The organism is Pseudomonas sp. F9001 (genome assembly GCF_013385435.1).
GTDB lineage: Bacteria > Pseudomonadota > Gammaproteobacteria > Pseudomonadales > Pseudomonadaceae > Aquipseudomonas.
This window is the reverse complement of record NZ_JACAPX010000011.1, coordinates 1-57,671: the sequence shown is the minus strand read 5'-3', so window position 1 is coordinate 57,671 and position 57,671 is coordinate 1. Positions and strand designations below refer to the sequence as shown.

At 60.6% G+C, this 57,671-nt stretch carries 37 protein-coding genes and 1 riboswitch (1 of these 38 running past the window's edge); of the genes, 19 read left to right on the top strand and 18 right to left on the bottom strand.

Annotated elements, in window-relative coordinates:
- The 3 genes in view from HX818_RS09000 to HX818_RS08990 are tightly spaced (each overlapping or abutting the next) and all read left to right on the top strand, a layout consistent with a single transcriptional unit that may run on beyond the window.
- Positions 1-425, top strand: the 3' portion of a protein-coding gene (locus HX818_RS09000; protein WP_177019877.1) for a deoxycytidine deaminase. Its footprint begins 109 nt before the window's first position; 425 of the gene's 534 nt are visible here — the last part of the coding sequence; its start codon lies off the left edge, out of view; the stop codon is at positions 423-425.
- Complete coding sequence (locus HX818_RS08995) at positions 425-1,135, top strand: dUTP pyrophosphatase (protein ID WP_177019876.1); 711 nt, start codon at positions 425-427, stop codon at positions 1,133-1,135. Before HX818_RS09000 ends, HX818_RS08995 begins: the two co-directional genes overlap by 1 nt.
- Complete coding sequence (locus tag HX818_RS08990; RefSeq protein ID WP_177019875.1) at positions 1,132-1,671, top strand: deoxycytidine deaminase; 540 nt, start codon at positions 1,132-1,134, stop codon at positions 1,669-1,671. Before HX818_RS08995 ends, HX818_RS08990 begins: the two co-directional genes overlap by 4 nt.
- Before the next feature lie 354 nt (positions 1,672-2,025).
- On the opposite strand, the gene HX818_RS08985 is transcribed toward HX818_RS08990, so the two are convergent.
- From HX818_RS08985 to HX818_RS08975, 3 genes are all read right to left on the bottom strand, one after another.
- Complete coding sequence (locus HX818_RS08985; protein WP_177019874.1) at positions 2,026-4,377, bottom strand: AAA family ATPase; 2,352 nt, start codon at positions 4,375-4,377, stop codon at positions 2,026-2,028.
- Between the two features lie 910 nt (positions 4,378-5,287).
- Positions 5,288-6,436 (bottom strand): L-threonine dehydrogenase, encoded by a 1,149-nt coding sequence (gene yiaY / locus HX818_RS08980; protein ID WP_177019873.1) that lies wholly within the window; start codon positions 6,434-6,436, stop codon positions 5,288-5,290.
- A 585-nt stretch (positions 6,437-7,021) separates the two neighbouring features.
- A complete protein-coding gene (locus HX818_RS08975; RefSeq protein WP_177019872.1) occupies positions 7,022-7,321 on the bottom strand; it encodes a hypothetical protein in 300 nt (99 codons plus the stop codon).
- A gap of 368 nt (positions 7,322-7,689) precedes the next feature.
- On the opposite strand from HX818_RS08975, the gene HX818_RS08970 reads away from it, so the two are divergent.
- The 10 genes from HX818_RS08970 (at position 7,690) to HX818_RS08925 (ending at position 17,926) form a co-directional block, all read left to right on the top strand.
- Complete coding sequence (locus HX818_RS08970) at positions 7,690-8,679, top strand: aldo/keto reductase (RefSeq protein WP_177019871.1); 990 nt, start codon at positions 7,690-7,692, stop codon at positions 8,677-8,679.
- Positions 8,676-9,266: a flavodoxin gene (locus HX818_RS08965; RefSeq protein WP_177019870.1), complete on the top strand. Its 591-nt coding sequence runs from the start codon at positions 8,676-8,678 to the stop codon at positions 9,264-9,266. Before HX818_RS08970 ends, HX818_RS08965 begins: the two co-directional genes overlap by 4 nt.
- A gap of 24 nt (positions 9,267-9,290) precedes the next feature.
- Entirely contained in the window at positions 9,291-10,283 is a 993-nt protein-coding gene (locus HX818_RS08960) for an aldo/keto reductase (RefSeq protein WP_177019869.1), read from the top strand.
- A 62-nt stretch (positions 10,284-10,345) separates the two neighbouring features.
- On the top strand, positions 10,346-10,813 hold the full coding sequence (locus tag HX818_RS08955) for a cupin domain-containing protein (protein WP_008432610.1): 468 nt from the start codon (positions 10,346-10,348) through the stop codon (positions 10,811-10,813).
- Between the two features lie 230 nt (positions 10,814-11,043).
- Complete coding sequence (locus HX818_RS08950; protein ID WP_177019868.1) at positions 11,044-11,817, top strand: carboxymuconolactone decarboxylase family protein; 774 nt, start codon at positions 11,044-11,046, stop codon at positions 11,815-11,817.
- Between the two features lie 121 nt (positions 11,818-11,938).
- Complete coding sequence (locus tag HX818_RS08945) at positions 11,939-12,883, top strand: alpha/beta fold hydrolase (RefSeq protein ID WP_177020114.1); 945 nt, start codon at positions 11,939-11,941, stop codon at positions 12,881-12,883.
- A gap of 49 nt (positions 12,884-12,932) precedes the next feature.
- The gene (locus HX818_RS08940; RefSeq protein ID WP_177019867.1) at positions 12,933-13,985 is read left to right on the top strand and encodes an alpha/beta hydrolase; all 1,053 of its coding nucleotides are present in this window, start codon (positions 12,933-12,935) and stop codon (positions 13,983-13,985) included.
- A gap of 81 nt (positions 13,986-14,066) precedes the next feature.
- Positions 14,067-14,960, top strand: coding sequence for a LysR family transcriptional regulator (locus HX818_RS08935; protein WP_003209726.1), 894 nt, complete (start codon positions 14,067-14,069; stop codon positions 14,958-14,960).
- Between the two features lie 283 nt (positions 14,961-15,243).
- Positions 15,244-16,740 carry a methyl-accepting chemotaxis protein gene (locus HX818_RS31375; RefSeq protein ID WP_177019866.1) on the top strand — a complete coding sequence of 499 codons (1,497 nt, stop codon included), beginning with the start codon at positions 15,244-15,246 and terminating at the stop codon, positions 16,738-16,740.
- 385 nt (positions 16,741-17,125) lie between these two features.
- Positions 17,126-17,926 carry a GNAT family N-acetyltransferase gene (locus HX818_RS08925; protein WP_177019865.1) on the top strand — a complete coding sequence of 267 codons (801 nt, stop codon included), beginning with the start codon at positions 17,126-17,128 and terminating at the stop codon, positions 17,924-17,926.
- 102 nt (positions 17,927-18,028) lie between these two features.
- Here the strand turns inward: HX818_RS08925 and HX818_RS08920 are convergent, their stop codons facing one another.
- Positions 18,029-18,970 carry a LysR family transcriptional regulator gene (locus tag HX818_RS08920; protein WP_177019864.1) on the bottom strand — a complete coding sequence of 314 codons (942 nt, stop codon included), beginning with the start codon at positions 18,968-18,970 and terminating at the stop codon, positions 18,029-18,031.
- 98 nt (positions 18,971-19,068) lie between these two features.
- Between HX818_RS08920 and HX818_RS08915 the strand changes: the two genes are divergently transcribed.
- On the top strand, positions 19,069-20,268 hold the full coding sequence (locus tag HX818_RS08915; RefSeq protein ID WP_177019863.1) for an MFS transporter: 1,200 nt from the start codon (positions 19,069-19,071) through the stop codon (positions 20,266-20,268).
- A 435-nt stretch (positions 20,269-20,703) separates the two neighbouring features.
- Here HX818_RS08915 and HX818_RS08910 read toward each other — a convergent pair whose 3' ends face one another.
- Both HX818_RS08910 and HX818_RS08905 read right to left on the bottom strand, forming a co-directional pair.
- On the bottom strand, positions 20,704-21,468 hold the full coding sequence (locus HX818_RS08910) for a sulfite exporter TauE/SafE family protein (protein WP_177019862.1): 765 nt from the start codon (positions 21,466-21,468) through the stop codon (positions 20,704-20,706).
- Positions 21,453-22,115, bottom strand: coding sequence for an FMN-binding negative transcriptional regulator (locus tag HX818_RS08905; RefSeq protein WP_008432591.1), 663 nt, complete (start codon positions 22,113-22,115; stop codon positions 21,453-21,455). The genes HX818_RS08910 and HX818_RS08905 overlap by 16 nt, the downstream gene beginning before the upstream one ends.
- Here HX818_RS08905 and HX818_RS08900 point away from each other — a divergent pair.
- Positions 22,114-23,715, top strand: coding sequence for a PLP-dependent aminotransferase family protein (locus tag HX818_RS08900; protein WP_256346295.1), 1,602 nt, complete (start codon positions 22,114-22,116; stop codon positions 23,713-23,715). The two genes, HX818_RS08905 and HX818_RS08900, sit on opposite strands and share 2 nt — an antisense overlap.
- 250 nt (positions 23,716-23,965) lie before the next feature.
- Here the strand turns inward: HX818_RS08900 and HX818_RS08895 are convergent, their stop codons facing one another.
- Positions 23,966-24,697 carry a hypothetical protein gene (locus HX818_RS08895; protein WP_177019861.1) on the bottom strand — a complete coding sequence of 244 codons (732 nt, stop codon included), beginning with the start codon at positions 24,695-24,697 and terminating at the stop codon, positions 23,966-23,968.
- Positions 24,698-25,032: 335 nt separating this feature from the next.
- On the opposite strand from HX818_RS08895, the gene HX818_RS08890 reads away from it, so the two are divergent.
- A complete protein-coding gene (locus HX818_RS08890) occupies positions 25,033-25,779 on the top strand; it encodes a BPL-N domain-containing protein (protein WP_177019860.1) in 747 nt (248 codons plus the stop codon).
- A 68-nt stretch (positions 25,780-25,847) separates the two neighbouring features.
- Here HX818_RS08890 and HX818_RS08885 read toward each other — a convergent pair whose 3' ends face one another.
- The 7 genes from HX818_RS08885 to lexA all read right to left on the bottom strand — a co-directional run bounded on the left by HX818_RS08885 (position 25,848) and on the right by lexA (position 36,581).
- Positions 25,848-26,111 (bottom strand): hypothetical protein, encoded by a 264-nt coding sequence (locus HX818_RS08885; RefSeq protein ID WP_177019859.1) that lies wholly within the window; start codon positions 26,109-26,111, stop codon positions 25,848-25,850.
- 236 nt (positions 26,112-26,347) lie between these two features.
- Entirely contained in the window at positions 26,348-28,876 is a 2,529-nt protein-coding gene (locus HX818_RS08880) for an excinuclease ABC subunit UvrA (RefSeq protein ID WP_177019858.1), read from the bottom strand.
- Positions 28,877-29,041: 165 nt separating this feature from the next.
- Entirely contained in the window at positions 29,042-30,751 is a 1,710-nt protein-coding gene (locus tag HX818_RS08875; protein WP_177019857.1) for an ATP-binding protein, read from the bottom strand.
- A gap of 113 nt (positions 30,752-30,864) precedes the next feature.
- Positions 30,865-33,954: an error-prone DNA polymerase gene (locus HX818_RS08870; RefSeq protein WP_371315704.1), complete on the bottom strand. Its 3,090-nt coding sequence runs from the start codon at positions 33,952-33,954 to the stop codon at positions 30,865-30,867.
- The gene (locus HX818_RS08865) at positions 33,930-35,345 is read right to left on the bottom strand and encodes a DNA polymerase Y family protein (RefSeq protein ID WP_177019855.1); all 1,416 of its coding nucleotides are present in this window, start codon (positions 35,343-35,345) and stop codon (positions 33,930-33,932) included. Before HX818_RS08865 ends, HX818_RS08870 begins: the two co-directional genes overlap by 25 nt.
- Before the next feature lie 7 nt (positions 35,346-35,352).
- Entirely contained in the window at positions 35,353-35,964 is a 612-nt protein-coding gene (gene imuA, locus HX818_RS08860) for a translesion DNA synthesis-associated protein ImuA (RefSeq protein ID WP_017475309.1), read from the bottom strand.
- Positions 35,964-36,581, bottom strand: a complete 618-nt coding sequence (gene lexA, locus HX818_RS08855) for a transcriptional repressor LexA (RefSeq protein WP_177019854.1) — start codon at positions 36,579-36,581, stop codon at positions 35,964-35,966. The genes imuA and lexA overlap by 1 nt, the downstream gene beginning before the upstream one ends.
- Positions 36,582-36,682: 101 nt before the next feature.
- Positions 36,683-36,890: riboswitch (cobalamin riboswitch) on the top strand.
- Between the two features lie 93 nt (positions 36,891-36,983).
- Here lexA and HX818_RS08850 point away from each other — a divergent pair.
- The 3 genes from HX818_RS08850 to HX818_RS08840 are packed head-to-tail and all read left to right on the top strand — an operon-like array spanning position 36,984 to position 40,179.
- The gene (locus tag HX818_RS08850; RefSeq protein ID WP_177019853.1) at positions 36,984-38,918 is read left to right on the top strand and encodes a TonB-dependent siderophore receptor; all 1,935 of its coding nucleotides are present in this window, start codon (positions 36,984-36,986) and stop codon (positions 38,916-38,918) included.
- An 11-nt stretch (positions 38,919-38,929) separates the two neighbouring features.
- Positions 38,930-39,262, top strand: coding sequence for a ferredoxin (locus tag HX818_RS08845; RefSeq protein WP_008432571.1), 333 nt, complete (start codon positions 38,930-38,932; stop codon positions 39,260-39,262).
- Entirely contained in the window at positions 39,259-40,179 is a 921-nt protein-coding gene (locus HX818_RS08840; RefSeq protein ID WP_177019852.1) for an ABC transporter substrate-binding protein, read from the top strand. Before HX818_RS08845 ends, HX818_RS08840 begins: the two co-directional genes overlap by 4 nt.
- Positions 40,180-40,471: 292 nt before the next feature.
- Here the strand turns inward: HX818_RS08840 and HX818_RS08835 are convergent, their stop codons facing one another.
- The 4 genes from HX818_RS08835 to gspE all read right to left on the bottom strand — a co-directional run bounded on the left by HX818_RS08835 (position 40,472) and on the right by gspE (position 57,513).
- On the bottom strand, positions 40,472-53,035 hold the full coding sequence (locus tag HX818_RS08835; RefSeq protein ID WP_177019851.1) for a filamentous hemagglutinin family protein: 12,564 nt from the start codon (positions 53,033-53,035) through the stop codon (positions 40,472-40,474).
- A gap of 201 nt (positions 53,036-53,236) precedes the next feature.
- A complete protein-coding gene (locus tag HX818_RS08830) occupies positions 53,237-54,400 on the bottom strand; it encodes a substrate-binding domain-containing protein (RefSeq protein ID WP_003210472.1) in 1,164 nt (387 codons plus the stop codon).
- 483 nt (positions 54,401-54,883) lie between these two features.
- Complete coding sequence (gene gspF, locus HX818_RS08825; RefSeq protein WP_008432563.1) at positions 54,884-56,095, bottom strand: type II secretion system inner membrane protein GspF; 1,212 nt, start codon at positions 56,093-56,095, stop codon at positions 54,884-54,886.
- Positions 56,095-57,513, bottom strand: coding sequence for a type II secretion system ATPase GspE (gspE, locus tag HX818_RS08820; protein ID WP_177019850.1), 1,419 nt, complete (start codon positions 57,511-57,513; stop codon positions 56,095-56,097). Before gspE ends, gspF begins: the two co-directional genes overlap by 1 nt.
- Positions 57,514-57,671: the final 158 nt, after the last annotated feature.

Here is a 57,671-nt window from a genome sequence, read left to right as displayed (position 1 = left end):
GGCTCGCAGGCCTCTCTCGCCTGACAGTAGGGGGTGGAAGCTTGCGAGAGTCTACGCGACGCACCCCTGCCAGCGAGGCCATGCTCGCAGACGCAGATGACTGCTTCGTGATGGAGCCGGGCAAGACTTATCTGGCGAGCACCATGGAAGAATTCGATCTTCCGGAAGATCTGGCAGCGCTTTTTTTTCCGAGAAGCACGCTGTTCAGAAGCGGGATAACGTTCAGTTCCAGTGTCCTGCCGCCAGGTTATATAGGGCCGATGACGTTCGCGCTCACCAACCATCACAGCGAGGCGTTTGAAATTCAGATTGGTGCGCGCTTTGCGCACGTCATCTTTCAGGCGGTATCCGGGGATATCGGCCGGTATAAAGGACAGTGGCAAGGTGGCCGCGTCTCGCAGCCCAAGGACGAAGGACAAATCTGATGAGTGTTTTACAGATCAAAGGGCGTACAACGAAATCCCACACGGACTTTGACGCGGCATCGTACTCCAGCAACAGCCTTATTCTCACTAATGCGCGGGACGATAGAATCGAAGAGTTTTCGCTCGAACTGTCCGTGGGTGAAGGGTGGAGTGATAACTATTCTGGCAACGACAAAAACCTGTGGCGCATCGTCGATGGCATGACGATCAAGGGCCACGATTCTGTGGTGGTGGAGGCCGCTGAAGAAATCAAGGTGCCGCACAATCGATATGGCATCGTCCTGCCGACGGGTAGTCTTTTTCTTTCACGCGGGGTGCTGGTTGCTTCGGCGAAGGTCGAACCTGCATTTGATGGCAAGCTCAAGCTCAGGATATTCAACACCACCAACAAGAATGTCCAGCTGACCAAAGGCGAAAAGCTGGGCTCTGTGATTTTTTTCTCCACAGAATCGACGCATACCCAGAACCCCATCAAGCGTGGCAGTGAAATATCGACGCTTCCCATCACGCGGCGCGCGCGATTGAAGAAGTGGTTTTCGCTCAATCCCACCATATGGATCGGATGGACGCTGAACTTAATCGGAAGCTCCTTGGTGTCTTCTCTTATACTGTACGCGATCTATTACAAGACGGTACTGGAACACCAATCGCAGCCTCCTCAAGCACAACAAAGCGCTCAGCCATCGCCGAATGAAGTTAAGTCCAAATGATTGTCATTGATAAAAACCTAGAACACCTTGTTGCACAGTATTCAGTATGCGAAAAAACCTTATTTGATGAATTTTCTCTCAAAATTCAATTGGGGCATACGTATTACGAGCCAAAACCTTTGCCCGTCTCCGAAAGCATTGTATACGGGTCGCATCCAGTCCCTTCGACGGTTTTTTCGGAGAAAAAAGAAATTCAGCAAAATTTGGTGCTAAAACCTGGTGAGCAAGTCATTACCTGCAGTAAACATCGATACAAAATACCGTTGGATTATTTTGGCTTGGTGCAAACCAAAGGAACCCTTGCGCGGTTGTTCGTGCAGGTAACCTGTAATGACGGTCAGGTAGAGCCAGGTTTCGACGGGTACATAACCCTCGAAATCATCAATATGTCGCCTTGGAAGATCGAAATACCGGCCGTCAGCGATATAGCACAGCTTTATTTGATGAAATGCAGCAGCACTGCATCTGAGCCATACCACGGTCGGTATATGGATGCTGCCAAAGAAGGGCCCACCCTCGCAGTGTTTCGAAAGTAGATCGCCTCACCGCAGCGGTCGACGCCGCGGGTGAAGATAACCAGGTATTGAAGTTGATTACTAGTTGGCGCCCAAGCTCTCGGATGTTGAAGTTTGGGTCATAGCAGTTGATAAGCTCGAGTTCCGTTCGTATTCCATCGAAATGCGCCGCATCAGACAGTGGCGGTAACCGGCTGGGGCGTCGATTCGGCTAAGGTGAGCGTCTGCTTTTGGCCTAAAGCTGCCAGTAGCGAGGGGCAGCTTGCGGCCAAAAGCAGACGTTCACAAAGGCCTATTTTTAAATCGGCCATTCAAATAGTTAATAGAGCGGCGGGCACAAAAGTTTAATTCGGAAGATCCTAGACAAGCTTAACTTTAAGCGGGAATAAGCTCTTTAAATACAAAGTCCATGAACTGCCGAGCTATCGATCGTTGATCCTCAACATTATTATCTTGCCAAGCATGGTGAGTGGGATTTAGCGCTAGTCGCCATTTATCCGCTTCCTGAGAAACTTGCATTGATATAACCCCATACTCTCTTAATTTATTGATTCTATCTGATAGATTAGGCTCAAATATCTTGGCGACCTTAATTTGCTGTGCAAACCGAAATGATATTTCCTGCTCGAAAAAAACTCTTAAATCACCAGCGCTGTGGGAATTAGTTTCTCCGCAGATGAACTTGAAAATCAGCTCTCGTTTTTTTTCATGTTCACCGCTTACGAAACTATCAATGTCCAGAACTTCAATATCAGATGAACTTTTATTTTTTACTATAGAAAGCAGTCTAACTGCTGATTGATTCTTAAAAACATTCAGATAAGCTGTGACCGCTTGATCATAATGACTCAAAACTATAATTTGGCGCGTAGTGAGCGACAGGTCATAAATTTCTTGGTGTGCTAAAGACATTCTATTGCAATCAAAAGAAGTAATTGGATCATCAAGCACTACTACTGCATTTTTTCTTTGAGTTTCTTCAAGACAGGTGACCCCCGCCCAAAAAACTGAAAGTGCCAACGCTCGGCGATCTGATTCGCTAAATATCTGCTCAAGGTGCTTTTCCGAAACTTCATATCCACGAAATTTAACCTTTAGGTAAAAAACTGGTGTGTGCCCGCTTAGGTCTTCACCTTTAATTAATTCAAAGTCTTCGCTTCCGAATCGGGCAAAATGCTTATTTAAATTCAGGTAATAGCTTTTGAGGAAATCGCTTTGCTCCTCTCTCAATTCATTATTCATGCGAGGTATTTCGACGTGCAGCCTCTCAAGCTCTTTATTTATTGCTATAAATTCATCACATTGGGTTTTCAGCTTAACTCGCAGTATCTTTCTCTCTATCAGCTTACCTTCCAGCTCTTTATTTGTGATCTTGCTGTCTATTGTTTGAGCGTTTATCTGCTCCTTAAAGTTCGCTATGACCAAGTTCAAGTCAAGAGCTAGAGCATTGTATTGATCGCAAAGATATTTTAGATTGGATTCAAGTGAAGCTATTTCATTTCCGTCGACAGGTGGCAAGGGGTCTTGAGGAACCTCACGCTTTCTTTTGATTAGAATGGAGATCTCCTCCAGCAAAGGTTGTAGCTTAGTATCCCATCTATGCATGGCCTCAGACAAATCACCTGAGACCTTCATCAGAAGTTCTACCAATTTAATAAAGTATTCCCCGCTTTCAAGTTCCGGGTAACTAACTATAGCCTCTTTACTTCCTTCTAGCTCGAGCCTTAAAGAGTCGGTAAGTGCTCGTTTAAGTTTCGTCTGGGCCGCTGAAAGCCTTTGGCTGATATCAGCTGCATTATCCTTGTAGGATGCATCGAATGTTTGTTCATATAACGAAAGAAGATCAAGCGCCTCAAAAGTTAGATGTTGCCCACAAAATTGGCAATTTTCTCCCTTTCGGTATGAGAGGCCTTGTCGAAGCCAAGCCTCTGCCCCCCGGTCGGTAGAAAAGTGATTGATAATATGTTCTGCCACTGCATTTCTTGCCGCCTCGTGATGTGGTTTCAACGAGGATCCAAGGGCGACATTCAAAGAATCCAAATCGACCGCAACTTCATTATTCCAGCTTATCGAACGAAATTCCTTTCTGCTCAAAATTTTTGCGGAAGTGCTTTTCTGCTTTCTAAGTTCTACGTATTCACTTCTCAAAAGCGCTATTTTTGACTCCAGCTCTGCTAAGTTTTTTTCTGGTACGGAGTTAAGGAACTCGGCCAAATCACGTACTTCATTAAAAACATTTTTCTTAAACTTTCCAGCCTCTCTAGTAAGGTCACCTTTTCGTTTATTTTTTTCTGAGATTTCTTGTGCTTTAGCTACTCCCTTCTCTCCTAATACGAATGAACTAAAAGCCTCCTTTGTTGCGCGCGTGAACTGGCGTGCCGAGAATAAATTATCATGATAAAATCCATCATCAAAAATATGTAAATTCACGTCAGCGGGGAGTTTGTTTTGCCAGCTGCCGTTTGAGTAAACAACATTCGATTCATTCTTGCCTTCAGGCAGGAAGCTTAGTGTAATTTCTTGTTTTAAATCGTCGCCCGGGATTGTTTTCCTTGCTTTTATCGCAAAGGTTTTTCCAGTTCTAAGGCTTGAGAATATGTCACCGAGAGTAGATTTACCGTAAGTGTTCAAACCATAAATGAAAGTAATCTTTCCAAACTCGGCCGCTGCCGGTTTGCATGATTTGAATTTACCTACGTTTTGGATCGATTTAATTCTTTTTAGCATCGAGACACTTCCTTTGTGTTTTGCGTCGAGCCGCTTATCATGATGGCAATATGCTCTAGGCCTGCACTCATAGGCAAGCATCAAAAATTGATTGACTGTGATGCAGAGTGTGAGCACGAGGTCTAAAGGCTCAAGGACTCAAAAAAGTACTGCAGAAAGAGTGTAGAGACCCTATTTCTACGCCCGGACAGCCAGCTTTTGGCCGATTGTTGAAAAAGTCGGACATTCCAGACAGCCCTCGTGCTGAATGCTGAAAATGCCTTTTTTACCTGCAGTTACGCGAAATCCGAGTCCGGAAGCCTCTGCTAAAAGTAAAGATATCGATCTAAAGCGCGTACTTTTCTGCCGGGGAAAAACCATGGCCGATGTTTTTCGCTCATGACCGGCAGCAGTCGACCCAAAGCTGACGGTGGCGGCAGGTAGAAATCGGCCTTGAGCAGACATTCAAGAGGCGACGTCAGTAGGACTGCTACTAAGCACCTCATAGGTCAACCCAGCCTCAAAATATGATGCTCTCCACTCAAGGAATCCTACTTCTGGCTCGCACAACAAGAGAACGGTACATCCAACCTCCCCCATTGAAACCCTTTCCACCACGGCGATATCTCCAGGAGCCGCCTCCCGAGAACTCATCCAGTCCCTGAGTACCACCGCCGCCCGGTCAATAGTGACCAGTTTTATGATACTGCCCTTGGAAAGTGTCATGCCGTCTTGCCTAAACTTGTGAACGTATCTGGCTTGTAAACCTATTTGGAGATTTAAGGAAGGTCTGCTCCTGGCCGATAGTTGCCCCTCGTGACAGGCCGCCGGCCAGCCAGTGAGCTACTCCAACCCTATCGGTGAACAAAACCAAAACACCCCGCACTTCAACCAAAGGCGGGGCGTTCTCTCCAGCATCACTTCACATCAATCACATCGCCGTATGAAAAATCTGCTCAATCTCATCCTGATTGGCAGGACGCGGATTGGTAAACCCGCAGGCATCTTTCATCGCATTGGCTGCCAGTGTCGGAATATCGTCAGCCTTTACACCCAGCTCAACGAGCCCGCTCGGAATCCCCACATCCGCAGACAGTTTACGGATGGCCGTGATAGCCGCCGCAGCGCCCTTCTCCGCATCCAAATGCTGAGTCTCAACCCCCATCGCATGAGCGATATCCTTAAACCGGGCCGGGCATACGCTGGCGTTGAAGCTCGACACATGGGGCAGCAGGATCGCGTTGCACACGCCGTGAGGCAGGTCGTAGAAACCGCCCAGTTGGTGCGCCATGGCGTGCACGTAACCCAGCGAAGCATTATTGAAGGCCATGCCGGCAAGAAATTGCGCGTAGGCCATGTTTTCCCGGGCGGTCATGTTGTCACCCTGGGCAACGGCGGTGCGCAGGTTGGCCGAGATCAGTTCGATGGCCTTGAGTGCGCAGGCATCGGTGATCGGCGTGGCTGCGGTCGACACGTAGGCTTCGACCGCGTGGGTCAGTGCGTCCATGCCGGTGGCGGCGGTCAGGCCTTTGGGCATGGCGGCCATCAGCGAAGGGTCGTTGACGGATAACAGAGGGGTGACGTTGCGGTCGACGATGGCCATTTTCACGTGGCGGACTTCGTCGGTGATGATACAGAAACGGGTCATTTCACTCGCGGTGCCGGCGGTGGTGTTGATGGCGATCAGTGGCATTTGTGGTTTGGCGGATTGGTCCACGCCTTCGTAGTCGCTGATGTGCCCGCCGTTGGCGGCGCACAGGGCAATGCCCTTAGCGCAGTCGTGGGGTGAACCGCCGCCCAGGGAAATAATGAAATCACAGTCGCTGCGGGCCAGCAGTTCAAGGCCCTTCTCCACGTTGCTGACGGTCGGATTCGGTTTGGCGCCGTCAAACAGGGTGGAGTCGATGTCTTGCTGGGCCAACAAGCCGGCCACCTTGGCGGCCACGCCGGCTTTGGCCAGGCCGGCATCGGTGACGATCAAGGCTTTGCGGAACCCGTACTTGCGGATTGCGAGCATCGCCTCGTCGAGGCTGCCAATGCCCATCATGTTCACGGAGGGAATGAAGAAGGTGCTACTCATGATAAATCCTCTTTTTATTATGGAGACACGGGAGTCAGTGAGGTTTTCTACTCATCTCGCAGGTGATGCGGCGCGTCTTGTTGTCATCGTTGACGATCACAAAGCTGAGCCTAAACCTATGGCGTCAGACCGAAATGGTCCTTTAGCGGGCATTGACACCTCCTTTAGTACTGGAAGCAGGGCTTCACCCATTCCATGGGGGGCGGCAGCAAAATCTGACTTGCGCAGACCCCGACCCGCCCGGATAGTTATGATGGTTCGCTGAGCAACAACCCTCACCGACTCTCCTGTGCAGGAACTGCAAAATGAGCATTGATTGGATCAAGTTGTCGCAGGTATCAGCGGCTTGCTGGGTAGTGGCCGCAAACACTGGAACGCGCCTATGAAATCAGGGGCTATTCAGTTTTTACTGCGCACGGAGCTCATTCCACATAACGGAGCTACAAATGCGTCCGACCGGAGATCGCCTGTGCGACTGCGCAAACCCGTGCTTGTAGGTCTTCATCGCCAGTGTTGTAGCGCGGGGCTTGCTCATCTAGCACAGGCCTTGGATTGACTCCCCATAAATGGCCGATACTCCTCTTCTTATTGATGAGTATCAGCCTCCTCAGCGGGGTAAAACTCGCCCTCCTTCCCCATTTTATTCAGCCGTTCGCGCACAATGACCTCAACGCTGGCTACGGCGGTTTGATCGTCCGGGTTGACCAACTGCAAGCACAGGCGTTGGACATTCTGATCGTGGGTGCCCTCGCTCATCATCTCGTGGGTGAAGACCTGTTCGCCACGCCATAGGCATACCTGGGTATGCGTCTCGCCAAGCCATATTTCGTTGATTGATCGAAGGTCGGTTGTCTCTAGTTGATCGACGGTGATTGTCTTATCCATTGCGCTGTACCTTACCCATGAGTAGATACAGGTAGACTTGCCGGCATAGCGGGTCGTTCCACGCGTTGGCAGTTCAACCGGGCTAATGGTGGTTAAGCACGTCCCGGTTGGAACCAGGCCAATTGACGATTGAAGGCGGACAGTGCGAGCCGATAAGGGCAATCACATGACTGATCCTGCTGTTCCACATGCAAATGGCCGCGCCTGGATCAACTTTGATCTCCCCTCCTCGGGCCGATACTGCCAGCTTCGCCACCGCCCCTCTTTCGGGACTGATGAGCAAACCTCATGAAGCCTTGCCGATTTACCCGTCTAGTCCTCAGTCGTTAGCGCGCTTACTGTCTCCCCACGCCCAACGGGAGATCAACATGCACAAACGCACACTCGGCAACAGTTCACTCGAAGTATCCGCCCTCGGCCTCGGCTGCATGGGTCTGAGCCATGGCTATGGCCCGGCCACGGATACCGAGCAAGCCATCGCACTGATCCGCTCAGCCGTTGAACGAGGCGTCACGTTCTTCGATACCGCCGAATTCTACGGCCCCTATATCAATGAGCAAGTAGTCGGCGAGGCGCTGGCGCCAGTTCGCGACCAGGTTGTGATCGCTACAAAATTCGGCTTCGCCGTCGGCACCGACAATACAAAACAGGCTCTGGACAGCCGGCCCGAACGCATTCGAATAGCCGTCGAGGGTTCGTTGCGTCGACTGAAGACCGATTACATCGATTTGCTCTACCAACACCGTGTCGATCCGGACGTGCCGATTGAGGACGTTGCCGGGGCGGTGAAAGACCTGATTAGCGAAGGAAAGGTCAAGCACTTCGGCCTGTCGGAGGCAGGCGCGCAAACCATTCGTCGCGCCCATGCGGTACAGCCGGTCACGGCGCTGCAAAGCGAATACTCGCTGTGGTGGCGCGAGCCTGAGCTGGAAATCCTGCCGACCCTTTGGGAGCTGGGCATCGGCTTCGTACCGTTCAGTCCATTGGGTAAAGGCTTTCTCACCGGCACGGTGTCGGCCGATTCCACTTATGGCAGTGACGACTTCCGCAGCATCGTCCCGCGTTTCAGCCAGTCGGCGCTGCAGGCAAATCAGGGTCTGGTGGTGTTGATCCGTCAGATTGCTGCGCAGAAACAAGCGACACCGGCCCAGATCGCGCTGGCCTGGCTGCTCGCGCAGGCACCGTGGATTGTGCCGATTCCGGGCACGACCAAACTGCATCGCCTGGAAGAAAACCTCGGCGGCGTGAACATCACCCTCGACGCTGCCGAACTCAAGGCCATTGATACCGCGCTGGCGCAGATCCGCATCGAAGGCGAGCGCTATCCCGAGGCCCTCAAGGCTCGCGTCGGTCGATGAGTAACGATCACGATCCGCTGCGGCGCACGGTCATCGCCGCACTGGCCAGCGCCCCGCTGCTGTCGCTCGCCGACGCGCAAGGCGCCAGTGAAACACCGCGTTCGGGCTCGCGGATTCTGGTCGCGTATTTCTCGCGCTCGGGCAATACCCGCGTGGTCGCCGGGCTGATCCAGCGTGGACTGGGTGCCGATCTGTTCGAGATTCGCCCCGCCCACGCCTACCCCGAGGACTATCTGCAAACCGTGGAACAGGCGCGTCAGGAACGTGACAGTGGCTTCGAACCCGAGCTGCAAAACACGGTTCACGCCCTCAGCGACTACGACACGATCTATCTCGGCTTTCCGATCTGGGGTGAAACCGCCCCGCCGATCGTGCGCGCATTCCTCAGCGCCCACGACCTGACCGGCAAGACCCTCATCCCCTTCAACACCCATGGTGGATATGGCCTGGGCAACAGCCGCCGTGTGCTGGTCAAGCACGCGCCGAAGGCCAAAGTGCTGGAAGGTTTTGTGATGGAGGGTGAGCAGGAGCGCAAGACCATGGAACGCGTGAACGGCTGGCTGAAAGATCATCCTCTCACGCACTAATCGAATTCTGTACGGAGTAACTCCATGAAAATCCGCACGTTGGGTAATGGCCTGGAAGTGTCCGCCTTGGGTCTTGGCTGCATGAGCATGACGTCGGCCTACGGGCCGGCAGCCGACCAAGCCAGCATGATCAAGCTGATTCGTTCGGCCCACGAGCAAGGCGTCACCTTGTTCGACACCGCCGAAGCGTATGGCCCGTTCGCCAATGAAGAGCTGCTGGGGGAGGCCTTGCAGCCGATCCGCGAGCAGGTCGTCATCGCCACCAAGTTCGGTTTCGATATCGACCTGATCACCGGCGCACGTGGCGGCGGCACCAACAGCCGCCCGGAGCATATACGCGCCGTGGCCGAAGCGGCGTTGAAGCGTCTGCGCACCGATTGCATCGACCTGTTTTATCAGCACCGCGTTGATCCCCAGGTGCCCATCGAAGACGTGGCCGGCACCGTCAAGGATCTGATCGCCGAGGGCAAGGTCAAGCATTTCGGCCTTTCTGAAGCGGGTGTGGAAACCATTCGCCGGGCCCACAAGGTGCAACCGGTCACGGCAGTGCAAAGCGAATATTCGCTGTTCTGGCGTGGCCCGGAGCTGGAACTGCTAGCCGTGCTGGAAGAACTGGGGATCGGCTTCGTACCGTTCAGCCCGCTGGGCGCCGGTTTCCTCACCGGTCAGATCGACGAGAACACGCAGTTCGACGCGAGCGATTTCCGCAATTTCGTCCCGCGCTTTTCCCCTGAAGCGCGCAGGGCCAATCTGGCGTTGGTCGATGTGGTGAAAGCCGTCGCGCAACGCAAACACGCCACGCCGGCGCAAGTGGCACTGGCCTGGTTGCTTGCACAGAAACCGTGGATTGTGCCGATACCGGGCACGACCAAACAGCATCGCCTGAAAGAAAACCTGGGCGCGGTCGAGCTGCAATTGACCGGCGACGATCTGCGCGTGATCAACGAACAGATGGCGCAGATTCGCGTGCACGGCGAACGTCTGCCGGAGTCGGCACTGAAAATGACCGGACTCTGAGTCTGCCCTATGCGACGCCATGTGCGGCGTCGCTTTCCCTGTCTGACCGGAGAACTCATCCGATGAACCGATTGATTGCGCCACTCGTTGCTTTGTCACTGATGGCGGCAGAGTCCCAGGCCGCCAGCGAAATCCGCGTTACGCCGAACGGATCCCAGCCTTCGATCAAGGGCGCAGCGGAAAACTTTACCGGCTCTGTACGCGTCGATGGCCTGTTCAAAGGTGAAGCGCCCGCGCGCATCGGTGGCGGCACGGTGACCTTCGAACCCGGCGCACGCACGGCGTGGCACACCCATCCGCTGGGACAAACGCTGATCGTCACTGCCGGCGTCGGCTATGTGCAGCAAGAGGGTGGCGCGCGTCAGGAGATCCATCCGGGCGACACTGTCTGGATTCCACCGAACACCCGTCACTGGCACGGCGCCACGGCCAGCAACGGCATGACCCACATCGCCATCGCTGAAGCCGAGGACGGCAAGACCGTCACTTGGGCGGAGCAGGTCTCGGAGGCGCAATACGCCGGCCAATAAAGTTACGGAATGTGTCGAAGCTGCTCGACCGGCACGTTCGCGGCCCCCCCCCCCACGCAACCTCAAGGCCCCGTAACAAAAGGCCAGCACCGGGATTCCAGTAGTTATTGCAACGTCGACTCATGAGTTCTGCTCAGGAGTCCATGCGCTATTTCGGGGTTAATCGCCACAACCATCCTCCTTACGATCCAGCGACACCGCAGCGTCCCGCAATGGATGGAGCCTTCACGATGATCACTGACACTCGCAACAGCACTGCCCTCCCCACACTCATGGCGCTCTGCCTGAGCGTCGGGGCGATGTTCAGCGTCACCACTCAAGCAGCCGAGGCTTCGCCCACCATGACCAGCACACCCGACAGCGCAGCCAGCTTGTCGAGCCAGCAACAAGCCATTCCACTGATCGCGGCGTTCATGGCGACCAGCGACATGCCCAACCTCAACACGGCGCTCAACCAAGGGCTTGATGCCGGCCTGACCATTAGCGAAACCCGCGAGGTTCTCGTGCAGCTCTACGCCTACGTCGGCTTCCCGCGCAGCCTCAACGCCTTGAATGAATTGATGGCCGTGGTGCAGGCGCGCAAACAACGCGGCCTTGACGATGCGCCGGGGCGTGAGCCGAGCCGGGCGATTCCGGTCGGGGATGAGCTGCTGGCCGCGGGCACGGCGAATCAAACCAAGATCTCCGGCGCCCCGGTCAAAGGCCCGGTGTTCGAGTTCGCCCCAGTGATCAACCGCTTCCTGCAAACCCACCTGTTCGGCGACATCTTCGAGCGCGACAACCTCGACTGGCAAAGTCGCGAACTGGCGACTGTCGGTGCGCTGGCAGCGACGCCGGGGGTCGAGCCTCAGTTGCGCTCGCACATGGCGGCGAGCCTGCGCGTCGGTCTCAGCGCGGCACAGTTGCACCAAGTCACCGAGCTGCTGAAAAAGCATGGCGATGCACAGACTGCCGAGCGGGCCAACGCAGCGCTGGCCCAAGCCCTCACGTCGTCGAGGAAATGATATGAGAACTGCAAAACATTTGCTGAGCGTCACGCTGTTGAGCCTGTTGGCGGCCTGCGCGAACCACTCCGAAGGCCCGCTGCTGATCCAGAAACAAGGCAGCTTCGCCGCCGGCGGAACGATGACCACGGCACCGGGCACCTTCAACCCGCGCCAACCGATGACGCCCAACGGTCAGACCTACCACGGTGACCACGCCTACGCCTTCTATCAAATCCCGGTGGACGCGCGAAAACTGCCCATCGTCATGTGGCACGGCGCAGGTCAGTTTTCCAAGACCTGGGAAACCACCGCCGATGGTCGCGAGGGTTTTCAGAACATCTTTCTGCGCCGCCACTACGGCGTCTATCTGATCGATCAACCCCGGCGTGGTGATGCCGGGCGCAGCATGGTCGAGACTACCATCAAGCCTGTGCCGGACGAACAACTGTGGTTCAACCAGTTCCGTATCGGCCTTTGGCCCCGCTACTTCAACGGCGTGCAAGTGGCACAGGACGCCCAGACCCGCGAGCAGTTTTTCAGGGCTATGACACCGAACACCGGGCCGTTTGACATGGGCGTGGTCTCCGATGGTGTGTCGGCGCTGTTCGACAAAATCGGCCCCGGCATCCTGTTTACCCATTCTCAGGGCGGCGGGCCGGGCTGGTTGACGGCGATCAAGAACGACAAGGTCAAAGCCATCGTCGCTTTTGAGCCGGGCAGCAGTTTCGTGTTTGCTGACGGTGAAGTGCCGGCGCCAATCCCCAGCGCGTTCGACACCGTGCAAGGCGCAGCGGTGCCTATGGAGCAATTCATGGCACTGACGCGCATTCCGATTCTGATCCTGTACGGCGACAACATCCCGGACCAGGCAGTCGATCTGCCCGCTCAGGACAGTTGGCGCGCACGCCTGAAAATGGCCCGGCTCTGGCGTGACGCGGTCAATCGCCATGGCGGTGATGTGCGACTGATACACCTGCCGGAGATTGGCATTCACGGCAATACCCATTTCCCCATGTCGGATCTGAACAACGTGCAGATCGCTGACCTGGTCGCGCAGTTCCTCAAAGAAAAACAGCTGGACTGACCCAAATACTTTTGCAACTGCCGCCCCTTTTTTTGCTCAGGAGCTTCACGTGAAGAACACCCTCAAAGCCACGTTCATGTCGGCATTGGTCGGCCTCTCGGCAGGCGAAGCCTTGGCCGCCGACTACAAGAAGAACCCGTTCACCCTCGCCTACGACGGCGCGATCACCCGCAACGAACCGGGCAAGGTCAACATCCACCCGGTCAGCTATAAGCTCAACGGTCTGGACATCGCCGCCAACGTCTACACGCCTGCCAACTACGACGCGAACAAGATCTACCCGACCGTGGTGGTTGCGCATCCGAATGGCGGCGTAAAAGAGCAAGTCGCCGGTCTGTATGCCCAGCGCCTCGCCGAACAGGGCTACATCACCATCACGGCCGATGCGGCCTATCAAGGCGCCAGCGGTGGTCAGCCGCGCAGCATCGATAAACCGGCGTATCGCATCGAAGACATCCACGGTATGGCCGATTTCATCAGCCAGTTCGCTGGCGTGGATGACAATCGTCTGGGCCTGCTCGGCATTTGTGGCGGCGGTGGTTATTCGTTGGCGGCGGCGCAAACCGACAAACGCTTCAAATCCCTGGCGACGGTGAGCATGTTCAACTCGGGTCGAGTACGCCGCAACGGCTACAATGACTCGCAAATGGACAGCATCCAGCAACGTTTGCAACAGGCATCAGCAGCCCGCGCGCAAGAAGCAGCGGGGGGCGCGGTGCTGTATTCGGGGGATGCCAATCTCACCGATGAGCAGATTGCCAAACTGCCTTTCGAACTGTATCGCCAAGGTTATGAGTACTACTGGAAAACCCACGCGCACCCGAACTCGACCTTCAAATACACCACAAGCAGCCTTATTGACCTGATGCGTTTCGACGCCACCGACCATATCGAGTTGATCAATCAACCGTTGCTGATGATCGCCGGTAGCAAGGCCGACAGCCTGTACATGACTCAGGATGCGTTCCCCAAAGCCACCGGCACCACCGACAAGGAAGTGTTCATCCTCGATGGCGCCACCCACATTGAAACCTACTGGGTGCCGCGTTATGTCGATGCGGCGGTCGGCAAACTGACTGATTTTTACGCACGCACCTTGTGATCAGCGCGCCAAGGGTCGCGTATCCGTGCGCGACCTGCTTTCATGGAATAATCACGCGCTCCTCATGAGAGGTTCTCATCAATGTCCCGCCCCAATCTCAACGACCTGCAAGCCTTCGTGGTCATCACCCGCGAAGGCAGTTTTACCCGTGCTGCCGCGCAACTGGGCGTTTCGCAGTCAGCGCTGAGCCACACTCTGCGGGCACTGGAAACCCGGCTGGGCGTGCGCTTGCTGACGCGGACTACGCGCAGTGTTTCACCAACGGAGGCGGGCCAACGCCTGTATCAAGCGATGGCGCCGCGCTTTGAAGAAATTGAACTGGAACTGGCTGCCGTCAGCGAGTTTCGCGACACCCCCGCCGGCAATGTACGGATTCAGGCGTCCGAGCATGCGGCGAACAATATTCTCTGGCCGAAGCTGCTGAAGGTGCTGCCCGACTACCCGGACATCAAGGTCGAAATCACCGTCGATTACGCCCTCGCCGACATCGTCGCGCAGCGCTATGACGCTGGTGTTCGACTGGGTGACCAGGTGGCCAAGGACATGATCGCCGTGCCGATCGGGCCATCGTTACGCATCGCCGTTGTCGGCTCACCGCAGTATTTCCAGCAGCGGCCTTACCCGATGGAACCGAGAGATCTGGCGGCGCACAACTGCATCAACCTGCGCCTGCCGACTCACGGCAGCCTGATGCAATGGGATTTCGAAAAGGATGGCCACGAACTCAAGGCCCGCGTCGAAGGCCAATGGACATTCAACAGCAGCGTGCCCATTCTGCGTGCGGCCGTGGCGGGATGTGGCTTGGCTTTCCTGCCAGAGGACATGGTGGCGAAGGAGCTTGCCGACGGTAGCCTTGTGCGGGTGTTGGAAGATTGGTGCCAACCCTTTGCCGGTTACCATCTCTACTACCCCAATCGCCGTGAACATTCGTCAGCGTTTGGCGTTGTAGTTGAGGCGTTACTCTACAAGAGCTGAGTCATCGACCTTCAAGGCGTCTGAATTTTTCCCGCCCCCTCAAACCGTGAATGAGCAGATGATTTTGATCGACTGCGTCGGGCGCGACCGGCTGCAAGCCGATTGCTGCCCCTCGTAACAAGCAGCTTCTGGCTTATCCCCCCTAAAGCCCCACCCAAAAACGCCGATAACCTCCTACCATCAATCAACCCCCGCTCCCCTACACCCGATTCGCTCCCCGCATGCTCGTATGGCACGTCGCATGCTTGCCTCACCCCGGCCCGTCCACATGGAGTACGAGTGAATGCCTGCCCAAGCCCGTTTCATCGAGCACTACCGCAAAGCCGACCGCATCATGCTCGCCCTGATCTGGCTGATGACCCTCTTCTCCCTGGGCCTGGCGTTCTGGCACGACACGCTGCTTCAAGCGCTCTTCATAGGCGCCGGCACCAGCGTGGTGCTGACCCTGGCCTATCGCGTCATCGGCGGCACCCGCCTGATGCGTTGCGCCCTTGGCGTCGGCCTGATGGTCATGGCGGCGTTGCACATCAACCAGGCCCAGGGTGTCATCGAATCGCATTTCGGTATCTTCGCGCTGCTGGCGGTGCTGACGTTCTACCGCGACTGGCTGCCTATCCTGGTGGCCGCCGTCACCATCGCGGTGCACCACGTGGTGTTTCATGCCTTGCAGCACCAGGGTTTCCCGGTGTTTGTAATGGAGCATCACGGCGGCTGGAGCATGATTTTCATCCACGCGTTCTACGTGGTGATGGAGACGGTCGCCCTGCTCTACCTCGCGGTGCACAGCCAGTCCGAAGCGGTAGAAAGCCAGGAAATGCTTGAAAAAATGCTCGCCGTCACCACGCAGTTCAGCGGTGAGGCCGTCAAGGGCAGTCCGGAAAAAGTGCATGTCTCCCTTGCCACCCGTTTCGATCACTTTCTGACCCAGATCACCGGCCTGATCGACGGCGTCGCCCGCGACTCCCACGGCCTCGGCCAACTCGGTCAGGAGCTGGCTCACGCCAGCGGCACCCTGGAAAAAGGCGCGCGCCACCAACTGGCGGAAATCGCCCAGATGACCGGTTCCATGCAGCGCATGGAAGATGCCATGGGCCATATCGCCGTGCACGTGGAGCATGCCGTCGAGCACGCGGGGCAAGCCAGCCAGCAGATCATCCGTGGCCAGGAAAGCGTCGGCCGCGCCCAGCTGGAAATCACTCAACTCGCCACCCGCCTCCACGACACTAACGAGACGGTCGAAGGGCTGGCCGTGCAAGCCGAACAGATCGGCTCGGTGCTGGAGGTGATCAACAGCATCGCCAACCAGACCAACCTGCTGGCCCTCAACGCCGCCATCGAAGCCGCCCGCGCGGGTGAGCAAGGGCGCGGGTTTGCCGTGGTCGCCGATGAGGTACGCAGCCTGGCGCAACGCACGGCAGTGTCGACCCAGGAGATCAAGACGATTATTGAAGGGTTGCAACACGGCAGCCGGCAAGCGGTTGAGGCCATGCACGACAGTCGCCAGGGCGTGGAGCGCTGCGTGGAGGACAGTCAGTTGGCGGTGGAGATGCTGCGGGCGGTGGGCAATGATATTTCGCAGATCGATCAGTTGAATGGGCGGATTGTGTCGACCACCCGTGAGCAATCCACGGCGAATGTGGAGATTGTGGGGCGGCTGCAGTCGGTGCAGAGCATCGCGCAGAATACGGCGCAGGATGTGGAGACGCTGGCCAGGAGCAGTGAGCGGTTACCGCCGATTGCGGTGCGGCTGGATGCGCTGGGGCGCCGGTTTCATCAGTGATTGGGAGCATGGGCCGGTGCTTGATTCAAGCGCTGCTTCTGACGCGGATTGTTAGTCCAGGCGTGAGCGTCGCTACGGGCAGATCGGGTTTCAATCAAATGAATCGGGCCCTTTCTGCTCCTTTATTTGGACGTGCCGTGTTCATTTTGAGCGTGGGCCGGATAGCGCATAGCGGCTTGCCTCTTCCATCAAGTCATCGCACATCGGATTGGCTTTGAGCATGTACGCAGCCGGGTCGATTATCGACAAGCCAAGCGATGTCTCTTCTGTGGCAGATGCCCAAACTTCTCCCATTGGCCCGACAATCTATTTCACTGCCCTCGCAGGTGCGTAGTGGTTGATTTACCGCTACCTTCCCTGGAAATCTTGCAAAGAGACGATGCACATGGATGTTGAATGGGCGCATGCCATCGAAGCCGCAGAAAGCGAGTACTTGTGTTCCCGCGTTGAGAGCTTGTCGCGGGTTAGTGGAAATCCTTTTGGTGCTCGTGTGTTTTTCAATGGGGCCTTTCCGTGCTTTCAGGTGAAGGCAACACCTAGCCCGATGTTCAATCGTATCTACGGTGACAGCACCGGCAACCCCCTTTCACTGCTGAGCTTGCTCAAGGAGTCAGCGGAGTATTCAACAGTAACGCCCCTTATCGGGAAAGCCTCGACGTTGGAGCAATTCGCTTTTGTGGGTGAGGAGCGATTCGAGCGTTTGAGGGGGTGGACGCATCTGCAGCTTGCGTGCCCCATCGAGGATGCGGTGTTGACCCCCCAATTATTCAACATCGAAGAGGCCACTTCAGACTCTCTCCCGGAGTTCGCGGCAGTTCATGCGAGTGGCTTTCATACCAAGCCAGAGCATCGTCAGTTGAGCCAGGCTTGTTTTGCAGGACTGATGTCGAATGAACGCCTGAAAATCTACGTCCTTAAAGCGGATGGGCAAGTCGTTGCAGGCGCGTTGATGTACCTGGCCACCAATGGCGTTGCCTACCTGGGCACGGCTGCCACTCGAAAAAATGCACGAGGCTTGGGCTATCATGGAGCGCTGATATCTCACCGGATAGAGCAAGCAAAGAAGCACGGCAGCCTGGTGATTGCTGCAACTGCGCTTCCAAGTTCACAGAGTCGCCGTAATTTGCAGCGCATTGGGCTGGCGGCGTCTCATGCTCAGGCGCTGTACCGCTTGGCAGATGGTTGAAACAGATTCGTAATCTACCTTCCGCTTGTGCGAACGGTAGATGTAAAAAGCTGCTGCGCCTATGGCGAAAATGGTAAGTCAGCCAGAGCTGTTCACATTCATTTAAAACCTCGGCACATCGACGTCGCGCAGAAGTTCCTCGGTGGCACATTTGAAACACTCCACCAGAAAGTCCAACAGGACCCGCACTCTGGCAATTCGGTACCGATTGCCATGCAGCACCGCAAACACCCCAGCTTCTGCTACGCAATAGTCAGGCAGCAGCATCTTCAACCGCCCGGCACGGATATCCGCTGCAGCGTCCCAAATGGTCTTGCGTGCAATGCCATGACCGGCCAATGCCCAAGCACGCGCCACGGCGCCGTCGTTGGTTTCCCAGGCGTTTTCCAATGGCACACTGTGGTTCCATGTCTGGCCGTCCACCCTGAAATGAAAGGTGTTTAAAGGACCCGCCGGAGTCACCAGCAGAATAAATTTATGCCCGGTGAGCTCGGCCGGCGTCTGCGGCTCGCCGTGGCTCGCCAGGTAGTCCGGCGAGGCACAAAGCACCCGCCAGTTGGGTGCCAGCTGCCGGGCGATCAACGAGCTATCACGCAGTGGGCCGAAACGAATGGCTAGGTCGACATCGTCCTGTACCAGGTTAGACATAGCGTCCGACAAGGTCAGCGCCACCTTCAACTGCGGATGCTGCGCGCAAAAGGTCTCGAGCCAGTCATTAAGCAGGTGACGGCCAAAGTCAGTAGAGGCAGACAGACGGACTTTACCGCGTACTTCCTGCTGACTCGCCTGCAACCCCGCCTCCGCCTCATCAATGGCGCGCAAGGCGACCCAGCATTGCTGCAGATAGAACCGGCCTTCATCAGTCAGGCGCAGTTGACGGGTTGTGCGATCAAACAAGCGGGTATGCAGCGCCGCCTCCAACTTGAGCAACCGTGCGCTGGCCGCCGCCGGCGACAACCCCAACTTGCGTCCAGCGGCTGAAAGACTGCCGAGGTCGGCAGCCTCAACGAACAAGCGCATGTCCCCCAATCGATCAGTGGCCATCTTCAATCCAGATTTGATTAAGCATCAAATTCTAGACCAATTATCAAATCACAGACACTTCATCACAATCAGGCCTCACCTGTTTTTCGAGCAAGCTCATGAACCGCGAAGAATCGATTCAACCCACCCCCCCGCCGTCCTCAGAACTACCTATCACTGGCTTACTGGCACTGACCACCGCGAGTTTTATCGCCACTGCCAACGAGAGCGTACCCGCCGGCCTGTTGCCACACATCTCCGACACGTTTGAGGTTTCCCAGGCATGGGCGGGGCAATGGGTCACCGCGTGTGCCCTCGGTTCCGGGCTGGCGGCCGTTCCCTTGACCTTGGCCTTGCAAGGTTGGCCACGGCGCCTTGTGTTATTACTGACAGTGGGGGTGTTCTGTTTGTGCAACGCGGTAACTGCCTTGTCGCCGTATTTTGCCCTCACCCTGGTCGCGCGCCTGATCGTCGGGGTCGCCACTGGTGTGGCGTGGAGCCTGTTGGCCGGTTATGCGCGACGCATGGTCGCCGCGCCCTTGCAAGGCCGCGCGATGGCAGTGGCTATGCTGGGTATCCCCGTCGCCTTGGCGCTGGGCGTACCACTGAGTGCCTGGCTGGGTGAACAGATCGGTTGGCGCAATGTGTTCGGGCTGCTAGCGGCGTTGAGCCTGGCGCTGATGGTTTGGATTCGGCGGAATGTCCCTGACTTTGCCGGGCAACGGGCTGGTCAGCGCTTGTCCCTGGGCCATGTTTTGTCCAGGCCAGGCGTGCGACCGGTGCTGACGGTAGTTATGCTGTGGATCATGGCTCATTACATGCTCTACACCTATATTGCGGCATTCCTGGCATCGGTCGGGTTGGATGGACAGGTCGAGCAGGCATTGCTTGCGTTCGGCATTGCGGCTCTCGTGGGTATCTGGCTCACTGGGCTATTGATTGACCGCTGGCTGCGGCGGTTGGTGCTGTTGAGCCTGGCCGGGTTTGCGCTGGTATCGCTGACATTGGCGTTGGGTGGCCTGCCTGCCATAGCGGTTTATCTGGCGATGGCTGCCTGGGGCCTGAGTTACAGCGGTGCACCGCCCCTGCTGCAGACAGCTTTGGCGAATGCTGCTGCCGACGGTGCCGATGTGGCTCAGTCGATGCTGGTGACCGTACTGAACCTCGCGTTTGCGGGCAGTGCCGTAGTGGGCGGTGTACTGCTTGAGACGACAGGCGTGGGATCGATCCCCTGGGCAACCTTGGGATTGGTGCTGCTGGCCTGGTTGGTTGTTAAGGTGGGTGGCCAAGCTGGGTTCAGGAGCTTGTCCAAGCCCTGATCGGTTTTACTGCCGCTTAGTCCGAATTCGGCTCAGCCAAAATGCAGGCAAGCCAGTTCACACAAATGCTGTGTGATGCCTTCCTCGGAGTGTTCCGGAGCTGCAATCAACAGCATCTCCGAGGCACTCGATGAGGCTCAAGCGACGGCACGCAATGCCGGTGATATTACGCCGCCGCTCAATCTCAACTTCGTCACTCTAAGCAGCTCGATTAAATTGTTCGGAGCGCCGTCTGAGTATCTGCGTCCAGTTCAGATGCTCGGTTACTACCCTGACGAAGTCCTCAAGCGCTAATTTTAGCTCGATGAAGCACGCCTAGCCGAGCAGAGCATCCTAGTGTCACAGGCCATTTGAACGGCCTCTGACTGCTAACATTCCGTTGGCAGCCAGTCGGATAATGGCCGTAACGTTGGGCCTCATAGTGGTGAGGCATTTTCAGACGATATAGCCACTTATGCCGTCCCACAGAAGTTTTACCGCGGTGACTACGAGCAGGCAGTAGCAGGCAAGGTACATCTGGCGTTGATCCAGCTTGGTGTGCAGTCGCCAGCCCAGCCAGACACCACTTGGAACTGCTAACAGGCAGATGACCATCAGGCTTAGCACGTTACCGGTGGGCCTGGCTAGCAGCAGCCAAGGCACTGCCTTGAGCAGATTGCCTACGGTAAAGAACATGCTGGTGGTGCCGGCATAGGTTTTCTTGCTTAGACCGAGCGGCAACAGGTATATCGCTAATGGTGGCCCACCAGAATGCGCGACCATAGTCGTGATCCCAGAGGTGACGCCTGCGGACACCGCCTTGAGCGATGAGCGCTGGCTGACCCTGATTTCCCCACCGGTTTTGAACCAGAGGCCGACAAAAATCAGGGTAACCGCCGCCATCACTAACGCGACTGCGCGGTGATCCATGACGCGAAAGAGTAGATAGCCGACACCGATGCCGACAATCAGACCTGGTAACAACAGCACCAGGTCGGGTTTAGACCAAGTGGATGGCTTCCAGTAACGCAGGCCGAACAGGTCCATCGCGATAAACAACGGCGCTAGCAGTCCGCCGGCTGTGAGCGGATCCATCACCAGCGACAGCAGCGGAATGCCGACAATGGAGAAGCCTCCACCGAAAGCACCTTTCATAAAGCAGATCAAAAAAACTCCGGCGAAGGTCACCAGAATCGTGGTGGTGGTCAACTCAAGGTCCACGGTGCTGCCCCCTGATCCGGCTGCTCAAGGTTGGCCAGCATTATCGAAGAAAGCTCAACGTGCCCGCGCTCGCGCAAGTGCGCGATCGCAGACAAGCGATCAGCGTGCGACTTGTTTTGATTGAGCTTGCGCTTGCATTCAACGCACTGCATTTCGATCTCGATACCGACAACTCTCGACACCATCTCGTCCAGATATTCACGCGGCGCATCGCCCATCTTCCAGGGCTTGATCTCCTTGGACTCCTGGTGGCGAGTCAGTTGGGCCAGGGTGCGGCGCAGGAGCTTTTCTTCCGACATCACGCGCATGACGCCATGCACATGCACCACCTCGTAGTTCCATGTGGGAACCTGGCGATGCGTTTCGTGCTTGGACGCATACCAGTTGGGCGAAATGTAGCCTTCTGCCCCCCTGAAGATCACCATGACAGGCGTGCCGCCGGCGCAACGTTGCCACACAGGATTGGCGCGGGCCACATGAGCGGTCAGCAACCCGTATGTTCCGTGGCCGGTATCGAGTTCAAAGGGAATGTGGTCCGCATCCATGCCGGATTCACCCTCAGTCACGAGGATGCCCAGCGGATTGTCGCGGATAATTCGGTGCAACTGTTCCGGGCGGTGCTCTGCGAAGTGTTCGGGAATGTACATGGGATTTCACTACGGATTGTTGGGAGTCCATAATGTCGAACACGACCTGCATCATCGAAAGTGCCAGTTTCGAGGTTTTTCCATGGGCCAGTTTTCAGCCAATCCGGATGCATTTTCCCGCGGCGCGCAACGTCGGATCTATGCCAGGCTGCGCGCGCAGATAGAAGACGGCACGCTTGCCGCCGGCACGAGGCTCATGTCGACGCGGGCAATCGCGGCCGAACTCGGCGTGTCGCGAACCACGGTAACGGCGGCTTACGAGCAACTGGCGGCCGAAGGCTTTGTCCTGACATCAGTGGGCAAGGCCGCCACGGTAGCGAGCATAATCAGCACTCAATCCGGGCATGCCCAAGGGGACTCGACGCAGCAAAAGGAACTGCCGCCAGTGCTTTCCCTTTACGGACAACGAGTGGCCATCATGAAGCCGTACAACATGGCGTCACCCCAAGCCCGCATCGATTTCAGGTACGGCTCGGTCGCTACCAGGGATTTTCCGGCGCTGGGTTGGCAGCGCGCCTACCGTTCCGAACTAGTCAAGCGTCAACCGAGCCTCGCTTACGGCCACCCCGAAGGGGAAGAGCGCTTGCGCAATGCGCTGCAAGGTTATCTGCGACGCGCACGCGGTCTGGCGTGCGATGCGGATCAAATACTCGTCGTGCATGGCTCGCAGCAAGGACTTGACCTGTGCGCCCGGCTTTTGCTGAACCCGCAAGATGCATTCGTCTTCGAAGAGCCTGGCTACCGCATGGCCAGATATTGCTTTGAGGCCACGGGCGCGACGGCGTTGCCCATACCCGTCGATGCCTCTGGACTGGATACCAGTGCTCTGCCGGAAGGTGATCGCGTGCGCCTGGCCTTTGTCACTCCGTCGCACCAGTTTCCCATGGGGGCGGTGCTTCCTGTCGCACGTCGCCTCGAACTGCTGAGTTGGGCGAGGCGACATCGCGCGTGGATCATTGAGGACGATTACGGCGGCGAGTTTCGCTATGGCCAGCGGCCCATCGACGCACTGCAATCCATGGACGCAGATGCTCGCGTCATTTATGTCGGAACGTTCTCCAAGGCACTCTCACCGCAACTCAGGTTGGGTTATCTGGTTCTTCCACGCGAGTTGGTTCACGTTTTCCGTGAAGCAAAACGGCTGACCGATCGACACTCACCGCGCTGGGAGCAAAACGTGCTCGCCTCATTGATCGAAAGTGGAACCTATGAGCGTCACGTTCGCCGCCTGCGGCGGGAAAATGAACTGCGGCGAAGGGCATTACTGGAGGCTTTTGAACAGCATCTGGCGGAATATGGGCAACTGGCCGGCATGGCGGCGGGCTTACACGGCGTATTAACGCTACCCGCGCTTCGCGCTCAGGATGAGCCGACGTTGCAGGCGATAGCGCTCGAACGCGGGGTTGGCGTATATCCGCTTTCGCCGCTGTTTGCCGAACCCACGTCGGTAGAATACGAGCGACCGGCAGGGCTCATTTTGGGCTATGCCGGCCTGACAACGCAGCAGATTCATGAAGGGATCGGCATTCTTGGCACGGTGGTTCGGGAGGTTGAAGAGCTTGGGGCTCGGTCCGGATCAGTGGATGACTATGTCATCTAATATGCGGCTCGAACACGAGCAAATTTACAAGGTAGAGATAAGGCGAATAAGAAAAAGTGGTCGGCTTGAGTGACTGCTAAAGGTGGAAAATGGTTCTGGACGGAGGGACCGCTATTGGCCGATTGCAGCCCATCATGACGGGTAGCTTCTTGAAAACTGGCCCCCATTATCGGCCCCAATTTTTCGATGCTGATAATTGGCTACTTTTCCCCGGAAAACCTCCTGGCTTGGGTCGAAGTCGTCGATACAACTACCACCGCCTCCACCACGCTTTCTGAGCAACCACCTCAGGCTTCAGCGAGGCGATCTTAGAGCCAGCAATCTTTACCGGTGCGACGTCCAGACCATCGAAGCTACCTAGACCCAGAGGGGGGCTTTCTGCTTGTAGAAAGCGAGTGGTTTCTGCTGAAGCCACTGCATGCAGTAACGACGAGGGCGTTATATTCCGACTCAAGACGTGAATGCCGCTCTCTGGGTCATGCAGACCACTTACATCGGTGCCTTCAACGCCGTCTATCAGAAGCGGCTGGATCATGACCGTCCCAAGCTCGTAGGTGATATCCAGATCACCGCAAACGCAACGCAGCCTTTGCAGTTCACCATTCGAAGATACACACACAAAATCCAGCCCGTCGTCATCCGTGCAAAAGCTGCAAACGTGTAATTGAAGGCTTTTACTCAGCGCTAAATTCACATTCAGGAAAGCTCTCTTGAAGTAGTCGGCTAGCTGAGCATCCTTAAGCACTTTGTATATCCGCGATAGCGCTGCCAATTCTTGAGGGAGCTCAAGCGGTACATCCTTGATGGGTGGCATAGACGTAAAGGGCCATTTCCGTTCTTCGCCAGCCTTGAACGTGTCTAAGTAGAACGACGTGGCGTTTTCATCCTGGTGCAATGACCAACCAATGCTCACCGGCAACGTAGAAAGTGGTTCTAACTCCGGCTTCACATTCATCGCGTGAGCAACGACAAGATACCCCATTGTTTAGATCCTTCAGGTACAGGGCTGAATCGCTCCAAGCATAGTCGATACTTGAGTGTGTGCTATTGGCCGATAGCATTCGCGCATGGCCGAGAGCTGACTCAAATGGCCTGAAAAATTCCGGGGATTGAAAATGGAAGAAACGCTCTCTTCGATATTTATGCGCACTAAAGGAAAACCCATAAATTCCAACGGAAAAACCGTCGTTACGATCATCAACCCCGATTTTTCCTAGCCGATTTACAAATGTTAACTCCTTCAAGTGGCTATTGGCTTTAGGCTTCGAATCACAAAGTCCGATCGGACCCAATCAGCTCTAAGACGACTCTACAACCATGAATCTGCACGCCATCGCCGCGACGCTTTTTGCGTTTTTCACACTGCTTCCTTCCTCAGTGCACGCCGCGACCCCCATCGCCCATGTCGCTATCTACCGAGGCCCGGCGGGCTGCGAGGGATGTTCAGAGAATGTCAAAACAGCCCTGCTGCGCGTCCGCCCGAATGCGCAGATTGACTTTGTAGGTGCTGATGAATCGATCGACATCACGCGGCAAAGCCTCGCTCGTTATGACCTCTACGTTCAACCCGGCGGCGGTCAGGACATCCCTGCGGCGCTTGATAGTTTGGGGGATGCGCGGGCGCAAGCCATTCGTGACTTTGTCGCCCAGGGTGGGCGCTACCTGGGGCTGTGTATGGGCGCGTATCTGGCCGATGACAGCAATTTTGGCCTGATACCCTACGGCCTTGATTCAGAGGCGGGCAGGCCTGGGTTTGAGGTCGCGGGGATTGCGGACGCGGCGGTGAACGTTGTGTGGGATGGGAAAGCCGATAGTGTCTTTTATCAGGATGGGCCTTACTTTCCCAAGCCTGGCGCGACCTTGCCTTCTTCAACCATTGCGACCTACCGGAATGGGGATGTGGCGGCAGCGCGTTACACCTATGAAAAGGGGGTAGTGGTGCTGAGTGGCCCGCATCCTGAGGCGGATCGGGAGTGGTTCGAGAAGGCGAATATTCCCTTGAGCGAGATGCCGCGGGGTGAGCTTTTTGGGGCGTTGGTGCGCAGCATTGAGGGGCGCAGGTAGAGGGCGATGATGACTTCCGGATTCCAGCTGGATGCTCCAGCCAACTGAAAAAATCATATGGCAGCTAGCTATTTACCCAGGTTTTGATTCATCAAATTGTCCAGTACGGGAAATTTGGTGGCCGCCTGCCATTCGCGTAAATGCTTGCAGCCTTCATCATTGAGCTCGGCAAGGTTGCTGCGAGCGTCGCATATCGTGAACCACTTCTGCCGGAGAGATGGATACTTTACAAATTCTTCCCGGGTTGGGGGTTGGTTAGTGGATAAACGCAGAACTGACAGCACTAAAAGTGCAGACACTCCGATACTGATAGAGCCGTTTTTATAATTCATATCAACTTCCGCAAATGAGAAACCTAACCCCACAGCAGAACTAATGACCGCTGTTAATTGCTTGGGGCGTTGGTCGACTATAAGAAGAGAAATGGATCGATAAAAGATCCATTTTCGACGTATCTCATAGGGCCATTTATTCACAAGATGGGGAAATCAGAAAAAATCGGGGCAGTCTACCGAACGCTCGGGCAATCACGAAGCTGCCGGCGAACCTGGCGCATGTCGAGCAAAACTCAGCCCAACTCGCGCCCCAAAAACGGCGCCGTCCGGCTGCTCTTGCTCTTCGCCACCTTCTGCGGCGTGCCACTCACCACCACCTTCCCGCCTCGATCCCCGGACCCCGGCCCAATATCAATCACCCAATCACTCTGGGCCACAACGCGCATTTCATGCTCCACCACAATCACCGTGTGCCCCGCCTCCACCAGATGATTCAACTGGCTCAACAACCGGTCCACATCCCGCGGATGCAGCCCGGTCGTCGGTTCATCCAGCACATACAACGTCGCGCCCCGGGCATTGCGTTGCAGCTCGGTCGCCAGCTTGATCCGCTGCGCTTCCCCGCCCGACAGCTCCGTGGCCGGCTGGCCAAGGCGCAAATACCCCAAGCCAATATCCCGCAGCACTTGCAGCGAACGCAGCACACCCGGCTCTTCGGCAAATACCCCTACCGCCTGTTCAACCGTCAGCCCCAGTACCTGGGCGATGGTCAGCCCTTCCCACTTGATTGCTAACGTTTCCGGGTTGTACCGCGCCCCGTGGCACGTCGGGCATGGCGCGTACACGCTGGGCATGAACAGCAATTCAACGCTGACAAACCCCTCGCCTTCGCAGTTCGGGCAGCGGCCTTTGGCGACGTTGAAAGAGAATTGCCCGGCGTCGAAATGGCGCTTTTTCGCCGCGGGTGTGGCGGCGAACAGTTTGCGTACGTTGTCGAACAGGCCGGTGTAGGTCGCGAGGTTGGAGCGCGGTGTGCGGCCGATGGGTTTCTGGTCCACCTGCACCAGGCGGCGAATGTGTTCCAGCCCGCCGCTGATACGGCCGCCGCTGGTTTGCGGGGCGTCGTCTTCGAGGCTGGGTTCGTCTTCGGTTTCCACCACGCGGCCCAGGCCTGCGCCTACCAGTTCCAACAGCGCCTGGCTGACGAGGCTGGATTTGCCCGAGCCGGAAATGCCGGTGACGGCGGTGAAGCAGCCCAGGGGAAAGTCCACGCTGAGGTCGTTGAGGTTGTTGCGCGTGACGCCTTCCAGGCTCAGCCAGCCGGTGGGTTGGCGCGGTGGTTGGCTGACCGGGCGTTTTTCGGCGAACAGGTATTCGCGGGTTTGCGAGGCTTCAATCTGTGCGAGGCCGGCGGGTGGGCCGCTGTACAGGACCTGGCCGCCGTGTTCACCGGCAGCCGGGCCGACGTCGATCAGCCAGTCGGCCCGGCGCATGGTTTCCAGGTCGTGTTCCACCACGAACAGTGAGTTGCCGGCGGCCTTCAGGCGGTCGAGGGCGGCGAACAGGGCTTCGCCGTCAGCGGGATGCAGGCCGGCGGAAGGTTCGTCGAGCACGTAGATTACGCCGAACAGTTGCGAGCCCAGTTGGGTGGCCAGGCGCAGGCGTTGCAGTTCGCCGGAGGACAGGGTTGGTGTGCTGCGTTCCAGGGCCAGGTAGCCGAGGCCGAGGTCGGTCAGGGTGCTGACGCGTTCGAGCAGGTCCTGGGCGATGCGTTGGGCAGCCAGGCGTTTTTCCACGGAGAGCTTTTTATCGCCCTGCCCTTCGGCCACCGGTCGCAGCAGTTCGGCGAGTTGCAGCAGGGACATTTGCGACAGCTCGCCAATGTCCACGCCGGCAAATTTCACCGACAGCGCGGCCTTGTTCAGGCGTTTGCCTTCACACAGCGGGCACGGGCTGCCTTGCATGAACTGCGACACGCGCTTTTTCATCAGGGCGCTTTGGGAGTGGGTGAAGGTGTGCAGGATGTAGCGTCGGGCACCGGTGAAGGTGCCCTGGTAGCTGGGCTCGAGTTTGCGTTTGAGGGCGTCGCGGGTCTGGGCCGGTGTGAAGCCGGCGTACACCGGTACGGTGGGGGTTTCTTCGGTGAAGAGGATCCAGTCGCGCTGCTTTTTCGGCAGGTCGCGCCACGGGATGTCGACGTCGTAACCCAGGGTGACGAGGATGTCGCGCTGGTTCTGGCCTTGCCACGCCAACGGCCAGGACGCCACGGCGCGCTGGCGGATGGTGAGGGAAGGATCGGGCACCATCAGGGCTTCGGTCACTTCGTACACGCGGCCCAGGCCGTGGCATTGCGGGCAGGCGCCCTGGGGCAGGTTGGGGGAAAAGTCTTCGGCGTACAGCATCGGTTGCCCCGCCGGGTAACTGCCGGCGCGGGAGTAGAGCATGCGGATCAGGCTGGACAAGGTGGTGACGCTGCCCACTGATGAACGTGTGCTGGGTGTACCGCGCTGTTGTTGCAGGGCCACGGCGGGCGGCAGGCCTTCGATGGAGTCGACGTCCGGTACGCCGACCTGGTCGATCAGGCGGCGGGCGTAGGGCGCCACGGATTCGAAGTAGCGGCGCTGAGCTTCGGCGTAGACGGTGGAGAATGCCAGCGAGGACTTGCCGGAGCCTGACACGCCGGTGAACACCACCAGGGCGTCGCGGGGGATGTCCACGTCGACGTTGCGCAGGTTGTGTTCCCGGGCACCTCGTACCCGCACGAAGCCAGGGCGTTGGGTGGTGAGTGAGGTGTCTGGTGGCAGGTTGCGCTGGGAAGTCATGGGTAACCTTATCGGTGTGTTCAAGGCAGTGAAGATCAACTGTGGGAGCCGGGCTTGCCCGCGATGGCGGAGTGTCAGGCACCCCATTCGATAACTGGCACACCGTCATCGCGGGCAAGCCCGGCTCCCACAGTGGTTTGGTGTTGCTGGCTGGATCTTCATTCGTCACATCATTCGGGAGGTCAGTACCGAGCGCACCCGTTGCGCCAAGTCATCCGGGCCATAGGGTTTGCTCAGCAGGTGAATGTCGTTGCCCAGCAGGTGGTTGCTGGAAAGAATGTCGCGGGTATGCCCGGAGGTAAACAGCACCGCTATCGCCGGCACTTGCCTGCGCGCCCACTCGGCCAGGTCGGTGCTTTTGACCCGGCCCGGCATCACCACGTCGGTGAAGATCAGGTCCGGTTGCAGGCCGGCCTGGAGCATCAGCATGGCCCGGTCGCCGTCTTCGGCGGTGAGCACGGTGTAGCCGGATTGTTCGAGCAATTCCACCGCGGCCGCGCGTACGCCTTCGTTGTCCTCAACCACCAGGATCGTCTCATGGCCGCCGGTGGGTTGTGTGAGCTCGACGGGCGCATCGTGGTTTTCCGGCTCTCCCAAATTGCGCGGGAAATACATCTGCACCACGGTACCGCTGCCCTCCACGCTCTCGACCTCAACATGCCCGCCACTTTGGCGCACGAACCCGAACACCATGCTCAGGCCCAGGCCGGTACCGTGGCCATTCGGCTTGGTGGTGAAAAACGGTTCGAAGGCCCGTGCCAGGATCGTTGGTGACATGCCGGCGCCGCTGTCGGCGACGGCCAGGCGCACATATTCACCGGGGTTGATGCTTTTACCGGCGCAATCCGGAGGGTTGAGAATAATGTTTTCGCCGGTGATCCGAATCACGCCCTCGCCTTTCATGGCATCCCGGGCGTTGATCGCCAGGTTGAGCAGTGCGTTTTCCAGTTGGTTGCGGTCGACGTTAATGCACCATGGATCCTGGGGCAGTTGCACATCAATGTGGATGGTTTCTCCCAGCGCCCGCTGCAGCAGCTCGCCCAGGCCTTCATAGATGCGCAGCGGGTTGTACACCGCCGGTGACAATGGCTGGCGACGGGCGAAGGCCAGCAGTTGCGAGGTCAGCTTGGCCCCACGTTCCACTGCCGCGATGGCGGCGCTGACACGGCGCTGCACCTGGGGGTTGTCCGGCTCATGCCGGGCCAGCAGGTGCAGGTTGCCGGCGACCACTTGCAGCAGGTTGTTGAAGTCGTGGGCCACGCCGCCGGTCAGGCCGCCGATGGCTTCCAGCTTCTGTGATTGACGCAACTGTTCTTCGGCGGCGGAACGGGCCTGCACCTCCGCGGCCACGCGCTGCTCCAGGTTGTGGGTGAGTTCCTGGCGCAGGCGCTCGGAGATCATATGTTCGGTGGTCTCCACCACAATCGCCAGGACCCCGGCCGGTTGTTGGTCGTCACCGGCCACGGGGCTGTAATACAGGTCCATCCAGACTTCTTCCGGGCGGCCGTCGCGCAACAGTTCCAGGGGCAGGTTGCGGTAGGACAAGGTGCCGCCGGCCAGGCAGGTGTCGACCACATTGCGGTTGAAGTCGGCGACTTCCGGCCAGCCCAGTTCCACCGGCGCACCCAGCAGATAAGGGTGGCGACCGCCGGCAAACACCGAATAGCTGTCGTTGTAGATCATGTAACCGGCGTGCCCCCACAGCATCACCATGGGCATGGGCGATGCCAGCATCATCTGCACGGCGCTGGTCAGGCTGGAGGGCCAGGCACTCATCGGGCCGAGGTCGGTGGTGGACCAATCGAAAGCACGAATCCTCTGGGCCATTTCCCCAGCCCAACCCTCACAGCCGTGGGTATTGGATAAAAACTGCATCGGTCGGCTCTGCAAAAGATAAAAGGTGGGCGGCGATGAAAACTTTGAGCCCGGCAGCGGCGGTTGGTTTCATCGCATATTGCTTATGCCGGCAGGAAGGAGCAAGGGCCGGCTCAGCGAAAGTCCCGGCTGCGCACACTGATGCCCGACAGCAACGGGGTCAGGTCGGTCAAGCGCCCGGCGATCAGGTGCCGAACCTCCCCCACCGCTTCCCAGCGGCCATCCACCTTGAGCAACCGCGAGCCCACCAGCGCCTGGCGTTGGCGCTCGGCCAGATCGCGCCAGACCACCACATTGATATTGCCGAACTCATCTTCCAGGGTGACGAAGGTAACGCCGCTGGCCGTGCCCGGGCGCTGTCGACCGGTGACCAGGCCGGCGACGCTGACGTTGCGGCCATGCTCAACCCGCAGCAATTCCCTGGAACTGCGGCAACGCCGCGCGCGCAGTTCATCGCGCAACAGCGCCAACGGGTGTGGGCCCAGGGTGGTGCCGACGCTGGCATAGTCGGCATACAAATCTTCGCCGACTGTCGGCTGCGGCAGCTCCACCACCGCCTCTTCCGGGCTGGCGATACCGGCAAACAGGCCCAGTTGTTTCTGCACCCCGGCCACCTCCCAACGCGCCCGGTGCCGATGCCCGGCCAGGCCGCGCAAGGCACCGGCATCCGCCAGCAGTTCCTGGGCGCGAGTGTCCAATTGGGCACGCTCGCCCAAGTCGGCAATATCAAAAAACGCCCGGGCCTGGCGCGCCATTTCGATACGCCGGCCATCCTCTTCGCGAAACCCGGAGATCATGCGCAAGCCCATGCGAATCGCCGGTTGCTGGCCTTCGATCGGCTCAAGGCTGCAATCCCAGTCACTGGCCTGCACATCCACCGGGCGGATCTGCAAATGATGGCGACGGGCGTCCTGCAGGATCTGGTCGGGGCTGTAGAAACCCATGGGCCAGCTGTTGATCAGGGCGCAGGCGAACGCTGCCGGTTCATGGCATTTAAGCCAGCAACTGGCATAGGTCAGCAAGGCGAAACTGGCGGCGTGGGACTCGGGAAAACCGTAGCTGCCAAAGCCCTTGATCTGCTCGAAGATCTGCGCGGCGAAGGCTTCGCTGTAGCCGTTTTTCAGCATGCCGGTGCGCAGGCGTTGCTGATGGGGTTCGAGGCCGCCGTGGCGTTTCCAGGCGGCCATGGAACGGCGCAGTTGGTCGGCTTCGCCGGGTGTGTAATCGGCGGCGACCATGGCGATCTGCATGACCTGTTCCTGGAACAGCGGGATGCCCAGGGTGCGCTCCAGTACGGACTTGAGTTCCGGCGACGGGTAGGTGGTTTCTTCCTCCTTGTTCCGCCGCCGCAGGTAAGGATGCACCATGCCACCCTGGATGGGCCCCGGCCGCACGATGGCGACCTCAATGACCAGGTCGTAGAATTTTTCCGGGCGCAGGCGGGGCAACATCGACATCTGCGCCCGCGACTCAATCTGGAACACGCCGATAGTGTCGGCCTTGCTGATCATCGCGTAGGTTGCCGCATCTTCCTTGGGCACCGAAGCCAGGCTCATGTCCCGGTTGCGATGGCGGCGCAGCAGGTCGAAGCAGCGGCGAATCGCACTGAGCATGCCCAGCGCGAGGATGTCCACCTTGAGCAGGCCCACGGCGTCAAGGTCGTCCTTGTCCCACTGGATGATGGTGCGCTCGGCCATGGCCGCATTTTCCACCGGCACCAGGGTGTCCAGCGGGTGTTCGGAAATCACGAAACCGCCGGGGTGCTGGGACAGGTGCCGGGGGAAGCCGATCAGTTGTTGGGTCAAGGTCAGCACCCGGCGCAGCACCGGGCTGTCGGGGTCGAAACCACCTTCGCGCAAGCGTTCCAGGGGCGGTGCTTCGTCGCTCCAGCGCCCACAACAGTCGGCCAGGGCGTTGACCTGATCCGGCGGCAACCCGAGGGCCTTGGCCACGTCGCGCACCGCGCCGGCGCCGTGGTAGCTGCTGACCACCGCCGTCAACGCGGCGCGGGTACGACCGTAGCGCTGGAAGACGTATTGCAGCACTTCTTCGCGGCGTTCGTGCTCGAAGTCCACGTCGATGTCCGGCGGCTCGTTGCGTTCGCGAGACAGGAAGCGCTCGAACAGCATGTTCATCAGGCTCGGGTCGATCTCGGTGATGCCCAGGGCAAAACACACCGCCGAGTTGGCCGCCGAGCCACGGCCCTGGCACAGGATCGAACGGCTGCGGGCGAAGCGCACAATGTCGTGTACGGTGAGGAAGTAGCTTTCGTAGCCGAGGTCGCTGATCAGTTCCAATTCGTTATTGATCTGCTGGAGGGTCTTGGCGTCGACCCCTTTCGGCCAACGCTGGGCGATGCCTTGCTCGGTCAAGGTGCGTAACCAGGATTTTGCATCCTGGCCTTCAGGTACCAACTCCCTGGGGTATTGATAGCGCAATTGGCCGAGGTCAAAGGTGCAACGCCGGGCAATGTTCAGGGACTCTTCCAGCAAGTGCGCCGGGTACAGCGCGGCCAATGCATCGAGGCTGCGCAAGTGCCGTTCACCATTGGGATGCAGGCGCGCGCCGGCTTCGGCCACCGGGACGTGGTGACGGATTGCGGTCATGGTGTCTTGCAACGCACGGCGACCGCGCACATGCATATGCACATCGCCGCAGGCCACCGCCGGCAGGTGCAGGCTGGCGGCCAGGTTCAGGCGTTGCTCAAGGTGACGGGCATCGTTCTGGCCGCAATGCAGTTCCACCGCCAGCCACAGGCGATCGGTGAAGGTGCTGCGCAGCCATTGGATATGGGCCTGGGTGTCGGTGTCTTCGACCATCCATAACGCGAGCAAGCCGTGTACCGCGGTGAAGTCTTCCTGCAGCAACCGGTAGTGACCTTTTTCCGCACGGCGACGGGCGATGGTGATCAGCCGGCACAGGTGTTGATAGCCTTCCAGGTTCTCCACCAGCAGCACCAGCTTGGGGCCGTTTTCCAGGCGCATCTCGCTGCCGATAATCAGCGGCAACCCGACTTCCTTGGCCGCCTGCCAGGCACGGACGATGCCCGACAAGGTGCATTCATCGGTGATGGCCAGCGCCTCGTAACCCTGCTGTTTGGCCCGTTCAAACAGCTCGCGGGCACTGGAGGCGCCCCGCTGGAAACTGAAGTTGGACAGGCAGTGCAGCTCCGCGTACTTCATGCAAACCAGCCTTGCAGCCACAGCGTGCCGCTTTCGCCCACGGTGCGGTAAGCCCAGCCCTGCTGGCCGGCGCGGGTGCGCACCAGGTAGTAATCGCGGCGCACATCGGCGCCATCCCACCAGCCGGACTCGATGCGTTCCGGGCCCATCAGGATGTGTAGACCTTGCTCGGCCAGAGGCGTCGGTTCATGCAGCAACCAGCCCGGGCGTTGCACGTTATTTGAGGGTGAGCACGGGCGAAGATCAGCACCGGCTTGCCAGGCGCATTCTGGGCGGTGGTCGGCGTGAAAGCGCAGGCCTTGCACCGCTTCGTCCCCCAACCGCGCCCGCAGGCGTTCGCGCAGTTGTTCCCACGGCAGGGTTTGTTGCGGGCGCTCGTCGAACAGGTCCTGGCGCTGGGGCACAAACACCGGCAGGTCCTGGGCCACCAGGCGAAAGCCGCGCACCGGCGAGGTGACTTGCACTTGCTCCAGGCGCCCACGGGCCAGTTCGAACAGCATCGCCGCGTCACGCTCGGCGCTGAGCAGGCCGACCTTGATCACGCTGTCGGGCTCGGCCGCGTGCTCCAGGTGCAGGTCAAAACGCTGCACGCCACTGTCGCGGCCACACAGGAACGCCGACAGGTCGCCAGTCAAACGGCGCAAGGGAAACAGCAAGGCCTGGTGGGACAACACATCAAAATTCAGCTCGATGCGCACATCAAACCGGTCCGGCGGCTGGTAGAACGCCAGCGCCAGGGGCCGTTGGCCGCACAGTGCATCGAGGTGCTTGAGCAGCGCAGCGTCGAAGCGCCGGGCCAGGGTATGCCGAGGCAACGCCTGCACCTGGGCCAGGGTGCGCAAGCCCATGCGCGACAATGCGCTGGCGGCTTGCGGGTCGAGGCCGGCGCGGTCGATGGGGATCGGTGCCAGGGCGTGTTGCAGGTATTGCTCATCGGCCACGGCCAGGCCGTCGTAGGCATTCGCCAATATCCGCGCCGCCGCCGGGTTCGGCGCGGCGACGATGCGGTGACGAAACCCCAGTTCGGTCAGCTCCTTGCGCAAGCGTGCTTCGAGCAACGGCCAGGGCCCGAACAGGCCCAGGCTCGACTCGATCTCGAACAGCAACGCCCGTGGGTAGAACACGCTGACCTGGGAGCTGAAACGGTAGGCCCAGGCGGCGAGAAACTGCTGCCAGTATTCGATCTGCGCCGGGTCGTATTCGGCGCAGGCAAAAGCCTTGGTCAAGGCATGGGCCGCCGTCAGCGACTGGCCGGGGCGCAGGCCGAGTTTGCGCGCGGCGTCATTGACGGTTTGCAGCACCCGCCGCTGCGGCGTGCCGGCCAGCAGGGCCAACGGCTGGTCCGGTTCGGGGCGCGAACGCAGCACCCCGTCCAGCGCCAATTGCGGGAACACAATACACACCCAGCGCATGCCAACCTCAGTGCCCAAGCGCAATGGGCGCGGGATGGGCCAGGCCGCCCCGGCACTTGAGCACCCGCACTTGCGCAGGGCTCGCCTCAACCGCCAGGCGCAACGCGGCCGGTGACGGGTTGATGGCCTCGTTCAAGGAGCGCCAGGCAAAGGCCAGGGTCTGGCCGGTTTCCGCCGCCACCTGCAAGCGGCGCAAGGCGCGGTCATCGGCCTTGCGCGGCCAGCACAGCACCGCGCCACAACTGCCGGAACGCAGGCATTGCTCCACGGCCCACAGGGCATCACGTTCATCGGCCTGGATCACGGAAAGCTGGCGCACATCCACCCCGGCGTTTTGCCAGGCGTGGGGGTACGGTGTGTAAGGCGGCGCCACCAGTACGATGCGCTCGCCGGCCGCCGACAACCGCGCCAGGGTCGGCCACACCAGTTGCAACTCGCCCACGCCCTCCTTCGCCATCAGGATTTCGCTCAACGCCGCTTCCGGCCAGCCACCGCTGGGCAGCACCGCATCCAGGGCCGCAAGCCCGGTGGGATGGACGCTGGCCGGGGGCGCGGCGGGCCGGCCTTTCCAGACCCGGCCGCCATTGAACAGCGAGTCCAGTGCAACGACGGCGCCCATCAGCCTTGCCTCACCAAACCGCAGAACACCCCTTCGATGGCCAGGTCCTGATCGGGCCGCACCACGATGGGTTGATAAGCGGGGTTGCGCGGCAGCAGGCGCACGCGCTCGCCGACGTGTTCAAAGCGTTTGATGGTGACTTCACCGTCCAGGCGCGCCACCACGATCTGCCCGTTCAAGGCCTCGGCACTGCGGCGTACGCCCACCAGGTCGCCATCGAGGATGCCGTCTTCGATCATCGAATCGCCCTGCACCCGCAGCAGGTAATCCGGAGTTTTCGCGAACATGGCCGGGTCGAGTAAGAGGCGGTTGTGCACTTCAGCGTCAGCGCCGATGGGCAAGCCGGCAGCTACCCGGCCAAGTACCGGGATGTCCAACAGCTCCGGCCGCGCCGGCTGATTGAGCAGGCGAATGCCGCGCGCCTGGTTGGGGTTGACCTCGATAAAGCCGCCCTCGGTCAGCGCCAGCACATGCTTGCGCGCCACGCTGCGGGAGGCAAAGCCGAACGCCTCGGCGATCTCGGCGAGGCTGGGAGACTGGCCTTGCTGCGCGATACGGTCGCGGATAAAGGTCAGGATGGCGGTACGGCGGGGCGTTAGATTCTTCATGGAGTACATTTGTACTCCTGTGGGAATTTTCTGGCAATATCCGTCAGTCGCTTCCCTGGCAACCGCCGGAAAAGTACCCGCCAAGTTGACGAACGGTCTTTCGAATGTTCAGATGCCGGCCTGTTTCAGGTGCCTCATGCCGCCGTGCATGGGGTGAAACGGGAAACCGGTGCCGCTCTTTTCGAGCCAGTCCGGTGCTGCCCCCGCAACGGTAGACGCGTGATTCCTTCGACACACCACTGTGGCCTGCGCGCCATGGGAAGGTGAAGGTGTCCATACGCGTGAGCCCGGAGACCGGCCTGGAATTCTGTTTGGCAAAATCCTGCGGTGGGCGGGCATGGGCCGGTATTGGCGTGTGCTCGGTACCTACTCGTGCGTGCTTTTCGCGAAAGATACTTTTCCGAGAAGACTATGATTCGACCTTACAATACGTCCGTGCCCAGCCTGCTGCTCGGCTGCCTGTTCAGCCCCCTGCTGCTGGCCGACGACCCTCCCCTTGAGCTCAAGCAGCAGATCATTTCCGCACCGTCGGTGGAATCCACTACCGTGGCCGACATGGCCCAGTACGGCAGCAAGGTCGAGATCGTCACCCGCGAACAGATCGAACGCGCCGGCCCCGCCGCCGATGTGTCGCGCGTGATGCAGATGTTCATCCCCGGCCTGTACGTGGCCCCCAAGAACGGTCCGTTCGACTACGGCACCTATTCCCTGCTGGGCGGGCGCAACGATGACACGTTGATCCTGCTGGACGGCGTGCGCCTGAACAACCGCCTGTACGGCGGCCTGTACCTGGACACCCTGCCCGCCAACGCCATCGAGCGCATCGAAGTGCTCAAGGGGGGCCAGAGCCTGCTGTTCGGCACCCAGGCGGTGTCGGGAGTGATCAACATCGTTACCCGCAGCCCGCAAACCCGCGAGGCGTCCGGCGAGGTGAACCTGGGTGCCGACACCTTCGGCGGCACCACCGGCGACGCCCGGGTCGAGAAGATTTTCAATAACGGATTTGGCGACCTCGGCTTGCTGGCCTACGTCAGCCGCAACGCCTCCGAGGGCTACCAGCCGTTTCGCAACCGCGACATGAAAAACGTCAGCGACAAGAAGCGCTCCTACGAAGTCACCACCTTCGGCACCAAGGCGATCCAGTCGTTTGGCGATGACACGCGCCTGGAACTGTTTTACCAATACGCCGACGCCAACCTCGATTTCGCCCGCCCGGTGGACAACCACAAGACCACCAACGACCGCGTGCAACAGATCGCCACGGCCACCTTCGAGCAAACCATCAACGAGCGCCTGAGCTACTTCGTCAAAGGGCATATCAATGATTGGGACACGCGCTACACCCGCATCAACAATATCGAAGGCGGCGGCACCCGGGTCATCAACCACAACGACTACTGGGGCTTCACCGATTGGGGCGTGCAGGCCGAAGGCAAGGCCGTGCTGCCCGGCGAGCACGTGCTGGTATTCGGGTCCGATAACCAGTGGTTCAAGGGCCAGGACGATGTATTGATCATCGACGACAACAAGGCCCAGGCCCACGCGCTGTACACCCAACTGCGCCCGACTATTGAAGCCCTGCCGAACTGGCACCCGAGCATCGGCGTACGCCACGAAGCCATGAGCGGCGGCGACAGCGCCACTGTCGGCATGCTCACTTCGCTCTACGACCTCAACGACAACTGGGCCCTGCGCGGCCAATACGGCACTGCCTACAAACTGCCAAACGCCGAGCAACTGTTCGTCAACGAAGACGATGAGAAAGGCAACCGCAACCTCAAGCCGGAGAAGAGCCGCAACGCCGAACTGGGCATCGACTACAAGGGCAGCCTGCTGGCCCGGGACTTCAGCGCCAGCGTCACGCTGTTCAAACGCAAGATCACCGACCTGATCACCCTGGACGATATCCAGTGGGTCAACGGCCAGGGGCAGATCCAGATGCGTGGTTTCGAGGCCGACGCCAAGCTGCAGCTCAATGAACAATGGAGCGTGCAGGCCGACATGACCCGCAACCTCACCGAGTCCCGTGCGGGTGTCACCATCAACGATATCCCGGGCTTCTTCGCCCGCTCGCGGGTCGGCTATGAATCGGCGGACCGCCTGTGGGGCGCCGGCACCGCCGTGCGTTACATCGGCGATATCGCCAGCTCGAAAAAGGTCGAATACGGCAACTACACCGTGGTGGATGCCGACGCCTATCGCTACCTCGACAACGCCCACCAACACCGCGTGAGCCTGCTGGTAGAAAACCTGTTCGACCGCGATTACGTCACCAGCCGCGCCAGCAACGTCGACAACCTCGGGCGGCCGTTCACCTCCGAAGTACGCTACACGTATCGCTTCTGATGAGTACGCCCGTGGAAACTCATCCGGACTGGTCCCACGTGCCTGACCACGCCCGTCACGTGTTCCTGTGCACTGGCCCACGCTGTACGCAGCGTGGCGCGCTGCAACTGTGGAAAACCCTGCGCCGCCACCTGCTGCAACACGACTGCATCGAAAAGCCTGGCGGCGTGCTGCTGACACGCACCCACTGCCAGTTCCCGTGCAACCTGGGGCCAATCGTGACGGTGTACCCGGACACTTGCTGGTACGGCGTGCACAACAAAGACGATGTGCAACGGCTGGTGGAAGTGCATCTGGTGGGCGGCGAAGTCGTCGAGGATCTGCTGATCAAGGAGCGCCCATGAAGGCCTCGTGGCTGCTGCTGGGCGCCCTGCTCTGCGCGCCATCGGTATTGGCCGACAGCTTTCGCAACTGCAACCAGGATTGGACCGCCGCCCACTCACCGCCTTCGCGCATCGTGGCCCTCAACCAGCATGCCGCAGACCTGCTGTTGGCGCTGGATGTCGGCCCGGCCTTGGTGGGCGTGGCGTATCTGGATGACAACGGTGTGGCCCACCGACACGGCGAGTATTTCGGCGTGCCGGTGATTGCGCCCAAGTACCCGTCCAGCGAAGTGCTCTATGCGCAGAAACCGGATCTGGTGGTCGGTGGATTCGCCACTGCCTTTGGCACTGGTGTCACCTCCCGCACAGGGTTGGCAGGCAACGGGGTTGGGTCGTACTTGCTGGAGTCGGCGTGCGACGGGCACTCGCTGGATTACTTCGGGCATATTCGCAACGACCTGTTTACCCTCGGCGCCCTGGTGCACAAACAGCAACGGGCGCGGGCGTTGAGCGATGCCATGGACGCCGACCTGGCCAGTGCCCAGGCACTGGCGGGCGAAGGTAAACCGCTGTCGGTGTTCTACCTGGACAGTGAGGTCAACGGGCTGGACAGCGAAGGCCGGCGTGGGTTCGTCACCACGTTGGTGGCGGCTGCTGGTGCGCGCAATTTATTCGCCGGGATCAACCAATACCGCGTCACCGTGAGCAGCGAAACCCTGCTGATGAGTGATCCGGATGTAATTTTGCTGGCGGATGCGCTGTGGTCACCGGCCAGCCGCAAACGTCAGTTGCTGACCACCGACCCGGTGCTGTCGCGTTTGCGGGCGGTGCGGGAGAACCGGATGATCGATATTCCCTTTACCCATTTGGTGCCCACCGCGAATAGCGGCCGAGTCGTGTTGGAGTTGGCGAGGCAATTCAAACAACTGGCTGAATAATTCACGAGCGAAGCGCCTGACCAATTTACTCAGTCCATGCCACCGACCAAAGTTGTGAAACGCTGTAGGTTTCCAATGCTGAGCGCTTCGTACTTTTAATCGCCTCCAGCTCCTGGCCTGACAGATCAGGGTGATAGAGCTCGCACTTGGTGGCCGAGATATCACTCATCCCGGCCTCAGTGACTACCGGCTCGACCGCGCCACCATCCACCGGGGAAAGCCGGGGCCCCAAGACGAAAAAAAGGGGCGATCAATGATCGCCCCAAATACAACGAGAGGTCCTTTTCTAAAACTACAAGCTGATCTGCTGGCGCTCCTCATCCGTCAACCGCGCCCGCGCCTGGTCACTCAACGGTCCGGCGCCGAGCACCTGCACCGGGCTGTTGGGGTTGTAGCCCGAGGTCTTCTGCCCGTCCTCCGGCTTGCGCTCAACTGGCTCGCTGCCAAAGCTCAACACTTCCACCGTGACAATCGACGCCCGGCCCTGTTTGGCCGCCGCCTGCTGGCTGCGCGCGGCATCTTCCGCCGCCTGGGACGCCGCCGCACCGGCTGCGCTCGCCGAGGTCATGGCCCCGGTGTTTACCGCCGCCGACACCGGCACCCCGGACGACTTGCCCTGGGTCTGGATGTTGGCGGCATTAACGACGCGCAACGCGGCAATGTTGATGTTGCCCGAGACCCGAATCCCCGCTTCACCCGCATCGATGGTGCCCAGCGGGGCGATCAGGTCGATGTCTCCGGCCGGCACTTCGGGAATCGGGTTCAAGGTGGCAATCCCCGCCCCGGTGCTCGGCACCGCCGGCGACAGGGTCACGTTGCCCCAGTTGTCGTAGACACGCTTGGGCGGCGTGTACACCACGGTGGTCTTGGATCCGCGACCGGCGTTGATGTCGCCCTCGCCGGACCAGCCCATGATCGAGCCGCCGAAGGTGGTCATGATGCGGCTCTGGCCCAGCAGGATGCTGCCCATGGAATACAGCTGGATATCGCCGGCGCCCTGGGTGATCACACCGGCGGTGGACGGCGGTGCCGCGCCTTCGATGCCGAAGGTCTGCCCACCGCCCGGGGTGAGCATCTGGATCGAGCCGCCGAAATTGGTGTGTACACCGGAGCCGCCGAACAACGTGATATCGCCCTTGTAGGTGATCGGGTTGCCGGCCACGTCCTTGTCCGGGAACAGCGCGGCAATCGCTGCACGCCCCCGTACATAGCTGCCCTGGCGCACACCGCCCACCGCGTTGTACTCACGGCCGGCGGCCTTGAGTTCGGCGAAGTACACATCACGGGCGAACACCCGTTGCTGTTCAGCGGGCAGTGCGGCGTAAACCGCGCGGGCCTGCTCGCGGGTGCCGACGAAACCGAAGCGCTCGGCGAGCCAGGTGACCAGTTCGTTCTCATAGGTCTTGGCGACCTTGCCGCCCTGGATCGACAGGGCTTCGCCTGGCTGGACGAGGTTGGCCGGGTCCAGGTAGGCCTCGACAAAGCGCCGGTAATCCGGGCCGTTGGGGCCGACGCCAGCTTGCATGACGATGCCTGCGCCAGGGCGGTTGTCGCCCGCGACCACCGGGCCCAGGCTGGTGATGCTGACTTCGCCGCCCTTCGCCGGGTCACGCCCGGACATCAGGATATTGCCGCCCGCCGTCACTTCCAGCAGGCCAGGACCGGCAACCTGGAAGTTGCTGTACAGAATGTTGCGCCCGGCGGAGACGATGGAGATGTCAGTGGGGTTGTTGTGGATGAACAGGTTGCCGGTCGACTGCTCGCTGACCGCACCGGGGGCCGTATTAAAACGGCTGCCACTGCTGACAATGTCTCGCCCCGCCATCATCCAAACCGGCCCGTTGCCCTCGTACCAGGTCTGCCCCGAATGCAAAAACGTGGGGGAAGAATTGAACGTCAGGGTCCGGCCGCTGCTGACCCCCACCAGATCGCCGGTCAAGGCATAGAACCGCGCCGGTTCCGTTGGCGCGTAAGCGGCTGCCGACGCCGTGGCGGAGCCAAAGGCAAACAAAGGACGCGGAATGGAACCCGACGAGCTACCGTTCTCCGACAGATTGTTGCCATCGGCAACCACCTGACCATCAATGGTCCCGACGAACGCCGGCCGCCAAGGTGTGGCCATGATGCTGGGGTCGGCCCCGGAAGGCGTGACAAACATACCGCCCGCATAAATCGAGTCATGGGCCAGGAATTGCAACTGGCTGCTGGCACCGGGAGCGAGCACCAAGGCATTTATCGGACTCGTATCGGCTTGGTATCCCAGGACGGCGTTTCCGTAATAAATACTGCCGCCAGCCGCCGTCGCTCGAACGATCGATGGGTAGACGGTTGCCAGGTCGGACGCTGCGGCGGAGACAGATGGCGTCAAGTTGCCCCCCGCTGAAAACAGGTCGATTGCCGTGTGACCGGTCCACAACGAGAACCAACTTTCGCCGGTCCCACTCGTCCCGCCACGGGTAAACGATGAGTTGTTCAGCAGGACGACACGGCCCGGGTCAATCACTTGCTGCAGCACCAGGTCACCCAATGTGGTCAGGTTGAATGTGGCATCCCCCGGCACCAGGGTGATACCCCCCACTGCCCGGCCACGGGTCGCCTGGAACGGATCGAATGCGCGGGTTTCGCCCGGGCTCTGCTCAGAGCTGTTGCTGCCGTAGGTCAGGTCGATCCGGCCCGTGGTCGCACTTTGCAGTTGGACATTGCCCCGGATATTCACCAACTGGCCGTTCTGATCGTTTACATCAACCACGCTGCCAGGGTTCAGGGCGCCACCGATACGCACCCGCAGATCACCACCGCCCGTCAACTGCAGGCTGCCATCACCGGCAACCCGCCCGGTACTGCCAACCGCCAGCACCAGCCCCTGGCTGCGCGGGTTGGCAGAGGCCGACATTGGGTTGCCGTCCATGCGCCGAAGCACACCGGCATCCCCGCCTACCTGTACATCCACGTCACCGCCGCCGAGGGTGCCGAAACCGGTAAACCCGACGAACGCATCAGCCTTGGAGGCGTTGGCGGTATAGCTACCGAAATTGATCCACCAGGCCGTCGGCTGCGCCTGCCCGCCGGTGTTCACCGTGCCGCTGCCCTGGCGCCACAGCCAGTTGGCCACATCGGCGGAGTCGATGCCGTTATCCAGGGGGTTGGGCCGACTTGGGTTGAAGACGCCTCCCAGGATATTCCCCGTCAGGTTGCCCCCCACGTTCACGCTCAAATTCCCCCCTGCCTCCGGGTACCAGGCACGGTACAGGCTGTCAGATGAGCCGTTGACGAACTGTTCAAAATAACTGTTGGTATCGTTCAGCACCGTCTTCGCGCTGTTCAGCGCCTTGGGCTGGTTGTAGGGGTCACTGGCACCGGTTGCAGTGGACGATGTACCGGCGGTGTAGACCCCATACAGGGAGTCCATGCTCAAGTTGCCGGCGCTGAGCAGTTCGAGGTCGCCCGTACCGGTGCGAATCACACTGAAACGGCTGCTGGAGGGGGTCGCCGCATACTCTTTGCCGCTTTGGGCCTGGCAGTAGGCGGGCGAGCTTGCACAGAACTCATCGATGGAAGGGATACCGAACTGGTCCAGGATGCTTTGCTCGATCGGCGTTCCGACGGTGACGATAATCCCGTTGTCCGCCAGGTCCTTGGCGCCGAATTCGGTCCAGACATAGCCAACTTTCACGGCGCAGTACGCCGGATTGCCCCCACAGAAATCATCAATCGAACCCAGGCCGAAATCATCGAGGATCTTTTGGTCGATCGGGTCGCCTTCCTTGACCACCACCCCATTGGCCGCAAAGTCCTCCACCGCGAAGGCGGTCCAGGTCAACTTGCCCTTGGCGGGCATCTCCTTGGCAAACATGCCGTAGTGGCTGTCAGCCAAACGCAGGTCGCCGCTGCGCGGATGGGCTTGCAGGATGCGGCTGTCGGCCGCCTCGGTGTCAGCACCTGCAACCAACCGCAGCGACCAGGATTGCGAACCTTCGGCCAGCATCGGCGAGAGGGCCCACAGCTTGCCCTGGCGCCCCGCCACTTCCGGGCGCAACGCCACCGACTCAGCCCCGCCCGGCAACTTGACGTTGGTGCCGGAAGGAATCAACGCGCCGCGCGGCAGCGGTATGTCGCCATTGAGGGTCACGTGGTTTTGCGTCGGGTTAAGCGCCTGGTAGTTCGTCGGCAACGGCACCCCTTTGGGCCAGGTCAGCGCCCCGAGCCGGGTGTCCTGGGTCAGCAGGCTGCCGGCGTCCAGCTGTGAGCCGGCCGCCAGGGTGTGTGCCTGGCTCAATAACGTGCCTGCGGCAAACAGCACATTGCCCGCGCTGTCGAACACCGCTGCGGCCAGTACCGTACCGGCAGGCAGCGTCAGGTCCTGGTTCAGCGTCGCCCGGGTCGGCAAGCGCGTTCCGGCGGCCACGCCCACGACCTTGATCGGCAGGTCGTAGTTGAGCACGGTGCCCGCCGGGAAGGTCGTGCCGTCCGCCAGGGTGATGCCGTTACCCGGCACGATGATCGTGCCGCCGGTAAAGTCGATGCCCGGCAACAACACCCAGCCCTTGTCATCGACGGTCTGCGGTGGCGGCGCAAAACCGTCGTTGATGCTGCCGTAAATGTTCAGGTCGCCACCGGCGCGCAGGGTCAGGCTGCCCGACTCACCGGAGCCATACACCGAGGTTTTCTGGCTGTTGGGGTTGAGGCTGGCGTAACGGTAGCCGGACAGGTCCAGATCGCCCTGCACCACCAGGTCACCGTCCGCGGTCTTGCTGACGATTTCCACGCCCGGGCGCAGGTGGAAGGCATTGGCGTAGGTTGCATTGTTAAGCCCGGCGAGTTTGTTTTGCAGCAGGTTCTGGTTGAACAATGCACCGTTGATAAAGGCCGTGCTCAGCACATGCTTGCCATCCAGGTAGGCCTGGTCGATCTGTTGGTAAGGCCGCCCGCTGGCCGTCGGATCGGTGATCAGTGGCGCATCGTCGTAACTGATCATGCCGTTGAGGGTGATCGAGCGCGCGCCCTGGATCGTCAGGCGGCCATGGGCATCGATGTTGATGTCGTTGCTGGTGCCATCGACGTTGATCAGCCGTGGTGCATTCAGTTCCAGGGTGCCGCGATTGCGCCCGTCATTGCCCTGGACCGCCTCGGTGCCGTGGCGCAGGTCGATGCGTGCGCCATCGGCCAGGGTCAGTTGACCGGTGCCGGAGCCGAGCACCACCATGGCCCGGTTGGGCGAGTCGATGATCTTGCCGTAGCTGTCCACCCGCAGCTTGCTGCCATGGGCGTCGAGTACCGCGCCGCCGTCCAGCGTCAGGCCGTGCTTGCCGGCCAGGTTGATGCTGCCGACGCGCTCGCCACTGGCGTCCACCAGGCCGGTGACCCGCAGGCTGCCGTTGTCCACGGAGACGTTGACGGTGCCGGCCTTGAGGCCATTGCCGATGGTCAAGTCGCCCTGCTTGAGTTGGAAGCTGCGTGTGCCGAACACCTGGCCTTGATTCAGGCGCTGGTTGAGGTCGGCGAACTGCTGGTCCAGTGAACCGCTGCTGCCCAGGCGCTGGGCCTGGATTTCCACGGTACCGGCCTCATAAGGCATCGTGGTCCCGCCCGCATCGTAATAGCCACTGCTGCCGGCGAGGATCGTGCCTTGCAGGTCGACGATACCGCCCGCCGCGTCCACCGCAACCGCCCGCAGTTTGCCGGCCTGGTTGTTTTTGGCCGAGAGGTCGATGGTCGAGCCGGCAGCCTGCAGTATGTTGCCGCTGCGGCTGTCCAGCAGCACCGTGCCGCCCGCGCCGTACTGGGTCACATCGTTGAACACAGTGGCGCGACCGGCCAAGTCGATCAACGCCGCATCCGTCAGCACCACATCACCCCGGGCGCCCAGGCTGACTTTGCCGCTGGGCAGCACTACCGCCGTGGCCAGGCGAATGCTGTCGCCTTGCAGGGACAGTTCGGCGCCCTGGCCGTCGGCCTTGCCACGCGCCCCCGCGGACGCTGCAATATCAATCGCCCCACCTGCGGTCATGCGGTTCATCGAACCGGCTTCGCCGGTCATCAGCGGGGTGAGGATATTCAGGTCGCCGCCGCTGTACTGGAAGCCCTTCACCGGGTCATAGGCGCCCTGGCTCTGATACACCGAGAGGCTGCCCTTGTGGTTGGCGGTAATGCGCTCGCTGGCATTGAGGTTCACGCTGGCAAAGCCCAAAGCCAGGCGATCGAAACTGCTCACGGTGTTGGTCTGGGCAAAGGCGCCGTAGCCGAACTCAATACGCTCGGCGTTGATATCCAGGCGCCCGCTGCCAGTGCCCGCCCCGCCGGCGATCACCGAGCCCGGTGGGGTGGTCGCGCCCTGCCAGATCAGGTTGGCGGTATGAATGTTGGCCACGTCGCCAGCGCCACCGGCACCGTAGATCGCCGGAGTGGAGAGCATCAGGTTGCTCAGCCGCGACTTACCCGTCAGTGGGTCATAGGTGTCCAGGGAGGTACTGCCGTAGAAGTTGAAACTGTCCCGCGCCGAGAGCTGCAGGGTTTCCAGGGCCGGCGCACCGAACTGTGAATCACCTTTGAGCAGGCGATCAAGAAGCGCCTGGGTGAGTGTCAGGCCGGCCGGCAACTGATTGGCCGCAGCGGCAGCGGCCAGGGCTTGGGCGCTGCCGAGGTTAATGGTGTTGACCCCCAGGTTGAGGTGACGGGTGCCGTAGCGCACCTGGTCGCCCAACTGGAAGGTATTGTTGGTCAACGCCACGATGCTGCCTTCGGAGTACAGCCCGGTTTGCCCGCTGCACAGGCCCGTGTCACACACACCGATGCTGATCCCGCCGCTGGGCACCGTCGTATTGAATGCAATGACATTGAGCAAGCCGTTGGACGCCGCCAGCATATTGGTGACTTTGTAGATAAAACCGTCACGAGCGTCGTAGCTGGCTTTGCCACGGCCGATGGTGTTGATGGATGCGCCCTGCTCCAGGACGATCGCGTTGGTGTCACTCAACAAAAAGACTTCCGGCGCTGCGAGCGTCACACCTTCCCGAAGCGTGACGGTGCTGTTGGCCCGACTCGTACCGCCCGCCAGGACGATGTAATTCCCGGACTGGCCATACGTAACTGCCGTCATCCCCCCCACCATCAAGCGCGAGGCTCCCAAGGCGTTGAGGCTGTCATCGTTGAAGGTAATGCCGGAAAAACCGCTGGTTGCGGAACTGCCCGCCGCGACGACTTCAATACCCAGTTTGCCTGGATCAATCACCGCCACCGCGCCGCCATAGCCACCCGCCGCGGCCTCAAAACGGCCTATGCCCTGGAACGAAAACGCATCAGCGCCGCCCCCTGGCCGCAAGGCCAGTTTCAGGGTCTTGGCGTCGACGGCGAGCATCGGGCGTGGCACACCCTGTTTCGCAGCGTCGGCCATGGCGAACTGGGCGTAGCTGGTTTCGTTGTATTGGGAATAGCGACGCAAGGTATCGGCCGAGGTCAGAATCAACTGGCTGGCAACGCTGTTGCCGATCCCGGTGTTGGCGATGGACAAGCGCCCGGCGGTGGACCAGGAGCCATTGCGCATGCGCTGGGTGGCGGCATCACTGCCGAGACCGGCCAGGCCGTTGATCTCGACGCGGAAAGCGCCGGGCATCAAGGCGTAGGTGGACGGCATCAGGGTATAAGTGCCCGCCGGCAGCCCCGGCACTCCGGCGCCGATGGTGACCTGCTGGCCCACCAACGGATCGACTGCGCCCTTCTCCGGTGCCACCGGCGCCGAGCCAGGCTGCACCCCGGGCACGATGGCGTAAATCGGGTTGGTGCCCAGGCCCGGCAAAACAAAGCCGCCATTGGCACCAAACTGCACCAGTGGGCTGTAGCGCGCATCCGTAGAGCCTCCGCGCCCGGAAACGAAACCGGCCCCCAGCAATTCGCCGCCGCCCGACAGGTCCAGGGTAGCCTCAGGCTGCACCTGCACCGACTGGCCGCCGAGAATCACCCCGACGCTGAGTTCCGCGTCCTGGTTGACCAGCCCGCCCTGGCCGACAAACGTCACGGTCTTGCCGTTGTACTTATAGACCTGCCCGTCCAGGGTGCCGCCATACGGCAGCACCAGGCCCTTGCCGCTCACCGAGGTCACGCTGCCCGGCAGCAATTGCACCTGGCTGCTGCCCATGCTGCCGATATCGATCAACCCCAGGGGCGCCCGCACCACACCGCCCTGCCGCACCGTCGCGGCGCCCAGTTGCAGGCGCCCGAATGCCGAGTAAGGCACCGCGGCATCCGTGTTGCCGGTACGGCCAATGGTCAGGGTGCGCAGCGGGTCGAACGTGATGTTGAGGCTGTTGAATTCGCTCAGGTAGCCGGCAATGACCCGCGCACCGACCTCCGTGGCCGGATACAACTGCGCCGCCCGCAAGGTCATGTCGCCCTGGGTCAATAACTGGGTGCTGACCCTCAAGGCCACGCCGTCCGGGTTCGCACCCGCCAGGAAGCGCAGATCGCCCTGGCTGGTCAGGTTGACCTGATCAAAGCCGCGACGCTCAAGGCCGACCAGGCTGTCGTCGGCCTGGCGCAGTTTGCCCTTGCTGCCAAACAACACGCTGCCGCGCACATCGATCAAGCTGCCGCTGGCATTGAACTGCGCCTCGGTGGCGCGCAGCGAGGGTAACGGCAACACCGACACCGGGTTCACGTAGAATTCCCGGGCCGGCGAATCCATGCCGGACAGCAGCAGAGACGGTGCCGACAGATTCACCCGGGCATTGGCTGCCGCGCCCTCACTGAGGTTGAAGGCACCGCTGTACAGGCGCAGGCTCTGGCCCATGTTCAAGGACACATCGCCGTCGAAACTCAACAGGCCGTTGCTCATCAATGCCAGGTTGTCGAAGCCGCCCGCACTGACCTGGTCGACGCCCAGGCGAGCGTGGCCGTATTCCAGGCTGTCGGCCGCGTCGGCGGCGGTGCCGGCGAGCGGGTGAGCCTGATGGGTCTGGCCGAGCACCAGTTCACGCACCTTCAGCACGCGATCCGTGACACTGCTCTTGGTGTAATACGGGCTGTCCAGCGCTACGTTCAGGCTGCCGCCCGCTGCGCCGGCACCGCCGGCCCGGGCCACCAGACTGCCGTCCAGGTACAAGCCATTGTTGGACGCCAGGCTGATGCTGCCGCCATTGCTGGCCGCCCGGGTTGCGCCCTGCCCCGGCACATCCAACACCGCTTGCGTGCCCGACGCGTCCAGCCGGGCGCCCTCGCGTACCACCACAAACAGGTCGCTGGCAGTGACCGTGCCGGTGCTCAGGTTGATCTCGCCACCGATACTGATCTTGCCGCCGTCACGGACCAACCCGTATTGGCTTCCACGATTGTCCACGGCGGTCGCGGCCCGGGCGGCGACATCAATCAGTGCGTTTTCACCCAGCCAGATGGAGCGGCCGTGGCCAACCGCGTTGGCCGGCTCGAACGCGCGCGTGGTCAGGCCGTTCAGGTTGACGCTGCCACCCCAGGCATTGAGCGTGCCGTCGACCGTCAGTTGGCCGATGCTGCGCAGGTTGATCGACTGGCCCGGGTCGACGCTGATCACCGCGCCCTTGCCGACCACCAGCGCGGTTGTCGGCAGTTGCTCGGCAGGCGACTCCAGGTGGCCGGCGGAAAGGGTCAGGCTGGCGCCACGGCGTTGGCCGAGTACGCCCTTGCTCGCGTCTTCCTGGTAAAGCGGCGGGGTCCAGCGCTCCATGACGCTGGCCGCATCGCCGCCGCCCGGCGTCGTGGCGGCCTGCTCCGAGAGCCGGTAGGCCGGCACGTTCACATCCACCTGAGTACCATCGGCGACCAGCAATCCTTCGTTGCCGGTAATGTCATAGGCCGAAAAACCCTTGTTGAAAAAATCCCCGGCCAACTGCAAGGTCTTGGCATCCGGCGCCTGCGGGCTCTGGCCGATCTGCACCTTGTTGGCCTGCAAGGTCAGGGTGCCGCCTGCGCTGACGCCATAGCCGCGAATCTCGGCGCCCAGGTCCAAAGCCCCCAGTGCGCCCACGGTCACGTCGCCGCCCTTGCCGCCCCGGACTTTGCCATCCAGGCCGATGGTCGCCCCGGACGACGTTTCCACCAGGCTGCCTGCCGCGAGGTTCACGTCGCCGGAGCTGCGCAACGACACCTTGCCACCGTTGATATACGCCACCCCGTCAGTGGCCGAGGGGTCCAGCGCCAGATTATTCCAGCGCCCGGAACTGTCCAGCTTGACTCCGGCGGCCACATCGAGCCGGCCGATGCCCGGCAGAATCACATCGCCAACGACATTGGAGCGATTGAGGTCGACCTGATTCAGCAGGTTGCCCGCGTTGATGCTGCCGCCGTGGGCCGTGAGGTTGGCATTGACTGAAACCACGGGGCCGAACAGAGTGATGTTGCCGCCGTCAGCCACCTTGAGTGCGCCATTGACGTCAATCTGCTGCTTTGCGCCGACCTTGATCGCGCCCAACCGGTAGCCATTGAGCTGGTCACTGTCGAGCACCAGTTTGCCCTGGCGTTCGGTCGGCAGCGCGGTGGCGAGGTCCAGGCCGTCGGCGATTTTTTGCGTGCTGCCCTCGATCAGCACCTGGTCGATGGTCGGGGTCAAGGCGTAGCGCAAGGTGCCGGTGGCCTTGTTGTACACCGGCGTGTACTGGCCAATGATCAACTGCGCCCGCTGGGCCATGGCCTGCTGTGACTGCTGATAACCATCAAGGTTGATATTCGGTGCCTGGGTCTGGCGATCGCCCTGGAATACATCGCTGATCAACTGGCCTTCCAGCACCGCGTTGGTGGTGCCCACCACCAGCTTGCCGGCGTCGCGGCCCACGGTGTAGCCCGCCTCGTAGCGGCTTTGCTGGGCCACCAGCGGGTTGTAGTAGAAATCGCTGCGGCCCCAGCGGACGCTGGTGTCTTCAAAGCCCTTGTAGATCCCCGCGTAGAGAATGTCCCCGGGGGCTTTCGACAGCTCATAGAGCTGGCCGTCAGGCCCCTTGAGCCAGGTCTGGCGGATGTAGCCGGCCTGCACATCGACGGTGCCGCCCGACAGATTGACCTGGGCACCCTGCTGGGTCACCACGTCCTTGCCGGTGAACGTCACAGTGCCGCCCTGGGCCATCCACTCGCCGACCGAGTGGCCCTGGGTGCCCAGGTAACCGCCGACTTCCAGCAGCCCGCCGGCGGTGTACCAGCGGTCCGTCGCATAGCCGTTGGTGCCGGCCGGGACGAACACCAGGTCCCGCAGGTCGACCCACACGTCGTTGTTGATCAATTGCCCGCCGTCACGGTTGGCGGGCGCGTCGCGCTGTTCGTTGCCCTGCACGTTGATCTTGATGTTGTTGGCTTCCATCGCCACCTTGACGCCAATCGCGCCGGCCACGTCGATCATCGCGCCGTCACGCACCAGGCTGCGCTGGCCGGCACTGACCGCCACCTGGCCGCCGGTGGCCAGAGTGATCGAGCCTTTGCGCAAATCCACAGTGCCGCCGCTGACGATCTCGATCCGCGACTGGTCAGTGCGGTCGGCCACCGCGCTGAGGTTGTTGAACTGGCCGGTGATCAGGTTGGCAGGCAAGCCGTCGAGCTTGATCAGGCCGTTGTCCTTCTGGCTGTTGAGGGCGGTGCTGCCGCTGGCGTCCAGCAGGATCGCCGTGGTGCTGCCCTCGCTTAGGGTCACGCTGCCGGTGGCATCGCTGGCGGCGTTGAGCAAGTGAATCGTGCCACGGGTATCCACCGAAGTGCTGGCCAGGACCACGCCGTTCTGCTGCACCTGGTGCCCGGTGAGGGTGATGTCGCCGGTCGACGCCATGATCAGGCCGCTGTTGCTGACCTTGCCCGACGTGCTGCCGGCCTTGAGGCTGGTGGCCACTTCATTGCCACGGGTGGTGGAGCGGTCGTTGCCGGTGGTGCCGACGCCCTTGCGGATATAAAAACTGTCGCCGGCGGCCAGGGTGGCCTGGCCCCTGGCGGTGATGATGCTGCCGGCGTTCTCGACCTCCGAGCCGAGCAGCAAGGCATAGCCACCGGCGTCGGTAGAGGTGGCCGGGTTGTGAGTCTGGATCAACGCGCCGCGCTGCACCTCGACCTTGCCCGCCGCGTCGGTGAAAGTCGGCTGGGTGCCGTTGGCATCCACATAGATCCCGCGTTGGGTGAATTGGTCATCGGTGATGGTGGCAGCGGCCGCCACCAGGTTGCGCACATTGACCTGGCTGCTGCCGCTGAAGATCACCCCGTTGCGGTTCATGATCATCACTGTGCCAGGGGCGTTGATCTGGCCCTGGATTTCGCTGGGGCGCGCGTTGGGGTCGTTGACACGGTTGAGCACGGCCCAATTCGATTGCTGCTGGAAATCGACCGTGGTGTTGCGTCCGACGTTGAAGGTTTCCCAGTTGAGGATCGCCTTGTCGGCGGTCTGCTCGATGGTCACCGTGGTCTTGCCACCGTACTGGCTCTGGGTCGGGCCCTTGGCGTTGGTCCAGCCCTGGGTCAGGCTGTTGTCCACCTGCAAGCCGCCCTTGCCGAGGCCGTCGGGAATCGTCGAGACCTGGCCGAGCGCTGCTTGCCGGCCAGCGGCCTGGGCGGCCTGCTGGGCCGCAATCGCCGCGACACTGTTGTTGAGCGTGCTGATGGAACGTGACAACTGCTGGTTCGCCCGCGCCTGCTGATTCAACGACGGAATCCCCGGCACCTGCGCCCCGTTGAGGCGGGCCGCTGTCGCCGCCTGGGAGGCACCCTTGTCGGCAAACCAGCCGGAGCTGAACGCTGTCGCCGCGTGGGCGCTGCCTGCCACCATGAACAAGGCAATCGCCTGGGCCAGGGGTTTGAGGCGCAGGATCGTCTGGCCGCCAGGGCCTTGGGCATTCAGGTTGACCGGTGGTTTGCAGCGGACCATCAGGAAGCTTCCTTCTTTGTTTTTGCCCATGGGGAACTGGCGACGTGCGTCACGTATGGGAGTTAGGCGGTTGGCGAGGGGCGGGACTGAACTTCTGTCATGGAAAGTTCATGTAAGGCTGATAGCCGAGCCGCAAACGCAAAAATCAGCAACGGCACAGGCCGTTGCTGATCGGGTGTTGCCGGTCGGTAAAAGCGTGGGTTACAGCGGACGACCGATGGCGTTGCAGACATCAGACTTGCCGATGCTCAGCGCGCTGGTTGCGGTAACGAAGTTGCTGGTGATCGCGGCTTTCCAGGCAGCTGGCAGTGGCACGAAGCGGTTGGCCTTGATCGCGTTGTCGTTGCTGTTCAAGGCGCTGGCACCGAAGTGACGGGTGAAGAATGCACGCACTTGCGAGGTCTGGGTGGCGTCGGCGTAGCACTGGCTGAAGATCAGGTTGGTGAAGCCCAGGATCGGATAACCGCTGCTTGGGTAAGGCACGACGCTTGGATCGTTGGCATCGGCGGCGGCAGCAAACACCGGTACCCAGGCGTTCTGGTTGGCGACGTTGGCAGCAGCCGGTACGGGCACAGCAGCGATGGCGGCGGAAACGTTATCAGGGGCTGGAGAAACACCGGCGACCTTGGCCACTTTGGTGGCGTCATCCAGGCCAGCCAAGGTAGGCGCGGCATAGTCCGGGCTCATGTAGGTGATGCGACCATCACCGGCGTTCAGTGCGGTCATCACGCCTTGGCTGGTCACGGCAGGCACGGCGCCTGGTGGCACGCCGAAGCTGTCCGCGAAGTTGGTGGTGACCACAAATTTCTTGGACTCATTGACGCACTTGGCCGCCAGGAAACGGGTGAACAGCTCGGTGGTGCCACTGGCTTCGTTACGGTAAACCACCACGATATTACCGGTGCGACCGGTAGCCGGGAGTTGGTTCCAGGTGGTGATGCGGCCCGAGAACACGCCGCACAGTTGATCAACGCTCAGGTCAACTGCGTTGGTACCGGCCTTGTTGAATGGAATGGCAACCGAAGTGGCGACCGAAGGCACTTGAATCAGCTTGCCCCAGGTCGCTTGTTTGGTGGAGGCGTAGGTGGACAGTTCAGTCGAGGTCAGCTTCGAGTCGCTGCCCGCCCAGTGAACGTTCTTGGTGCCGGTGCCGAACTGGCTGTAGTCGTTGTTCAGGAACGCCAGTTTGCCTTTGCCGCTGCCCACGCCGATGTACGGGGCGAAACCGGCGGTCAATACGCCGGAGGTCTGGTACAGCGGTTGTGGCAGGGTGGCGCCGCCGCCGTTGATGTCTGCCATGGCAGCCTGGGCCGAGCACAGTGCAGCGAGGGTCATGGATACCGCGAGAACGTTGCGCTTAAACATGAAGAAGCTCCTTTCGTCGTGTTTGTACGTTGGGGTAGATGACGCTATGGCTTCGGTCCCGGGCTGTGTTCCGGGGGGTACCCAGGGGTGAGGCCATGGGTATGAAATTTCGCAGCATCCGATGACAGCTAAAGGAAAAAACCTCGGGAGGAACGGCTTGATTTTTAAAAAGATTCTCGGGTGTTTTGGTCACACTTTTGAGCGGTTTGGGGGTGAGGTGACAGCGAGGTTTCAGCGCGGATTTCGAGGACCGGGCTGGAGGCGTTACGGGCCGCGTGGTGGGGTTGGGCAGATGACAGAATGAGGAACCCGAGGTTGGGACCCGCGTGTCGGGCGCGCGAAAATAGTCTTGAAGAAACGCAGTTCAAATGTGGGAGCGGGCTTGCTCGCGAAAGCGGTGGATCAGGCGCGACATGTGTTGACTGACACACCGCTTTCGCGAGCAAGCCCGCTCCCACCTTTTTGACCGCGTTTCGTCAGCAGTCAGGTCACCAGTTGGTTGATTTCGATGATCGGCAGCAGCACGGCCATGACGATGACCAACACCACGGCGCCCATCACCACGATCATCAGTGGTTCAAGCAACGCCGTCATGCCCATCGCCCGACGCTCGATATCCCGCGACAGGGTTTGCGCCGCGCGCTCGAGCATCGGCGGCAGCGAGCCGGTTTTTTCGCCGCTGGCGATCAGGTGGATCAGCACGGGCGGAAAGACCTTTTCCACCGCCAGCGCAGGAGCCAGGTTGACGCCCTCGCGCACCTTGGCCGTCGCGTCGCTGACACACTGGCTCAGGCGGTCGTTGGACAAGGTCTGGCGCGCCGCTTCCAGGGCGCGCAACAACGGCACGCCCGCCCCGCCGAGAATCGCCAGGGTCGAGGCAAACCGCGCGGTGTTGAGGCCCAGTACAAAACGCCCGATCAACGGCAGGCGCAACACCCGGCTGTGCCAGCTCAACCGCGCCACGGGGTTGCGCAGGTACAGGCGCCAGCTCCAGAAACCACCCACGATCCCGGCAAAACACAGCCAGCCCCAGGCGCGGATAAAGTCACTCGCATTGAGCATCGCCAACGTCAGCCCCGGCAGGTCCTGGCGAGCCTGGGAAAACGCACTGACCACCTGCGGCACCACGTAGCTGAGCAGGAAAATCACAATGCCGATGGACACCAGCCCCACCACGCCCGGGTAGATAAACGCCGTGAGGATCTTGCCCCGCAGGTTATTGCGTTCCTCGATGTAGTCGGCGAGGCGCTCCATGACCTGGGCCAGGTCGCCGGACTCCTCCCCCGCCGCGATCAGCGCCCGATAGATCGACGGAAAGTCCCGGGGCCGCGCGGCCAACGCATCGGCCAGGCGCATGCCGCTGCGCACATCGGCGCGCACCGCGCTCAAGGTCTGGGCAATGTGTTTTTTCTCGGCTTGCTCCACCGTGGCGCTCAACGCGGCCTCCAGTGGCAGGCTCGCACCGAGCAGGCTCGCCAGCTGGCGCGTGGCCCAGGCCAGGTCATTGTCCGAGAGTTTGGCGCTGAACCGGCCGCCACCGCCGGCACGCTCGTTGTTGTTCTCGACCTGCACCCGCAAGGCCGTCAGGCCACGGCTGCGCAGGTGGGCAAACGCGCCGCTCTGGCTGTCTGCCTCAAGGTGCCCGGACTCCAGCTTGCCGCTGGCGTCGGCGGCTTCGTAGCGGTATCGGTTCATCAGGCGTCCCGTGTTACGCGCAGGATTTCTTCGGGGGCGGTGGCGCCGCTGCGTACCCAGCGTTCGCCATCCTCACGCATGCTGAACATGCCGGCGCGGCGTGCGGCGGCCTTCAAGGCCTGCTCGCCGGCGCCCTGGTGGATCAGCCCGCGCAGCTCGTCGTCGATGCAGAACAATTCATGGATACCGGTACGCCCGCTGTAACCGATCTGGTTGCACTGCACGCACCCGACAGGCCGCCAGGTGCCGGGCGCGGCCGGGTCTTCCTGCTTGCAGTGCGGGCACAGCCGGCGCACCAGGCGCTGGGCCAATACGCCGAGCAGTGACGAGGCCAGCAGGAACGGTTCGACGCCCATGTCGATCAAGCGGTTGACCGCCGAGACGGCGTCGTTGGTGTGCAGGGTGGCGAGCACCAGATGGCCCGTGAGCGAGGCCTGGACGGCAATTTGTGCGGTCTCCAGGTCGCGGATTTCGCCGATCATGATGATGTCCGGATCCTGGCGCAGGATTGCCCGCAGGGCCAGGGCGAAGGTCATGTCGATCTTGGCGTTGACCTGGATCTGGCTGATGCCCGGCAGGTCGTATTCCACCGGGTCTTCGACGGTCAGGATATTGCTGGTGCTCGCATCCAGCCGGGCCAGGGCGGCGTAGAGGCTGGTGGTCTTGCCGCTGCCGGTGGGGCCGGTGACCAGCACGATGCCGTGGGGTTGGCGGATCAGGGTGTCGAGTTTGGCCAGGACGGCGGGGTCCATGCCGAGGGTTTCCAGCTGCAGGCGGCCGGCTTGTTTGTCCAGCAGGCGCATCACTACGCGCTCGCCATGGCCGGTGGGCACGGTGGAGACACGAATATCGATGGGGCGACCAGCCACGCGCAGGGCGATGCGGCCGTCCTGGGGCAGGCGTTTTTCGGCGATATCGAGTTGGGCCATGATCTTGATGCGTGAGACCAGAGCGCCGTGCAGGGCCTTGCGCGGGGACACCACGTCACGCAGGGTGCCGTCGACGCGGTAGCGCACCACGGAGTGGGTTTCGTAGGGTTCGATGTGGATGTCGCTGGCTTCGTCGCGGGCGGCCTGGGTGAGCAAGGCGTTGATCATGCGGATCACCGGGGCGCCGTCCTGGGTGTCGAGCAGGTCGGTGATTTCGGGGATGTCTTGCATGAGGCGGTCGAGGTCGACTTCGTTTTCGGCGGCGCCCACGACGGCGGCGGCGCTGCCGGTGTCGGCGTAGGCAGTGGCCAGGAGGCCGTCGAGTTCGTCGTCGCGCACCTGGATGAGGTGGGTTTGGCCGAACTGGCGGTAGACCTCGCTGATGGACCAGCCGGGGGTCGAGGGGCAGATGGTCAGCGTCGGGCCCTGGGTTCCCGGGTGAAGGAGGATGCGTTGGGATTTGGCCCAGGCGTAAGGCAGGAGGCTCATGCTTTTGGGCTTCGTTTGGTTGAGTACATATCCATTCCTTCGGTTACGGCTTGTATTGGTTCCGCTCTTACAGCGGCTCACTTTTGAAAAGCGCAAAAGTAAGCAAAACGCTCTTGCCCCACCACTCGGCACCTCGCCCAGGCTCGGTGTGCCCTCAC

Coding starts and splice junctions, on each gene's coding strand:
- HX818_RS08995 (WP_177019876.1), top strand. CDS start 425: ATGAGTGTTTTACAGATCAAAGGGCGTACAACGAAATCCCACACGGAC.
- HX818_RS08990 (WP_177019875.1), top strand. CDS start 1,132: ATGATTGTCATTGATAAAAACCTAGAACACCTTGTTGCACAGTATTCA.
- HX818_RS08985 (WP_177019874.1), bottom strand. CDS start 4,377: ATGCTAAAAAGAATTAAATCGATCCAAAACGTAGGTAAATTCAAATCA.
- yiaY (WP_177019873.1), bottom strand. CDS start 6,436: ATGAGTAGCACCTTCTTCATTCCCTCCGTGAACATGATGGGCATTGGC.
- HX818_RS08975 (WP_177019872.1), bottom strand. CDS start 7,321: ATGGATAAGACAATCACCGTCGATCAACTAGAGACAACCGACCTTCGA.
- HX818_RS08970 (WP_177019871.1), top strand. CDS start 7,690: ATGCACAAACGCACACTCGGCAACAGTTCACTCGAAGTATCCGCCCTC.
- HX818_RS08965 (WP_177019870.1), top strand. CDS start 8,676: ATGAGTAACGATCACGATCCGCTGCGGCGCACGGTCATCGCCGCACTG.
- HX818_RS08960 (WP_177019869.1), top strand. CDS start 9,291: ATGAAAATCCGCACGTTGGGTAATGGCCTGGAAGTGTCCGCCTTGGGT.
- HX818_RS08955 (WP_008432610.1), top strand. CDS start 10,346: ATGAACCGATTGATTGCGCCACTCGTTGCTTTGTCACTGATGGCGGCA.
- HX818_RS08950 (WP_177019868.1), top strand. CDS start 11,044: ATGATCACTGACACTCGCAACAGCACTGCCCTCCCCACACTCATGGCG.
- HX818_RS08945 (WP_177020114.1), top strand. CDS start 11,939: ATGACCACGGCACCGGGCACCTTCAACCCGCGCCAACCGATGACGCCC.
- HX818_RS08935 (WP_003209726.1), top strand. CDS start 14,067: ATGTCCCGCCCCAATCTCAACGACCTGCAAGCCTTCGTGGTCATCACC.
- HX818_RS31375 (WP_177019866.1), top strand. CDS start 15,244: ATGCCTGCCCAAGCCCGTTTCATCGAGCACTACCGCAAAGCCGACCGC.
- HX818_RS08925 (WP_177019865.1), top strand. CDS start 17,126: ATGGATGTTGAATGGGCGCATGCCATCGAAGCCGCAGAAAGCGAGTAC.
- HX818_RS08920 (WP_177019864.1), bottom strand. CDS start 18,970: ATGGCCACTGATCGATTGGGGGACATGCGCTTGTTCGTTGAGGCTGCC.
- HX818_RS08915 (WP_177019863.1), top strand. CDS start 19,069: ATGAACCGCGAAGAATCGATTCAACCCACCCCCCCGCCGTCCTCAGAA.
- HX818_RS08900 (WP_256346295.1), top strand. CDS start 22,114: ATGGGATTTCACTACGGATTGTTGGGAGTCCATAATGTCGAACACGAC.
- HX818_RS08905 (WP_008432591.1), bottom strand. CDS start 22,115: ATGTACATTCCCGAACACTTCGCAGAGCACCGCCCGGAACAGTTGCAC.
- HX818_RS08895 (WP_177019861.1), bottom strand. CDS start 24,697: ATGGGGTATCTTGTCGTTGCTCACGCGATGAATGTGAAGCCGGAGTTA.
- HX818_RS08890 (WP_177019860.1), top strand. CDS start 25,033: ATGAATCTGCACGCCATCGCCGCGACGCTTTTTGCGTTTTTCACACTG.
- HX818_RS08885 (WP_177019859.1), bottom strand. CDS start 26,111: ATGAATTATAAAAACGGCTCTATCAGTATCGGAGTGTCTGCACTTTTA.
- HX818_RS08880 (WP_177019858.1), bottom strand. CDS start 28,876: ATGACTTCCCAGCGCAACCTGCCACCAGACACCTCACTCACCACCCAA.
- HX818_RS08875 (WP_177019857.1), bottom strand. CDS start 30,751: ATGCAGTTTTTATCCAATACCCACGGCTGTGAGGGTTGGGCTGGGGAA.
- HX818_RS08865 (WP_177019855.1), bottom strand. CDS start 35,345: ATGCGCTGGGTGTGTATTGTGTTCCCGCAATTGGCGCTGGACGGGGTG.
- imuA (WP_017475309.1), bottom strand. CDS start 35,964: ATGGGCGCCGTCGTTGCACTGGACTCGCTGTTCAATGGCGGCCGGGTC.
- lexA (WP_177019854.1), bottom strand. CDS start 36,581: ATGTACTCCATGAAGAATCTAACGCCCCGCCGTACCGCCATCCTGACC.
- HX818_RS08850 (WP_177019853.1), top strand. CDS start 36,984: ATGATTCGACCTTACAATACGTCCGTGCCCAGCCTGCTGCTCGGCTGC.
- HX818_RS08840 (WP_177019852.1), top strand. CDS start 39,259: ATGAAGGCCTCGTGGCTGCTGCTGGGCGCCCTGCTCTGCGCGCCATCG.
- HX818_RS08835 (WP_177019851.1), bottom strand. CDS start 53,035: ATGGTCCGCTGCAAACCACCGGTCAACCTGAATGCCCAAGGCCCTGGC.
- HX818_RS08830 (WP_003210472.1), bottom strand. CDS start 54,400: ATGTTTAAGCGCAACGTTCTCGCGGTATCCATGACCCTCGCTGCACTG.
- gspF (WP_008432563.1), bottom strand. CDS start 56,095: ATGAACCGATACCGCTACGAAGCCGCCGACGCCAGCGGCAAGCTGGAG.
- gspE (WP_177019850.1), bottom strand. CDS start 57,513: ATGAGCCTCCTGCCTTACGCCTGGGCCAAATCCCAACGCATCCTCCTT.